Here is a 54939-nt window from a genome sequence, read left to right as displayed (position 1 = left end):
GCCACCGGGGTGAGGCTATAGCCAGTCAGGAACTGCGCATCCTTGCTCGCGAGGAACAGGACGACAGGCGCGATGTCCTCTTCTGGCGATCCATGCCGCACGAGCGCATTGGTTGCCGGAGGCGTGTCGGGTCCCGCTCCCCAGGTGTCCGCGACCGGCAGGACGTTGTTCACGGTGATCTTGTCGGCGCCCCACTCCCGCGCGGCGGTCCGCGTCAGCGCCCGCACGGCCTCCTTCGCCGTAGGGACCATAGGGCAGCAACCCGGTGATACCGGCCAGTGAGGCGAAGTTGATAACGCGGCCCTCTCCGCTGTCCTTGAGATGGGGATAGCAGGCCTGCATCGTCCGAAGATAGGTGATTTGGGCCCATGTCGAGATTGCGCTGCATCCAAAGGGGAGAGGGTTCCAGGCCGAGACCTGTGGTCCGCACCGGCGATCGCGCCTGCGACGAACCGAGTCTGAGATAGATGGCGGGCACGACGAAGAGGTTGAGAAGCGTTGACGTGATCAGCCCGCCCAGAATGATGATGGCCATCGGATGTTCGATTTCCTGGCCTGGAATGTTGCCTGTAATGACCAGGGGAACGAGCGCGAGGCCGGTTGCCAGCGTCGTCATGAGAATGGGCGAAAGGCGTTCGCGCGCGCCGCGCAGGACAAGCTCCGGTCCGAAGGGCTCGCCCTCTTCGCGCTCCAGATGCAGGAAATGGTGGATCAGGAGTACGCCGTTGCGGGCCGCGATGCCCAATACCGTCAGGAACCCCACGAGGCCGCCTAGCGAGATGATGCTGTCGCCCAGATAGGCCGCGATGACCCCGCCGACCAGGGCGGCCGGCAGTGACAGGAACACCAGGGCAGCGAGCCTCCAGCTTCTCAGGGAGGCCTGCAGCAGCATGAAGATTATGACTGCGGCGACGATCGAGGCATAGAGGAGCCGGCTTTGCGCCGCATTGCGTTCCGCAGCCTCGCCCAGCAGTTGGGCATGATAGCCGAGTGGAAAGTCGATCTTGGCCAGTCGCTCCTCCACCTCGCGGACGACCGAGCCCAGGTCGCGGTCGCGCACATTGGCATGCACGTCATGGCGGCGCGAGGCGTTCTCGCGCTTGATGGTGCTGGCCACCGGAGCAATCTTGACTTCGGCAATGTCGCCGAGCAAGACCTGACCGCCGTCGGGCGTATCAAGGAGAAGGTTCTGCACGTCGTCAAGGCCGCGCCGCGATTTGGGCGTCGACCAAACCATGACGTCATACACCTTTCCGATGCGATGGACGTCGCTCACCTCGTGACCGGCGAAGATCACCGCAGCGGCGCGGCGAACGTCCCCGGGCTTGAGACCCCTGGCAGCCGCCTTGGCGATATCCACGGTGACCTGAATTTGCGGCACCTTCTTCTGCAACTCCTCGTGCAGGTCGACCAGGCCCTCGATGCCGGTCAGGGCGTCGCGGACCCTCACTGCCTGCTCGCGCAGCACCGCCGTGTCGGGCCCGAAAATCCGAACCACTATCGACTCGCCCGAGCCGGTGAGCACTTCCTTCACGCGTTCTCGGAGATAGGTCTGGACATCGCGATAGATGCCGGGATAGCCGCCGACCGTGTCCTGTATGGTTTTCAGGGTCTTGTCGTAGTCGACCTTCGGATCAACGCTGATCCAGTTCTCCGTGAAGTCGATGCCCACGACCTCGTCGGCCACAAGCGCCCGGCCGATGTGAGCGCCGAAGTTGCGCACCCGGGAATGGATCTCAGTTCTTTGCTGGCAGCTACCGTCATCCGGTACATCTCAGCATGCGATGTCCCGGGTGGCGTCACCCAGTGCATGAGGAAGTCGCGCTCCTTGAAGGACGGCAGCAGCGAGGTCCCGAGCAGCGGCCAAACGGCTAACCCCGCGACCACGACCAACGCGGTGCTCGCAAAGATCGCGCGAGGAGCCGCGATGATCCGCGACAGCATGGCGGCATAGCCGCGCTGCAACCACCCGACCAGCGGCGAGACGCGCTCGATCGGCGCTCCTTGAAGAAGGATAAGGCAGAATGCCGGCGTCACCGTCAGCGCCACAGCCATGGAAGCGAGGAGCGCGATGGAATAGGACGTCGCCAGCGGCACGAAGAAGGTGCCCGACAGGCCGCCCATGAAGAACACAGGAACAACCGAGATGACGATAATGAGGGTCGCGGCGACGATCGGGCTGCGGATCTCGAGCGATGCTTCCAGGATGACCGATGCCACCGATTCGCCGGCGCTGCTTCGGCGATTCTCGCGCAATCGCCGCGTGATGTTTTCGACGTCGATGATAGCGTCGTCCACCACCGATCCCACCGCCACGACAAAGCCGGCCAGCACCATCGTGTTGATAGTCGTTCCGAGCCAGTAGAGAACAAGTCCCGCGGCGACCAGCGACAGCGGAATTGCCAGCAGGCTGATGAGCGCCACCCGCCACTCGAACAGGAAGGCGCCGAGAACGCAGACCACCAGGATTGCTCCCACCAGCAAGGCCATTGTCAGATTATGGACCGAGAGCTCGATGAACGTCGCCGGGCGGAATATCTGCAGGTCGACATCGATGCCCTTGAGGCCATCCCCCATTTCGGCGAAGGCGGCCTCGACGCCGCGCGTGACCTCCAGTGTGTTCGCCCACGGGAACTTCTCGACGATCAGCATCATGCCGGGACCGTCATTGATAACAGCGTCGCCGATCGGCAGCGGTTCGTCCCAGATGACATCGGCAACGTCCGCCAGTACCCGCTGCCCGCCGGCCTTTGACTCAATCGGAATTCTCTTGACGTCGTCCAACTTCACGGCGGCCGCAATATCAGCCCCGATATAAAGCCGCTGGTTGGCGGTGTCGATGAAGCCTACGGTCTGGCTCTTGGCTGAGTTCGCCATCGGCAGGAGGCCGAAGTCCAGCGCATCGGCCGAAGCCTCCATGACCTCGTTCAGCGTCACGCCGTGTTTCAGCATGCGTGCGGGATCGACCTGGATCTGCAGCTGTTTGAGCTTTTCGCCCCACATCGCCACGTTGGCGACGCCGGGCACGCGCAGCAGGCGGAAGCGGATCTTCCAGTAGGCGGTCATCGAAAGGTCGAGCGGAGTGAGCTCCTTCGACGAGAGGCCGATCTTCATGGTGCGGCTGGTCGAGGACAAGGGCTGCAGCATGACGGGCGGGCTCGAGCCGAACGGCAGTCTGGCCGACGCAAGTTGCACGCGCTCCTGGACGAGCTGCCGGGCGTGCATGATATCGGTTCCCCGCTTGAAGATCATGACGATCGAGGACAGCGACATCACGCTTTTCGAGCGGATGACGTCGAGTTCCGGCGTGCCGCGCAGTGCATCCTCGAGAGGAATGGTGATCAGCTCCTCGACCTCGGCGGTCGACATGCCGATACCCTCGGTTTGAATCTCAACCAGCGGCGGGGCGAATTCGGGGAAGACATCCACGGGCATCTTGCGGAAGACGTCCAAGCCCAGCAGCACCATCAGCGCTGCCGCGGCCAGAACGAGAAACCGGTATTTCAGGTTCGTGCCGATGATCCAGCGGAACATGGGCCTATCCTTTTGTTCGATGATTGGACGCCGGCTAACTCAGCGTTCGCAAGCGGCCGGAATGTTTCACGCCCGCTCAGTGCCCACCAACCTTCAGTTCGACCCCCATGAGCTCGACCGCCCCGACCGACACAACCATCGTACCGCGCGCTGGTCCGTCCGACAGAACCGCAATGTCGCCGAGGACACGCTCGACAGCCACCTTCTGGCGAACGAAGACGAGCGGCTCCGGATTGGAGTAGAGCCAGCTGTCTCCATGCTCGTCGTAGATGACCGACGAGTAGGGCACGACCTTCGCCATCCTGTCGCTCTCCGGCGCCTTCATGGCCACCAACGCCTGATCGCCGGGCTTGGCGCCGCCGCTTGCCTCGAGGAATTCGAAGAACCGGCCGTCGTCCCGGTCCTTCACCTCGACCGGCCGCGCCTTGTAATATTTGCCGGAGCGGCCCTCGCCGGTCAGCAGCACGACAACCAGACCGTCCTTATCCTCGTCGGCCGGGTTATCGACGCCGAAAAACTCGGCAAACTCGTCATCCTCGCGGCTCTCGCCTTCTTCATCCTCTTCGACGACAACCGCGATCAACATCTGGCTCGCCGCATTCAAAGGCACCCTGATCAGCGATTGCAGGGCTTGGTCGCTTTCACCGACTGGCGCGATTGAAGCCGTCTCCGTAAATGCCTTCACCAACGGCTCGCCGATCGCTATCTCGACCTCACCGTTCATCATCGTCCACCGCTTCGCCATCTTCTCCCGCAACGCTTCGGTCTGGATGCTCAGCCGTTTGGCGGCCTGTTCAGTCAGAACCACCCGTGGAAATGGGGAACCTGCGACCTCCTCCAGCCGGGCAGGAGCACTTGCGGGCGACTCCGCAGTCGCAAAGGGTGCCATGGCCACCACGACGAAGACCGCACCGGCGACGGCGAATGACGTGAGAAAAAGCTTATTGCGGGGCATGCGCAACTCCTCCCAGGCGTTGTGAAACCGGGCTGGTGGCGGAATGGAGCAACAGGGCCGGCAGGACGAACAGATTGATCAGGACTGAAATGACTGCGCCTGCGATCACGACCCAGGCCATTGGATGCAGGATCTCCAGACCGGTGACGCTGCCCATGACAAGCGCGGGAAGGAAGGCGAGGCAGGTGATCAGCGTGCTCGTCAGCACAGGCGCGAAGCGCTCACGCGCGGCTGCCGTGACCAGGTCCGGCCAGGATCCGCCACCCTCTTGCTCGCTGGTCTGATCGACGCGGCTGGCCAAAACCAGACCGTTGCGGAGCGCAAGCCCGAGGACGGCGAGGAGCCCGGCAAGCGCCCCAAGCGAAACAGTGCCTGTCACCGCCAGGAGGATCACCGCGACGCCACCCGACACTGCCATCAGTGAAAGGAACATGCCGGTTGCCAGCCGCCAGCTTTGCAGCGCCGCCTGCAGCAGGAAGAAGATCAGGACCGCCGCCGACGCTGCAAAGAACTCCACCTGCAGCATGGCTGCACGGCTCTCGGCATAGTCGCCTCGAACATAGGCATGGTATTCGAAGGGGAACTGCACCTTCTTGAGTCCAGCCGCCACGTCTTCCGCCACCGCCGTGACGCTGCGGCCCGCGACGCTCGCGTGAACGTCAATGCTGCGCGTGACGCCTTCACGCTCGATGGTGCGCAACTGCGGAACCACCCGCACCTCGGCAACATCGCCAAGGCGTGCATGCGGGCCATCAGGCGTTTCGATCACAAGATTCTCGATGTCGGTGATGCTGCTGCGTGCGGTGGGAGCACCCCAAACGACCACGTCGAAGACCTTTTGCTGCTCGAAGAGATTGCCAACCTCGAGCCCGGCGAAGACCGTAGCTGCCGCGCGCCGGATGTCCCCCGGTTTCAGTCCACGTGCAGCCGCCTTCGCAACGTCGACCTTGACCTCGATTTCGGGCGAAACAGCGTTCTTGTCGATACGTACGGAGTTGACGCCGTCAATGGCAGCGATCGTCGCCGCAACGAGCTTTGCCTGCTCTTCAAGCACAGTCGTTTCGACCCCCTCGATGCGGACCACCACTGGTTCGCCGGCGTCGGCGAAGATCCGCCCAGCCGTACTGGCCAGATAGCCTTCAACCTTCACGTCGAGGTGCGCGAAGCCTGCCATCGCGTCGCGGATTCGCGGCAGTGTGGCGGCCCGGTCCACCTGCTCGTCGAGGCCAACCCAGAGCTGCCCGGATTCGATGCCGGTGACCTGGTCGCCCGTGATGGCCCTGCCGAGATGTCCAGCGACAGAACTAACTCCGCCGATTGCGCGGACTTCGGATTCCAACTGCGCCATCGTCCGGGTCATGGCGGGCAAGGATGCACCCGGCGCGGCCTCGAACGAAACGCGGACGGTGCCTTCGTCAAAGGACGGCGACGGCGACCACTTCAGGAAGGGCGTTGCCGCGAGTAGCGCCAACGCACCGAGACCGGCGATGGCATAGGCGGGACGGGCCGTTGCCGAGAACTTCACCAGCAGCCGGCCGTAGGCCGCACCGAACAGCCGCGCCACCATGGGTTCGGACCTGGTTCCTGTTGCGCTGCCCGAGCGGAGGAAAACCATCGCGAGTGCGGGCGCTCCCAGGAGCACCACGACCGAGGCAGCGGCCACCGTCAGGCCATAGGCCTGGGCGAGCGGGCGGAAGAATGCCGCGGCTTCGCCGTCGAGTCCGAGAATCGGAGCGACCGCCAGCAGACCGATCACCAATGCATAGATCATCGGCTTGCGGATTTCGCCGATCGCATCGAATACGGCTGCGGCGAGCGGACGACCGCCACCGGCGCGGAGGCGCCGCCCGATGGCCTCGGCAGCCACTACGGCGGTGTCGACCACGAGGGAAAGCGCGGCCGCGAGGCCGGCCAGGTGGATCAGGTTGAAGGTGGGGCTGCCGAGATAGAGCGCCACAAATGCCGCGACATACGACAGGACGATCACGACGACGGCGATGCTCGCCGCGCCGACCGGCGTCAAGGAGAGGAAGACGGCTACGGACAGCAACACCGCGGCGGCGATCAGCATCCGGGCCAGATTGGCGAAGGCGCTGTCTACGTAGTCGGAGGCGCGGTAGAGGGAGGAGTCGATATCGATGCCCGGCATGCCTTGGCCCAACTCCGCGAGCGCGGCTTCGACCCCCGCTGCGACCGCTTTGGCGTCGACGTTGGGAAGCTTCTCGACAACGAGGATGAGGCCAGGCTCTCCGTTGATGATGGCATCGCCGATCAGCGGCGGATGGCCTTCGACGACGTCGGCGACGTCGCTGAGCTTGAGAGCGGAAGACGCGACAGCGACCTTCGTCAGATCGCTGGCCTTGCTGATCGGTTGCACATGCTGGATACCGAGCCTCTGGTTCGGCGTGTCGATCCAGCCTCCGCTTCCGAGTACTGACGCTTCGAGATAAGTCAGCGGCGAGACCCAAAGCGAATCCCCGGCGCTCTCTATGGCTTCCTCGAGCGAGATGCCGGCCGACTCCAGGCGTTGAGTTTCGATTTGCACCTGGAGCTGGCGAGCGCGCTGGCCCCAGATCGCGACGTTGGCGACGCCCGGTACGCTGAGCAGCTTCGGCGTCATCGTCCACCGGGCGAGCACCGACATGTCGATCAGCGGCACGGTCTTCGACGACAGTCCGACGATCATGGCCCGGCCTACCGCCGACTTCGGCTGCAGCATGGCGGGTGGCTTCGAGACATTGGGCAGCGCCCAAGCCATCGTAAGACGCTCCTGCACCATTTGCCGGGCCTTCATCGGATCCGTGCCGGGCTCGAAGGTGAGCAACACCGAAGCCATCCCCGGTACCGACTTGGAATGAATCGATTTGAGGAAGGGCGTCGCGGTCAGAATCTCCTCGAGATTGATGGTCACCAGGCTTTCCACTTCGCCTGTCGACAAGCCGAGCGCCTCGGTCTGCACCTCCACCATCGGCGCCCCGAACTCGGGAAGAGCATCGATTTTGGCTTTGGGAAGCAGGACGGCACCCACCGCAAGCAAGAGCACCGCGGCTGCCAGGACCAGATGCCGAAATTCGAGACTCAGCTTGACGAGCGTTTGCAGCACGGCAACACCCCGCGGTTCGGCAGCGCGCGAAAGCGCCTGCTACAGATCAGAGACAGTACAACAACGTATCATGCGGAAGCGCGTCGCATAATTACTTCATACTGCAGGCGCTTTTACCGCATTTTCGACAGTCGCAAACTTTCGGAGTAGAGAAATGGCATACCAATGGGGGTAGCGTTCATTGCAAAATCAGAATGAGAGCGACTCAGGGGTGAGTATTGCTCCGTAACATGCATCGGTTGCATGGGTGCGTCTGTTTCCAGCAATGACTGGACGCGCCGGGCGCAAGCTGCTTCGGTCCGGCAGTCGGGCGTAAACGCGCCGCCAACAGCCGGCGTTTGCGAGCGATAGTCGAGAAGCACGCCTGCCACGGAGACTCTCGCTATCGACACGGTGCCCTCAGCAGTTGTACGCGCTGATGCCCCCTCTCACGCTTCAGCCCTTCTCGGCCTGGTGCGAGTGGATCGCCGGTTTCAAGGCTCCCATTCGGATAGCTTTTGGTTACTGCATCAGCGGCGGCGGAAGCCATGCCGACCTTTGGCGTAGCCCTTCCTCCATTAGGATACAAAGATGCAGTTTAATAGGCGTACTTGTTGCGTATAACATATTGAACCACAAAGGGTTATTCTATTCTCTCGATTTTCTTGCCTGCGACTTGGCGTGCGCATGCGCACGCCAAGTCGCGCGAACGGCGAGCGTCTAAGATCTAGCTAGTTCCAAGATTCAACGCGACTTGGCAGGAAAACAGGGGCGAAGATAGGAGCATCGGAAATGAAGCGAGTTCAACTCGGCGGCGTTATTGCCGCAGCGCTTTTTGTGATGTCGCCGCTTATTGGCTACGGCCAAGCCTCTGACCCGATATTCGCAGACTTTGACCCAAAAAACTTTGATGACTTGGCGAAGATTGACAACAAGTTACTCCCTTTGACACCCGGTAAGAAACTTGTTCTGGAAGGAAAAGCGATTGATGTCGAGGGTGATGAAGAAACCCATCGCATTGAACTCCACACAACTGGTTTAACCAAGAAGATTGGTGGCGTCAGAACTGTCGTTGTCTATACGAACGACTATGCGGATGACGAGCTGGTGGAGTCGGAGATTTCATTCTTCGCGCAGGACAAGATGGGGAACGTCTGGTTCTTCGGTGAGTATCCAGAAGAATACGAGAGCGAAGTATTCGTCGCCGCGAAACCGTGGATCCATGGATTCGAGGATGCCAAGGCCGGTCTCTACATGAAAGCAAATCCGACCGTTGGAGAGGGCAGCCACTATCTGGGTTGGGGGCCTGCGGTCGAGTGGAACGACTTTGCGAAAGTCAAGGAGGTCGGCCAGGAGAACTGCGTCCCCGTTGCCTGCTATAAGGATGTTGTGATCATCGACGAGAGCAGTCTGAGCGAAAAAGGCGCCTTCCAAGTGAAGTACTACGCACCAGGGGTCGGCAACTTCCGCGTCGGATGGAAGGGTGACGACGCCGCGAAAGAGGAGTTGGAACTCGTTGATTTCGTGCAACTGGACGCTGACGCGCTGGCGAAGTTGAACGCCGGGGCATTGGCATTGGAGAAGCATGCCTACGAAATCAGCGAGGTCTATAAGCAGACATTGCCGGCGGAGTAGAAACAAATCCAATATAAAAAGGGGAAAGGGCCCCCAATGAACGTTCAGAGTGAAGCCGCGAGAGTCCCACCGCCGGTACTGATAGCACAAGATCTGTGTAAGTCCTACGGTTCTCGAAAGGCGCTCCGCGGACTGTCGTTCTCCCTGCAGGCCGGGCGAGTTCTGGGTTTTCTTGGCCCCAACGGTGCGGGAAAAACGACAACAATCCGTATCCTGACGACGATTCTAACACCTTCGTCGGGCGACTTCTCTGTGGACGGCATCAGTTCCAGGTATCCGGAGAAGATCCGCCGGACTATTGGCGTTCTGCCGGAAGGGTTGGGGTTTCCCAAGGGCGTTACTGCTGTCGAGTACTTGACGTACTTTGGTCAGCTTTATGGGCGATCCGCGGCTGAGGCGCGCAGGATCGGTCTGGCGTACCTGAGAGACATGGGACTACAGAACAGGGCGGACGCCGCAATCGGCACCTTTAGCCGCGGCATGCGGCAAAGGCTGGGGATCGCACGAGCGCTCGTCAATGACCCAAAGGTTGTCTTTCTGGATGAACCCACCTTGGGACTAGACCCTCGAGGACAGCAGGAGCTGCTTAGCATCATTCTCCAGATTGCGCGTGAGCGCAACGCGGGCGTCGTGGTGTGCAGCCACCTTTTGTCGGAGATCGAAGGCATCTGTGACGACGTGATCATCATGAACGCGGGGCAGATCGTTGCCAATGGGACCGTCGCAGAAGTCACCGGACGAACCCAGCAGAATGCAGTCGGGCGCGACACGATCCAGCTCCGGGTGCGTGTGCCGCCGGGGTCGGTTGCGCAAGCCCAGCAAGTCCTGGACACGCTGCCCAACGTCAAGCGGGTAATCCCTACAGACAAGATGGCCGGCTCGCTGGCGATAGCATTGGCGGGCCCGGGCAACGGAACCTCGTCAGCAGATCATCTCGGCAAGAACAGGGTCCTGGAGGCTCTCATTCGTGCCGAAATTCCTATCCTTGGCTTCGAGGTCGAAGGCGGCCGGTTACAAGATGTCTTCCTTCAGTTGACCGAAGGAGCAATCGAATGAGCGACCGACGACAATCAAAAGGCGGCGAGACAGAACCATCAGCTGCGGCACCGTCCGTTTGGTGGCTGGTTCTCAAACAGGAATTGATCGAGTTATGGCTTGGGCAGCGCGTGCTCAACCTGCTCATCCTGTTTAGTGTCCTGATGTCGATCACGGCGCTTCTCGTGGCAACCAACAATGAAGTGCAACTGCTACCGTTGAGCGAAACGGTCCTGGTGGCGCTTACGGCGGCCATCACGTTTGGCCTGTTCAATGGTCTCATCATCTCCGCTGAGAGCATCACCGGCGAGCGCGAACGCGCAACCCTGGAAGCGCTCCTCCTCACACCGGCAAGTCGCCAGCACATCATCCTCGGGAAGTTCCTGGCTGCGCTGTCACTCTGGCCCGTGACCCTTCTCCTCTCCATCCCCTACATTGCCGTCCTGTCTCGAAGTGAACCGGTCTTGGGGCAGGCTCTGTTCTGGGGTGCGATTGTGGGCAGCCTTCTGGCAGTCGCCTTCACGGGCTTTGGGATGCTGCTCAGCATGTGGTCAAGCTCGAGCAGGATCAGCTTGGCTGTGAGTCTGCTGGCCTATGTTTTTGCACTCGTTCCGGCTCAACTTCCCTCCGAATTCCAGGTCACTCCGCTCGGTGTCCTTGTCGCGACAACGAACCCGCTGGAGGCCTCGCGTCAATTCTTGAAAAGGACGCTTGTGGAAAGTCAACCTCTAGGCGAAGTGTGGTTTTACCTGGCTGCTCCAATAATATTCATTGCCTTGCTTCTTGGCGTCCTTCTTCTATATGCCGCCCCACGTCTTAGCCTGGAGGGAGGAAGAGCAGGCATGAACTGGCGGATTTGGCGCCCTGCAGAGGAAATCAAATGAGCAACCAAAGCGTGAGCAATTCTCAGGCGCAGCGATCGGGCAAGTCGGGCCGGCGTCGCCAGTGTGGTGGCTGGTGCTGAAGCAGGAATTCACCGACCTATGGATGGGAGGGCGAGTGTTTGTCCTTCTCATTATCTTCAGTCTTCTGATGTCAATCACAAGCGTCCTGAATGAAGTCGAAAGTGAGTTGAGTCTGATTCCTCCGGCCGAGATGGTATTCTTGACCTTGGTGGGCAGCCTTTCATTTGGATTGCTCATTGGCTTGATCCTTGGCGCAGACAGCATCAGCGGCGAGCGCGACCGTGTAACCCTCGAAGCGTTGTTGCTAACGCCGGCAAGCCGCCGACAGATCGTTCTCGGCAAGTTCCTGGCTGCGCTGTCACCCTGGCCCGTGGCGCTGCTCCTTTCGATTCCCTATATGGCCGTACTGTCCCGGGGACACGAGACTTTCGGTCAGGGGGTCGTCGTTGGCGCCCTGTTGGGGACGGTACTGGCAGCCGCGTTCACCGCGTTTGGTATGCTGACGAGCATCTGGTCAAAGTCAAACAAGGTGAGCCTCCTGGTGTGCCTGCTCGTCTATGTCATCTTCCTCATCCCGACGCAATTTCCGGGCGGCGCCCATAAGGGCGACTGGGGTTACTTTGTTCAGAAATTGAACCCGATACAAGGCACCAGCGGGTTCATTGAGAAGTTTCTGGTGAATAATCGGACTTTGGCAGAAATGTCGGATTACCTTGTGGCCGCCACGGTCTCCTCCGTCATTGTTCTTGGACTGCTTTTCCTGTATGCCGCACCGCGTCTTAATCTTGAGGGCGGGATGCCGCCCTTAACCTCGCGCAAGAGCAAGCGTGCTGCGAGCTCGCTAACAAGCACTGGCGCGGCGCTTCTCCTTGCGCTGCCGCTGGCGATGGCTGCACAGACAGCACCTGCCACAGACATTGATCAAGACCTGCGGATAACCGTCGACTTGGGCTACAAGACTGTCAATGCGGGCGACCAGATCGAATTCAAGACAGTCGCGACCAATCACGGTGCGGAGAAGTCTCCCCCGTTGAACATGGCGATGAACATTGTCCTGGTCGGCAAGGGAGACCCGGTGGATCCGGAGGACTGGTCGCCACAGCGGACGCAACAGGTAGAGTTGCTGGCGCCGGGTGAGTCGGTCGAACAGTCCTGGGCCGTCGAGGCGATTCTGGCAGGCGAATACATAGTGTACCTGACGATCATCCCCAAACCCAAAGGTCCGGAGGCCACAAGCCAGCCTGTTTCCAGCCCGGGCATCCACCTGACGGTAAGGCCGTTTGCCAATACCAATCCCGGCGGCGTACTGCCAGTTGCCATAGGTATGCCGCTCGGGCTGATCGCGGTATCTTTGCTGTCGCGCAGAAGCAAACGCTGGCGCCGGGGAACCAACGCCGATGGATAAGCCGCTGCTCATAGCGGGACTGGTGTGCAAGATCGCGGCGAAGAAATCGGCTCACGCAGGTGAGCGCAACCTGTCTACGCGTCAGCGGCGATCGGCTATTCCCTGAATATAGGAGCAACCCATGGAATTCCTTCTCAGCATAGATTCCGTTATTTGCCTGATTACTGGTGCCATAATTGGTGGGCTGGCCGGGCAAATCATGAAGGGGCTGGGTTTGACTGGCAATATTTTGGTCGGCCTGGCAGGCGGGCTAATTGGCGGACTAGCCTTTGATAGGCTCGACGTCATCGATGTGGGTGACATGGCCGATCCGGCTATTGCTGGCTTGGTGGGGTCGGTCATTTTGTTGGCGATTGTTGGCGTAGTTCAACGCTCCCGCGGCGTGAACGGCGAAGTCGCGTGAAGCGCCTCCTGCCCGTCTAAGGGGAATGCGCGCAGAACAACCAGCGGGCGCCAATCGTCGTTTGACCGGTTCAGTGCGTACGGAGCTCCGAATGCCGTTCCGGATGTTCATCCGAACGGCCGCGGATCGTGATTTGGTGTTCTTCTGTATCCCTTTTCGGCGGCATGAACTGCCATGCGGATACTGATTCGAGCACGGCGAACCGAGGATCGCCCGGATGGCGAAGGGGCGCCCTGGAGATATGTCGCGTTTGCGAGGGACAAAATGACGAACTGCCCCACTTGCCACAGCGGAATCCTCGGATAACATCGGCGCGTGGTGCATTTCCTAGGGGGCTTGGCGATTCGCATTCTTACTTTAGTTCTCGCCGGCATCGGGCTGCTGTCTTCCTCGGCTTCGCTGCTGGCCCAGAATCAGAAACGGGCTCTGGCCGAAGAGACGATACCGGCTCTAGCCGAAAAATGCGCCGCGCCCTGCGCGGGGTACGAGGCTACCGCGGAGCTGCAGAACGACTGGATCTTTGGCGCAGATCCATCTTTCCTGAAATCCAACGTGTTGCAACCGACTTTCGAGGTCGATCTTTTCTATGCGCCGACGGATTACCTTCGGTTCGTGAGTGCCATCATTACCGAGCCTGTGGTCGACCCGGAACCCGGCGAGAATGCAGCCTTTCAGGGGATCGGCACATATGTCGGCGAACTCTACGCTGTCGCTAAAGCCGACCCGTTCACTGTGAGGGTCGGAAAGTTCGACACGGTATTCAGCCTCGCCAGCGAAGCCCTACCGGGGGTAAGCTCCACGGACTTGGCATCGGCCTTCGACGCTGACGAACGTCTGGGGGGCGAAGCTGTCGTTGGCTTCGAGGGTTTTGGGCTGAACCATGCCCTGGCCGCGACGGCGTTCACAACTGACCGTACGATCCTCAGCGAGTCGCTCTTTGCCAACCGCGGACGGGCCACTCTGGCGGATGGCGGCGCCGGCAACACCACTGGTTTATCCTCATTCTCAGTTACCCTTGATGGCTGCAAAGGGGCGGAAAAGGGCGATTGCTATAAGGACGGTGAATTCGGCTATCGCCTTGGCATTCGGTACCAGAAGGCCGGGCTGTCCCCCGAAACGGGCGAGGAGGAAGAAGAGGAACCGCAGCCGGTGCCTGGCAACGAATTGACCTACCTTGCTGCCGCCACTGGGAGTTTCGACCTCAACGGGAAGAAACTGAGGATTCTCGGCGAATCGGCCTACCTCAAGCATTTCGACAGCGGTCCGGACGACGCCCTGCTTCTCACCGGCTCTGTCGCGCTGGACGTGGAGCCTTTGACCTATGTAGCCACCTACACGCAGCAGAGGAACTTCGTCGCCGACGGTCCAGATACCCGCGAGCACCTGGCGGATTTCGAAATGATTTATGGGTCCGGAGAAGACACGCCGTTCGACGGGGCGAAATGGAACCTCGCCGCCGCCTACACCTTCGCAGAGAATGCCGAAGACGAGAGAACGCACACCTTCAGTGTGCGCGCCACGCTGGATTTCGGCGGACATATGGAGTTCGGCAGGTAGGCTCCGATGGTCCGGATATCCGCCGCTTCTCGACAGCTGTCTTTGTCTTCCTGCGTGCGCCCGACTGTTCCTTCCCTCAAGCTGATTGAAGAGAACGCTACGTCAACGACCCTTCAGCGCAAGGGCTTCGCCCATCAGCCCTTCACTTCATTTCCGTCCGGATCGAAAACGGGCTGAACGTTCTTGCCCTTGTAGCGTATCTGGAACTCGTAGCTCACCTTGCCATCGCGCATCAGTTTCTCCGCAAGCTTGATCTTTCCGCCTGCGAATTTCGTATCGACGGCCGCACGCACCGGCTGAGGCACCGCTTCCATCGGAATTGATTCCTCGACGACGATGACCTTCCCGTCGCGATGGTAAAGCACATCGCGCGTCATCGTGCCCTCGACGCTTGTGATCTCGAAGACCAGCTCTCCGTTCTCGACCTCCTGGGCGCAGCCCTTGATCTTGGCGTCGGGAAAATCCTTGTGGAACACGTCCCGCACCACCGACGGCACCTTCTTGCAGGCAATCGGCTGTTCCGCGGTCGACGCGTCGGACACCCCGGCAAGCAAGAGGACCAACGCGCCGGGCGCCAGGCAGTAACGAGTAGGTTTCATGGGGGGGCCTCCTTCATACGATCTCGTCGGCTTTCGCAGAGCGCCGTCAAGGTGCGTCGACCAGACACCATGCAGAGCCGCCTTGCCGCCTCTGCCGCGGCACCGAGTTCGCTTACTCTCCCGCAACCCAGCGGCCGCGCCAGCTAGCGGGGCGTAGGCTGGGCCGGGGAGCCAGCGCGACCACTACCCGATGCGGAATCGGGTGCCCTAAGATAGGACAAAACGCGCCGGCGGACAGATAGCTCTTTCGGCTTTTGCCGGCCTAGCCGAAAGCCGTAGCGACCAATCCAAGTTTCCGGACGCCCCAAAAAGAACCGGCCGCCTTGCGGCAGCCGGATCTTACTCAAGCAGTTCCTGCCCGCCCGGTCAGTAAACGTCATATGATCCAGAGCCGGTGCCCAGCCCGGTGGTCAGCCCCCGCTCGGAGCCATCATTATCCCGCGGACGCCCCGCAGGCGCAATCGACCTTCCGCCCAGTCGCGATACCTCAAAGTTGGTAGGCGGAGCACCCGAGCCTGGGTTGGGTGCAAATGCGCGGCCGTGGCGCTTTGCGGCTGACGGCCCGCCGGCTCGGAGCGCAATGATCTGTCGCCCGGCGCACCCCAAAATCTTCAGAGGTCTGTAAAGCCGAGCCACCATTCGAGCGCTTCGAATGTCCGGTCCATGGCCCAGGCCGCGCTCAACGGCAGCGAGACAATGCCCGAAGCGGATGGAGTTCTGACCCTCGGCTTCCGCCTCGCCGCTCTTGGCGACGGCCGCCGTCGCTCTTGCGCTAGGACTTCTCAGCTATTTGATCTTTGTCATCACGGCAGCCAAGGAGGCCGAACACCTGAAGACGATTTTCGGCTCGCGATACGATTCCTATGCGCGCTGTACGCCGATGTTCTGGCCGAAACTGTCCCAATATAAGGACTCTCCGGAAGTTGTGTTCTCCCCGAAAGCGCTCGAGCGTAACTTCTTTGACGGACTGTACTTCCCCGCGGCCTTTCCCGCGATTGAAGCAACCGAACAACTGCAAGAAGCCGGATACCTACCGATCCTCATGACGATCATCTGAGGATACGCCAAGTGCCAGGTTCTCTCGGCAGCTGGGACAGATGACCACAAATCCACAATGATTGTGGATTCTGTATCGACTGCCAGACAGGGCGGCTCGCAGGGGAGCAGATTGTTCCCGCCTATGAAAGGCAGACCGGATCTCTGTTCGTGACACGTGGCAGCAGCGGACGCTCGTGGCTTGCCGCTGACCAGCGCGAGCCGTCCGGCCGTCTTTCCCATGCCGTTATTGCGTCCTTGCCAGTCGCCGGGGCCGACCGCACTGTACTTATTGATGCCGCCAACGCGGCGTTCGAGGCTGTCCTTGAGCGGATTGAACCCAGCAACGAGGCGCTAACCAGAAGCCTCTGGGATGCTGGTGACTACGTCGACAATCAACTGTTTGCGGATCTGATCAACCCCGACAAGTTGCCGATGCCACGCGATGAAGTTGCGTACTACATCACGTCGGCTTACCTCCATTTGTTCAGCCAGGCTGCTTTTGGCACGTCTTCGCAGTGTCGATATGGCAGGCCGGCCAGTGCCATTTAAGGTCAAATCTGGCAACTCCAGCGTGCCCTCGATCGCGCCAGCAATGCCCTTTCATCATCAATGAAGTTGCGGATCGGCTGCAGTTGAAGCAGCGCTCCCGGTGGGCATGAGCGGGACGCTCTAGAAGCCATCTGCTTCCTTTCGTAGATCCTCGCGCAACGGGGGGGCAGCCGGACATTGTCTCTCGTGGCAGAGCGAGGTTTGGTGCTATCGAGCAAGGGCCACGAAATACGACCGAAGACCGATGGCGAGATAAAAGGCCGCGAGGTGCGGCGTCGATCGGTCGCGTTGTTTCAATGGGTTATGAGGTGATTTCGCAATGTGTGGATGTTTACTGCACATTGCCAAGACCGTGATTCCTTAGCCGTTTCCGTGGTTTAATGCGATGTGCGGCCGCCCGGCTGGCCTTTGTGGGGGCCGGGGCCGGGAAAGAAGGGCGTGGTCAGAGACTGATCTTGAGATAGCGGCTTGTCGGTAGATAACGAGCTGTTGGATAGACCACTCGCGATCGGCGATCGGCACGCTGCCGCAGAGGGGCTTCACCACGGTCCGGAGAGCCGACGTCCCCAGCGTCGGCCGTAGGAAGGCGGCCGAGCGCTGGCTTGTCGGCTGGCGCCATCCCCGCCCTTCGGATGCATAGGCTTCACGGCTCCAATGGAAGTGCCCCGGCCGCGACAAGCCACCATCAAATCGAGGCTTCCGTCATAGTGCGGTGGCGCGCCATCCTGTCCGAGATGGGGCGCTGCGCATCGCCCAGCCGCATTGGCTGTCGACAGCCAGGGGTCTCACCATCCTGACACGAATACGCAAACCGTCATGTTACGGTCTTATGGTTTTACGCCACTGGCCTGATCGCCATCAAAGCAACGGGAGAGTTTGCCACGTCTAGGATCAACCGCCGCGTCTTGCTCTTCCACTCCGGCAGCGCAGTCGTCGCCTCGTCGATTACGGCAACGGCGCTCGGTACAGAGCGCCCAGGCCGAGTCCAAAAGCCGCCCAATAATCTGCGAGCGCTGATTGAGGCGCACAAGACAGCCTATGCTGAGTTCGGCAAAGCGCTGCACGAGATAGGCGGTGGCAGCGGCGACCCCGCCAGAGCCAGCCGGGAGGAGGAGAGGGCGCTGCTCGTCATCTGCGGCTATCCTGCTGTTGGGGAAGGGGATCGCCTGGCCAAGGCCCGATATCTTTTAGAGATCGAGGCGCGCGGTGAATTAGACCTCGCAGAGCATATGCAGGCCGTTCTCCGATCGACGATGTGGAAGGGCTGATGCGACCGGCGCGCGGACGGTCAGTTAATTTGTGTCTGGTGTGCGCCTCATTTCAGTCATTCAGGCAGTCTTGGCGATCTTTTCAAAGCTGCCGGTCCGTTCAGGTCGCTGAATTGTCCATGACAGGCGAAAGAGCATGGAGATTTGACATCGCGCGAATGACGTCGGCGGCGAATCATCCAACAATTTCATCAGATCGATGCCAGTTTGAGGCGTTGTCGACGCGGCCCGCCGATGCGATACTCACGCAAGGGGATCGTTTCAGGGGCGGACGTGACGAAGCCAGCAACGCGCATCGTCGAACTTGAGGACAACGAACTCGAAGAATTCGTCGAGATATACGCCGAACGGAAATCGAAAGATTACGTCGAAGTCGAGCGCGTTGGTGCGGCCAATGACAAGGGCCGGGACGTGATAGGATTTCTCTCGCGCGCCCGCCATGAGGGCGAGTGGGACCTTTACCAGTGCAAGCGGAAGACACGCGCTCGAAGCTCCGGATCGGCGAGGCTATGACGGAACTGGGCAAGGTCTTCCACCATCATGCCGCCGGCGCCTATGCGACGCTGCCGCGGTGGTACATCTTCGTTTCGCCGCGAGGCATCGACGGCTCGTTGACCACGCTGCTGCAGAACCCGTCCCGGATAGGGAAGGCGCTGCTGGAGGCTTGGGACAAGCATTGCCGGACGAGGATAACCGCCAGAAATCCCGTCGAACTCACGTCCGAAATCCGGGCCTCGATCGAGGGCTACGACTTCACGGCGGTCGAGTGCCTGACGGCGCCGAAACTGGTCAAAGATCCCGCCGCGCTTCCGGCTCTTGTCCAGGTGCTGGGTCTGCCGCCTGGCGAAGCGCCCGAAGGCGAGAGTCATTGGTCCGGCACCCTGGGCGGCCCGGTCGCGACCAAAACGAATGAGCCGTTCGCGATCGAGAGCCGCGATGTTGCACGTCCCCAGATGTCTTTGGAGCATATCGAGGGCTGCGGCCTTGGAGCGGCGAGGGGACTTGCCTACATCGCACATGTCGTCGATATGAAGGTCGATGAGTTCGCCGAAGGTTTTCAGGCGCGCTATACGGGACTTAGTCGGCGTCTCACCGCGATCGACTTGGCGCTCGGTTTCGGTTGCCCAGCGTCGTGCGTCGTCTCGGCGCAGGAAGGTCTCGCTGACGTAGCGACCTTTGCGACGGACTTGGACACGCCAGGAACCGGACGAGAGCTTTGTGTAGGTGGCCATTTTTTCGTGTGCGCTCCGTGTGCACTGAGAGATCGAAACGTGGCGAAAAGGGTCGTATTCTGGCGCAAATTCGTGTGCACTCGGCAGGTTCTAACGATTTGATGTTAAAGAAAAAATGCTGAAAAATCAAGATCATAGACTGGCCGTGGCGCCCATGATGGACTGGACGGACCGGCATTGCCGGTTCTTCCACCGCCAGCTGACGAGCCGTGCGCTGCTTTACACCGAGATGGTGGTGGCTGACGCGGTCATCCACGGCGCACGCGAGCGGCTGCTCGGCTTCGATGATGCGGAACATCCGGTCGCGCTGCAGCTCGGCGGCTCGGATCGCGAAAAACTTGCCGAGGCGGCGCGCATCGGCGAGGCATTTGGCTATGACGAGATCAACCTCAATGTCGGCTGTCCGTCGGACCGCGTTCAGTCGGGTACGTTCGGCGCCTGCCTGATGAAGGTACCGGACCTCGTCGCCGGCTGCGTCGCGGCGATGAAGGTGGCGGTGACAATTCCCGTCACCGTCAAATGCCGCATCGGCGTTGACGAGCAGGATCCAGAGCCGGCCCTCGATGCGCTGGCGGGTGGTGTTTTCGATGCCGGCGCCGACGCGCTTTGGGTGCATGCGCGCAAGGCGTGGCTGGAAGGGCTGAGCCCCAAGGAAAACCGTGACATCCCGCCGCTCGACTATAACAGAGTCTATCGGCTGAAGGCCAGAAAACCGAACGAATTCATTGGCATCAATGGTGGCATTCAGTCGATCGAAGAGGCGCGGACGCATCTCGATCATGTCGACGGTGCCATGCTTGGCCGCGCCGCCTACCACACGCCCGGCATTCTGGCCGGCGTCGATGCCGCCTTCTACGGCGCCAAGTCCGAGGCGTTCGATTTCGCTGCGCTGATCGATACCATGGCGGACTATGCGGCACGCCATATCGAGCAGGGCGGGCGGCTCGGCCATGTTGCGCGTCATATGGTCGGGCTGTTCCATGGCTTGCCCGGCGCGCGCCGCTACCGCCAGATCCTGTCCACCGACGCGACCCGGCCCGGCGCCGGACCGGACGTACTGAAGACGGCTTTCGCCGCCGTCGAGTTCGTTGGCACCGCGGCCGAAGCGGCTTAGCGCTCGGTCTGAGATTAATCCCTGAGGATCATGCGGTCGCCGCGCACGTCGAAGCCCGACAGCGAGCCGATGAAGTTCATGCCGAGCAGGCTCTGGCTGAGCATGCCAGGTGCGGCAATCATCACCGACATGTCCCTGCGCATGATGCCGCCGATCGCAATCTGATCGGTTTTCACGGCGGCGGCGCGCGCCATGCCGTTGGCGGTCGAAACCGGTATTGTGTAATTGAGCGCCGCTGGATTGAACCCGGCGGCTTGCGCATCCTGCGACGTCAGCACGGTGCTGGTCGCGCCGGTATCTACCACGGCTCGAACCGGGTTGCCGTTGATCAGGATGCGCGCTTCGAAATGGCCGTTGTCCGCTTTGTCGAGCGTCACCGTGGCGTGGCCGTCCTCGACACCCAGGGCCAGCGGGCTGCCGGGAACAAGGCCCGCGGTGACCCGGCTGGCGATATCCTGCAGCTCATAGCGATACTGGTAGCCGGCGATCAGCGCGAGCACGATGGCTACCCAGGCGGCGAGGTTGCGGGCCATGGCGCCCATGGGCCGGCCCGAGCGAAGCAGGCCCGCGCCGATGAGGGCGCCAAAGGCGCCTAGCCAGATCAGCCGGCTGAAATCATAATTCTCGACGCCGAGTGTGCTGCCGGCGGAATCGTTGAACATGAGCAGGACTGCACCCACCCCGATCGCGGCAATCAGTATCCAGAACAGCCGGCTCATTTGCGTGGTCGCCTCACGAAAGCGCATCCCGTTCGCGCGCCATGCGGGTGCGGCGCGTTTCCCGGCGCGGCCGGCGCTCGACCGTTTCCAACCGGGCAGGCAATTCAGCCATGACGCTGCGACGTGTTTCCGGCGTCATCTCGATCCAGCCGCCGATTTCCTCGCGCGTGCGGCCGCAGCCGAAACAGAAGCCGGTTTTCATGTCGATCGAACAGACAAGGATGCACGGGGATTCGATGGCCGTCATGACTTTCTCTTGGGCTTCCAACCGGAATCCCTTGCTCCATCACCACATGGTGCAACGGCAATGCCAATGCAAGCCCTCGCGATTGCGCCCTTCGCGGCCAGCTTTGCGGCAAATGCAGGACCATCATCCAGGAGGTTGTGCCAACCACGCAAGGCGGCTATGCCGCTCACCAACTCCAGGGAATGATTGCCAACGAGATGACCAGCGCGCTGCCTTTCGACGATTTTCGCAACCTGCTGGCTGACCTGCCGGCGGCCGACACGGTAGCCGAGGCCCGCGTGCGCACGCTGTTTGCCAAGGCCGACAAATCAGGCAATTCGCTTGGCCGCGTCGAAGACATCGCCGCGTGGCTGGCCGCCTGGAGCGGGCGGGCTCCGCCCGCGGTGACAAGGCCGCTGATGGCGGTCTTTGCCGGCAATCACGGCGCCACACGCCACGGCATTTCGCCACGGCCGGTGGCGGCGACCGCCAATACGGTCGAGCTTTGCGCGGCCGGAGGAGCTGCGATCAACCAGATCTGCATCGCCAACGATCTCGGGCTGAAGGTTTTCGATCTTGCCCTGCACATCCCGACCGCCGACATCACTGAAGATGCCGCGCTGGATGAGCGCGGCTGTGCCGCCACCATGGCCTTCGGCATGGAAGCGATCGCGGGCGGCACCGATCTGCTTTGCCTAGGTGATCTCGGCGTCGGCAACTCGACCGTCGCTGCTGCCCTGTTTGCGGCGCTGTTTGGGGGCAGGGGCGTCGACTGGGTCGGCCCGGGGTCGGGCGCCGATGCGGCGATGCAGGCCCGCAAAGCGGAAGTGGTCGATGCGGCACTGGCCTTTCACGGCGGCCATCTAGCCGACCCGCTCGAGGCGCTGCGCCGGGTCGGTGGCCGTGAGTTCGCAGCGATTGCCGGCGCCATCCTTGCCGCGCGGATGCAGAAGATTCCGGTGCTGCTCGACGGCCTCGCCGCAACGGCCGCCGCAGCGGTGCTGCACGCCGCCAACCCTGCCGTGCTCGACCATTGCCTGCTTGCCAGCCTGTCGCCAGAGCCTGCGCACGCCCGCGCGGCCGAACGGCTCGGTCTTCGTCCGTTGCTCGACCTCGGTATAAGCCATGGCGAAGGGGCAGGGGCCGCCCTTGCCGCGGGCCTGGTCAAGGCTGCGGCGCTGACCAGCTCGGGCATGGCAGCTGCGGTACGCGGTTAGGCACTAGTCAAGCTGCGTCTGGGCGAGCGCCCGCTACCGCCGCCGCGCCGCCACCGCTGCTGTGGGCAGCGCGGGCAATTCCTCCATCACCCGGCTCAGCGGGAAGATGGCGATCGCCTCGGTGCCTTCGCGCAGCTTGGAATGAAGCTCGAACTCACCGCCATGCATGGCCAGCAGCCCTTGCACGATCGGCAGGCCAAGCCCGGTGCCTTGCTCGGCGCTCTTGATGGCGATCGAGCCCTGGCCGAAGGCGGAAAGCACGATCGGGATCTCGTCTTCCGGTATGCCCGGCCCATTGTCCTTGATCGAAATGTACTGTCCGCCGCCCGCCGTCCAGCCGACACGGACACGAATTTCGCCGCCGGTAGCGGTGAATTTTATCGCATTCGACAGAAGGTTGAGCGTGATCTGCCGCACCGCTCGCTCATCGGCGAACAGGCGCGGCAACTCATGCTCGAAGTCCTGGACGACACGGATATCCTTGTTGCGCGCCTTCAATTCCATCATGTGGCAGCAATCCTCGGCGATGCTGAGCAGCATCACCGGCTCCTCATTGAGCTGGTAGCGGCCGGCCTCGATGCGCGACAGGTCGAGGATCTCGTTGATCAGATCGAGCAGATGCTGGCCGGATTCGTGCACGTCATGGGCATAGTCGCGATAGGTGGGATTGCTCATTGGTCCCAGCACCTCGTTCGACATCACCTCGGAAAAACCGAGAATGGCGTTGAGCGGCGTGCGCAATTCGTGGCTCATCGAAGCGAGGAATCGCGATTTCGCCAGATTGGCATCTTCCGCCCGCCGCCGCGCCTCATCCGACATCGATTTCGCCGTCTCCAGTTCGGCGATCAACGCATCCTTTTCGGAGCGGAACGACAACATCATCAGGGATGAGCGGTTGAGGTGACGGGCGACATAGGCAAAGAAGGGCAGCGACACGACCAGCAGCCCGGCCATGATTACCTCAATCGGCATCCACAGTTTGAACCCAACATAGGCATAGAGCGCCACCGGAACGGCAAACGTCGCCAACAGCGCCCCGCCCAGAGATGAGGTCATCACCGCCGTCGCCGCCATGGCGAACAGCAGCACCACGGCCTTGACCAACTGGAACTGGTCGATCCGGCAGGCGCCGCAGCCAAGCCAGACGAACCAGGCCCAGCCGAGGCCGCAAAGGAAATGGCCGATCAGGAATTCCCGTCGTGTTTGCAAAGGGTTGAGGTCGGAAGCTTCCGTGCGGTCAATGCGCCGCGCCATGAAGGCGACGATGGTGTAGCAAGTCAGTGTGAACAGCGCCCAGAGGCCGATCTCGTTGCCGACGCCGGCCAGCCGGCCAGCCGCCGCGATCGCCAGGATGAGAAGCGGGATGGCAATGGCGCCGCTGGTCATTGAGCGGGCGTGGAGCTTCAGCAGTTCGCGATCGAAATCGGGATTGCCGGCCTGCTGCGAAAGACGGTCGCGCGTCTTGCGCACCGCGCGCGCCACATCGCTGTTGCGATGAGGTTTCCTGCGGTCCACAATGAACTTGTCCGCTGTGTTCGAGCGTTGCAAGGGCATTAAAACTTCAATTATGCGAGCAGCGGTTTCCAAGTGTTAAGCTACGTTCGAATGATTAACCAACCGTTTGCCATATGAGCCGTTCCTGGTCGCCGAGGCGGCGTCCGCGATACGTCGCGCCACCCCGCAGCCTGTGGCGAAGGCTGGTGGATTACGGGCTTGCCGTCATCATCCTCGGGCTGTTGATCCTGCTGGCGGCCCGCCTCGACCGGGTGGAAACCCGCAAGACGCAAGGCGTGGCTATCGTCAACGACGGCGATTCGATCACGCTTGGTGCCGAGCGCATCCGCATGCGCGGCATCGACGCTCCGGAATTTACGCAGACCTGCCGCAGGAACGGCGCCGACTATCCTTGCGGCACGCTTGCGCGTCAGTCGCTGGTGCGCCTGATCGCCGGCAAGCCCATGTCCTGTTCCGGCTGGCAGCGTGATCGTTATGGCCGGCTGCTTGGCGACTGCACCGCCGGCGGCAAAGATCTCAATCGGGCGCAGGTCGAGGCGGGCTGGGCGGTTGCCTATGGCAACTTCGAGAGCGAGGAAGCTATCGCCCGCGCAGGAAAGGCCGGCATCTGGGCGGGAACGTTCGACCAGCCGCAGGACTGGCGCGACCGCCATCACGGCGAAGTCGTCGAGAGAAAGCACGGCACACTGGCGTCGATCGGCGATGCCGTGCGAGAGATTTTTCGCTTCTGGTGATGCGCATCCTGTAACTGGATCGCGAACGAACGAAGGATGATGGACATGAAGCTCTTCGACGGCGGGCGGGCGCCCAACCCACGACGGGTCCGCGTTTTCCTGGCCGAGAAAGGCATCGAGGTTCCACAGGTGCCCATCGATATGGGTGCGCTGGAGCACAGGAAGCAGGCTGTCAGCTCGCGCAACCCCTTGCAGCGTCTGCCGGTGCTGGAACTCGACGACGGCACCGTCATCACCGAATCCGTCGCCATCTGCCGCTATTTCGAGGAGTTGCATCCCGAGCCCGCTTTGTTCGGGCGTGGCGCACTCGGCAAGGCGCAGGTCGAGATGTGGCAGAGACGGATGGAATTCAATTTGCTCAATTGCGTCGCGCAGGCCTTTCGCCACATCCATCCGGCCATGAAGGAATGGGAAATCCCGCAGATCCCCGAATGGGGTGAGGCCAACAAGCCGAAGGCCGTGCAGTTCCTCAGGTTGCTGGACGGCGAACTGGGCAGCCGGGAGTTCATCGCCGGCGACAGCTATTCGATCGCCGATATCACTGGCCTGATCGCTGTCGACTTCATGAAGCCGGCACGCATCAAGGTGCCGGATGAATGCGCAAATGTGTTGCGCTGGCATCAGGCCGTCTCCAGCCGTCCGAGCGCATCAGCCTGAGAATGACCACCGATCTCGAAAGCTTCACCGCCACGGTCCGCGCTTGCCGCATCTGCGTGGAAAATCCGGTCGGCAAGCCGTTGTCGCACGAACCGCGCCCGGTATTGCGACCCTCGTCCAGCGCCCGCATCCTGATCGCCAGCCAGGCGCCGGGGACCAAGGTGCATCTATCGGGCATGCCGTTCACCGACGCCTCCGGCGACCGCCTGCGCAGTTGGCTTGATGTGACGAGCGGCGAATTCTACGACATCGAAAAATTCGCCATCGTGCCGATGGGGTTCTGTTTTCCCGGCCAGGATGCCAAGGGCGGAGACCTGCCGCCGAGGCGCGAATGCGCGCCGGCCTGGCGCGCGCCCTTGATGGCCTTGATGCCACGGATCGACCTGGTGCTGACGATCGGCATCTACGCGCAGTCCTGGCATATGGGTGCGGCGCGCCGGCCCTCGCTGACGGAAACGGTGATGGACTGGCGCTCCATCTGGGAGAATTCCGTCGGTCCGAAAGTGCTGCCGCTGCCGCATCCGTCGTGGCGCAACACCGGCTGGCTGAAGAAGAATCCATGGTTTGAAATGGATTTGCTGCCTTTTCTGCGTTCGGAAATCCGCTATCGCCTCGGTTGATCTTTCAGCAAGAAATCACTCGCTTTTCGACCGATTTGCAGAATTTCTTTCTTGTGAAAGGCCATGATAAGGGGGAGTATAGCCAATCTATTCCCCTAGGGAGCCAAAAATGGATCGCCTCGATAGAAAAATTCTCCGCCTCTTGCAGGAGGATGCGACACTCGCGGTCGCCGATGTCGCCAAGAAGGTCGGGCTGTCGACGACGCCTTGCTGGCGGCGCATCCAGAAGCTTGAGGAAGAGGGCGTCATCAAGCGGCGCGTTGCCATTCTCGACCATGAAAAGGTCAATGTGCGCGTCACCGTCTTCGTGTCGATCCGCACCAATTCGCACAGCCATGAATGGCTGCGGCGTTTCTCGGAAGTCATCCAGGAGTTTCCCGAGGTGGTCGAGTTCTACCGCATGAGCGGCGACGTCGACTATCTCCTGCGCGTCGTGGTGCCCGACATCGCCGCCTATGACGCCTTCTACAAGCGGCTGATCGCCAAGATCGAAATCCGCGACGTGTCGTCGTCCTTCGCCATGGAGCAGATCAAATACACGACAGAAATCCCGCTCGATTACATGGTGCTGGACAAGGAATCGGGTGCCAACGCTGCCTGAGCTTGACCTGGCATTAATTTGTCCCGCTTAGTTCTTCTTTTTGTTGAGGAAACTCCAGGGCGAATTGACCGGCAGCGTGATCGTATCGGGCACGCTGCCGACGGCGGTCACATCTGCCTTGCGGACGCTGTAGCCTGACTGAATGACGCTCACGCCATCAAGGATGAACAGCTGGCTCTTCTCCATGTCCGGCTTCAGCGCGCCGGTGACCGCGACCGGCTGATAAGCCTCGGACATCTTGTAAGGGCGAGCCGGCGTGACCAGCACGATCTGGTTGGGCGGCGGCGTCGGCATGTGGCTGCACGCACCCGTCCACGGCACCAGCAGGAACTGATAGACGAGATCACCGTCGCGATCGACCGGCAATGCGTAGCCGGCTAGCTGAATGCTTTTGTCCTGCAGGTTGAGGGACAGCGTCTCGCCGTGGTCGGGTAATTTTGCCGCGATCATCGGCAGTCCGACGTTTTCGGCGGCGGATTGCGTAGCCGGGCGCAGATCCTTCCAGAATATGTGCGCGGTCTCGGCGGAGGCTTGGCCGATGGAAACACCAAATGCCATAGCCAGGATCGCAACTAATTTGAGGCGGTTATTCATGAACTCCATTCTTGGCCAGTCTGCCGCCCGAATCGAGTCACACCGTCGTGATTCGAGAGCACTCTTGCAGATGTCGGATCATTCCGTGCTGTGAATGCACACTTTCGCTCTTGCACGCAATTTGATCAGTGTGATCGGGTGGCGCACCACCGGAATGGCGATCGATGATCCTCGCGGGAAGTTAGCTACGAACAAAACGTTGGGAAACCGCCGAAATTGTCTTGCCCGATCGCAATAGCGGAGCAGAGAATTGCATTGCAATACCCACAAACCGACAGCGTACGTCGTCGCCATCACCAGACATGGAGAAGCACCATGCCAACCAGCCATGATCTCAGTGGGCTGATGAAATTCCTTGACCGGGACGAATGGCAAGGATGTTTCAACGAGGTTTTCGACGATCATTTCGGCCCGGTTCTCGAAGCTTGTGAGATGGAATTCGAAGACCTCGCCGGAATCGTCAGCGGCGATTGGGCAATGACCCTTTGGGGCTGTGCCTTCGAGGATTTCCTGACCCAGGAGTTCGATGGCCAGCCCGCCAACATCGTCGATGATTATGTCAAGCGCCGGGGTTGGAAGGAAAGCGCGCAATCCAGGGCCTATATGCTGGCGCTGCGGACCTCCGTCATGAGCTTGTACGAGGTCAGCAATGTGGTGCCGGGGCAATCCCTTGTGGCGCGCGACCTTATCCGTGGAGGCGAGCCGGTCACCGTTAGCGAGGGCACCGCCACCAAGACGCTGAAACAATGGGACAAGATCGCCGCGCGGATCGTACCAGTCATGGGCAAGAACATCCTTGCGGGCGGCGTTTTGCCGTTCACCCCGCAGGCTACCGAGTCATTGTTCGACGGCCTGCGAACCACATTCGGCAAGAAAAAAACAAAAAAGCTACCTGCGTTGAACGATGACGAACTGCAGGCGATGGCATCATTGTTCACTCTGTCGTGGTTGTTTGACACCCTCGACAGGGTGATGCGCGGGCCATTGCTGCAAAACAATGACGGCGACGAGATCGTTTTCCACAATGTCCGTTTTCCCTTGGCGTCCGGCGTGGCGCCTCAGGACATCGCTTCCCGGCTGAACAGCATTCCGGGTATGTTGCAGGAAAGCGAGAAATTCTGGAGTTGGATGGAAGAGGTGCCGCAAGGTAGAGACAAGCCAAAAACAGCGGGGGCAACCACACTCGACACCCTGATGGACAGTGGTTCGAATGTGATAGGCAATGCCGAGTTGAAGGACCGCTTCCTGCATCTGTCCACCAATTCCGCAGCGCGGGCGAAAAGTGGGACGGACCTGATCCGCCAAGTCCTCGGCGATCTTGTGCGGACGCCCCTTACAGAAATCAGCACTGTCGAACAGATGATGGCCGAGCGGCCAGGCAGACATACCCAGACGCCGTCATCGAGTATTCCGTCGGAAATCGCCGAACAGACCATTCACGAGTTCTTGGATCGGCATTATCTGGATACTCTCGACCAACCGGTCGCAATGTTGGGTAATAAAACACCGCGTCAAGCCGCCAGGACCCCGGCCAGCCGGCAAAAGGCGGCCGACTGGCTAAAATATCTCGAAAACCAGACGGCCAAACAACCAGATCCCAACCATCCCATGGCCACCTACAGTTTCGAGTGGATATGGCAAGAACTCGGCCTTCGCGACTTGCGCCGATAGCCCTCTCCGCGGCAGCGCCCGGTAATGCATTGGGCCTGAAGCATTTTGTAGCCCTGAAACCATCTGGGGCCGCGGATACCGCCAAATGGGATGAAGGCGCTCTCAGTTCGAGCGCGTCTCACTCCAGCGTCAACGCTCGAGCCGCATCACATGTCGGCGAGAACCGGCCATGCCTGTGTGGAAGCCACGGGCGGCAAACATGTCGCGAAAGCCCATGAACCTGTAACTCGGCGACGCCTGATCGACCGGGTAAGCCTCGATCGTGCTGGCGCCCTTGGCGAAGGCGTGATTTATCGCCGCGTCGAGCAGTGCGGATGCCAACCCACCGCCGCGCAAGGTCCTCGGCACATAGAAGCAGACGATCGACCACACGCCGGTCTCGCTGTCGTCCTGCTGCCGGGAAAGCCGGCGATAGGTCTCGCGTGGCGCAACCGAACACCAGCCGACGGTTTTGCCTTCAACGTGGGCGATGATGCCGACAGGTGTATCGGCCTCGATGAGCGAAGTGATGGCCCGTTTCGGGACATGCTCGCGGCTGGGAAGGTTGCGCCAGGCCGTGCACCAGCAATATTTCGGCCCGCCCGGCTGCTCGAACAGGTTTTCGAAATCGGCGCGTGTCGATCGCGTCACCTCCGAGAAGCGGATTTCCGCCCCGTCAGCCTTTCCTGGCGGCGATCCGCTCGATCGTCCTGGCATTGGTCAGTTCCCTCACTGCGTCCTTGCCGATCCAGCGCGCCGTCTTGTCGGTCGACTGCGCCAGCCGTTCGGCGACAGCAAGGGCAGCGCCGTGCATATGCATCGATCGTTTGCCGATCGAGCGAAGCGCCCAGTTCGCGGCTTTCTTCACGAAATTGCGGCTGTCGGTGGCATGCGCTTCGATGATCGGCAGGAAGGCGAGAAAGGTCGTCGCCGGCTCTTTCTTCCGGTGAACGACAGACCAGGCCATCATGGCAAAGGCCGTGCGCCGAACGAATTCCCGCTCGTCGGCCGCGAATTCGGCGATCAGTTCTTTCCAGGCGTCCGTATCGACAAAGAGATCCGAGACGCCATCGACGATGTCCCAGGAGTCGAAACTGGCCGCCCATCTTCTTGCATCTTCAGCAGAAAACCGCTGCGGGTCAGCGGTGACGGAAGCGATGAACTGCGCCTCCATGATATCAGTCTCCCACAGCTCGAAGGCGCGCTCGTGGTTGCGCTTGATCTTCCGGGCAATCTGCCGCTGCACGCCGTGCGAGATGCCAAGGGCGCGCTCGATCTTGATGCCGTAGCGCAACATGCCGAGGCGGTTCTCCTCCGAGCCGATGGCGCGCAGGTGGGCGACAATTTCCCCGGCACTGGATTGAGGCGAGAGCTCTGCCACCGCAGAAACCTATTTTTCGAGACGCGCCAGCAGTGAGGACGTGTCCCAGCGCTCGCCGCCCATCGCCTGCACATCCTTGTAGAACTGGTCGACAAGTGCTGTCACCGGCAATCTGGCGCCGTTGCGATCGGCCTCGGCCAGGCAGATGCCGAGATCCTTGCGCATCCAGTCGACGGCGAAGCCGAAATCATATTTGCCGGCATTCATCGTCTTGTGGCGGTTCTCCATCTGCCAGGAACCTGCGGCGCCCTTGGAAATCACCTCGATCACCTTCTCGATGTCGAGCCCGGCCTTCTTGCCGAAATGGATGCCTTCGGCTAGACCCTGGACAAGGCCGGCGATGGTGATCTGGTTGATCATCTTGGTGAGTTGGCCGGCACCGGCCGATCCCATCAGGCCGACCATGCGGGCAAAAGCATCGATGACAGGCCTGGCCCTGTCGAAAGCGTCCTGCTCACCGCCGACCATGACGGTCAGCACGCCATTCTCGGCGCCGGCCTGGCCGCCGGATACCGGCGCGTCGAGAAATGAAAAGCCGCCAGCTTCCGCCGCCGCCGCCAGTTCGCGTGCGACCTCGGCCGACGCCGTGGTGTTGTCGATGAAGACCGAACCCTTCCTCATCGATTTGAAGGCGCCTTCCGGACCCGTCGTCACCGAACGCAAATCGTCGTCATTGCCGACACAGGAGAAGACAAAGTCCTTGCCCTCGGCGGCCTGCGCCGGCGTCGCGGCGAGACTGCCGCCATGCTGACCAACCCATTGCTCGGCCTTGGCCTTGGTGCGGTTGTAGACGGTGACGTCGTGGCCACCCTTGTTCCTCAAGTGCCCGGCCATCGGATAGCCCATCACGCCAAGACCGAGAAATGCAACAGATGCCATGAGCTTGCCCTTCAGATGGAAACGAAATTTGCCGCGAAAGCTCTAGAGCAATTCCAGGAAAAGTGTGAAGCGGTTTTCCCGGGAAAAGCGCGTAACGCTTTCCCTAGAGGAATTGCGTCAAAACAAGAAGATAGAGCGGTTCGGCGTTTCTGTGAAACGACGAACCGTTCTAGGCTCTGCGCTCAATTCGTCAAGACGCGTATGGCCAGATCGTCTGGTACAGCCGGATTGAAAATGGTCAGCGTTTCAGGTGAACGGTGATCCGGCGCTCGATCCACTCAACGCCATGACGCAAAATCTCGACCATCACCAGATAGACGAGCGCGACCCAGATATAGGCCTGAATGTCGAACGAGTTGGCGAAGGCGAGCTTTGCATTACCCATCAGATCATAGACCGTGATGATGGCAACGATGGCGGACGCCTTGACCATCAGGATCAGTTCGTTGCCATAGGGCCGCAAGGCGACGATCAAGGCCTGCGGCAGGATGATCTTGCGCAAGGTTTGCAATTTGTGCAGGCCAAGCGAGGCCGCTCCTTCCCATTGCCCTCTTGGCACGCTTTCGATGGCACCGCGCAGAATCTCGGCCTGATAGGCGGCGGTGTTGAGCGCAAAGGCAAAGACGCCGCAATTGAACGCATCCTTGAAGAAATCCCAGAGGCCAACTGTCTGGAGCTCTACCCGAAACGAGCCCAATCCGTAGTAGACCAGATAAGTCTGGACCAGCAGCGGCGTACCGCGGAAGAAATAGACGTAGCAATAGGCGAGGCCGGACAGGATCCGGCTCCTGGACATGCGCCCATAGGCGACAGGCACCGACAGGATCGCACCGAGCACCATCGATATGGAAACCAGCGAGAGCGTTACCCCAAGCCCGCGCAAATAAGCCGGCGCATATTTGGCGAAGAAATCAGCGTTCCAAGCTAGGAAGAGATAGCTGACGATGCCGAGGCCGAAAGCGATCCACAAGCAGACCAGCCCATAACCGACGATACGCCTGCGCGGCCAACCCCGCGCTTGTGGCGGGGGCCGCTCGACCATGGTGGTTGTGGCGCTCATCGCTGAGCCTCCCGCCGGCCAAGCGAGCGCAGAATGGCGCTGGTGGCGAAGGACGACATGACGGCCAGGCCAAGAAAGACCAAGGAGGCAACGCCGAAGAACAGGAAAGCATGCTTGGTGACGCGAGCGGCAATGCTGGCATTGCGCAGTGTCTCCGCGAGACCAACGACAGAAACCAGAGACGTGTCCTTGAGCAGGCTGAGCCAGCAGTTCTCCAGGCCAGGAAACGCGATGCGCAGCAGCTGCGGCACAATCACCTTGCGCATGGTCAGCCAGTTGGAAAGACCGATGGCATAGCCGCCCTCATACTGGCCTTTCGGGATGGCGCGGAAGGCGGAAAGGAAAACCTCGCTGGCGTAGGACGAGAAGATCAGCGCAAGCACGATCATGCCGGCGACGAAGCTGTTGACGTCGATGGTGGCGTCCGGCCGGAAATGCCGGACAAGATGCTGCAGCAGGATCGGCATGCCGAAGAAGAACAGGAAAAGCGTCACCAGCTCCGGCAGGCCGCGAAAGACCGTGGTGTAGATGTTGGCGGCAAGGCGCAGCGAGGGTTCTTCGGACTGCTTGGCGAGTGCAATGAAAAAGCCGATCGCCAATCCGATGGGCAGCGTGGCAAGCGCAAGCGCAACGGTGATCAGTGCGCCATAGGCAATATCGTCAAGCCAGCCTTCGGGTCCCCAACTGAGAAGTGTCCATATGCTCTGGGCTGGCATTGACCGATCTTATCTCCACGGCGTTCCCGAGACGAATAGAAAGACGGCGGGGAAATTCCCCGCCGTCTTGATCCCGGTTTATCAGGACTCGGCGCCGAAGACGTCGAACTTGAAGTACTTGTCGTTGATTTCCTTATATTTTCCATTGGCGCGGATGGCGTCGATGGCCGCATTGAGCTTGTTGACCAGGTCGGTCTCGCCCTTGCGCACGGCAATGCCGGCGCCCGGCCCGAAGATCTCGACCGGTTGCGGCGACGGCTGGCCAAGGATCTTGCAGCAGGCACCGTCAGGCGAATCCAGCCACTGCTGCAGCACGACGATATCGTCCTCGATGGCGTCGAGACGACCATTGGCAAGATCTGCCTGCTCCTCGGGGCTGCTCGGATAGCCCTTGACGGTGCTGTCGGTGTAGGTCTTCGAGGCATAGTTGAAATGCGTGGTGGTGGTGGCGACGCCGATGGTCTTGCCGGCGAGATCTTCCTTGGTCACGCCCTTCAGCGTGCTGTCTTTCGGCACAGCCAGCGCCGATGGGGTGTTGTAGTATTTGTTCGAGAAGTCGACCTTCTCCTTGCGCTCGGGCGTGATCGACATCGAAGCGACGATGGCGTCGAACTTGCCGGCCTGGAGGGCTGGAATGATGCCGTCCCAATCCTGGGCGACGAAGGTGCACTTGACCTTCATCTCATCACAAAGCGCCTTGGCGATGTCGATGTCGAAGCCAACGAGCTGGCCATCGGCCGTGAGATTGTTGAATGGCGGGTAGGCGCCTTCGGTGCCGATCCTCAGGGTCTTTTCCTGGGCCTGGGCTACGCCGAGCGTCAGCAGCGCGGCCGATGCGGCGAGCGCGATACGCAGTGCAATACGCATGATAGTCCTCTCTTTATGGTCCCGGCCGTCGTTCCGAACGGCTCTGTGGGGCGGTGCTTTTGACCGCCCGCTGGCGCGATACTCCCACTCTTTCCAAGAAAAAAGCAACTGCAAAACCACAAAAATGGGCAAGGCTATTCTGCCGCTGCGTCAGCGCTCAAGCAACGAGCCCAGTGGTGCGCTCGATGAAGTCGGCTATCGACTTTGCATCGTCGAGATCGAACACCGGCAGGTGCTCGCCTTCAGCCGCAAAATCGGCGGCAACGGCGACGATGTTGGGATCACCTGCCGAAAGCGGCGTGCGGTCCTTGGCGTCCAGCCGGCGGGTTTCGATCTTGCGGTGTGCTTCGCGCTTGTAGCCTTCGACCAGCACCAGATCGCAAGGCGCAAGCCGTGACAGGATAGCCTCCAGCGTCGGCTCATCCTCATCACGCAGTTCGTGCATCAGTGCCCAGCGAACGCCGGAGACGATCGCAACTTCGGTGGCGCCGGCCTGGCGGTGGCGAAAACTGTCGGCGCCGGGCTTGTCGATGTCGAAGTCATGGTGGGCATGTTTCACCGTCGACACTTTCCAGCCGCGCCCGACAAGCTCGGTGACCAGTTTTTCGGTCAATGTCGTCTTGCCGGAGTTTTTCCAACCGGTGATGCCGAAGACGCGTCTGTTCATGGCTTCATGCTCTGCAACAGACGTTCGGCGCGGGCAAGATCATCAGGCTCGTTGATGTTGAAGAAAGGGTCGACCGGCTGACCCTCCGATCGCAGAACCGGGAAGTCCACTTCGACAAAACCGTGCCGGTCGATGAAGGCCGAAACCCGCCTGATATCTTCATCGACCAGAAAGTGCCGCAAGACTTCGCGACAATCCGTCGGCCAGAATGCGAAGGTGGGGTGCCGCTTGCCGGCCGAGCATGCGACCGCAATCGAACCGGGATGTTGGTCGGCGGCCACCGCCAGTCGCTCGACAAGGTCCAGCGGCAGGAAAGGCGTGTCGCCGGCAGCGGTGACGATCGCCTTGCAGGCCGTGCTGGCAACGGCCCATTCGAGGCCGGTCAGGATCCCGGCAAGCGGCCCGGCAAAGCCGGTCACCATGTCGGCAAGCACCGGCAGGCCAAAGCGCGCGAATCGCGCCGGATCGCCATTGGCGCTGAGCGCCAGGAGGGCGATCTGCGGGCCGAAGCGCGAGACGACCTGGTCAAGCACGCAGCCGTCGCCAAGCGGCAACAGGCTCTTGTCGCCACCGCCCATCCGCCTGGACTGGCCGCCGGCCAGAATGATCCCCGAGACATTTCGCTTCATGCCATGAAGCCTGTACGCCAGCCGCCGGAAATCACAAGAACCTTCAAATGACCTGGCTAGATTCCGTCGGGCACCATGGTCGGCCCGGTGCTTTCGGCGACGATCTGTCGCCGGCCGACGATCCGCTCGCGGTAGAGCGCATAAAGGCCGGAGCCGATGATGATTGTGGCGCCGACGATCATCGGCAGATCGGGAATGTCGGCAAAGATGAACAGGCCAAGCAGGATCGACCAGATCAGGGCCGTATAGCGGAACGGCGCGATGAAGGAGATGTCGCCGGCCCGCATCGCCATGATGATGAACTGGTAACCGATAATCACCAGCACAGCAGCCAAGGCCAACAAGGCTGTGCTGTTGCCTGTCATCGGTGTCCAGCCGCCCATCGGCGACAGCAGCGCCGCGCCGACAATTGTCATGGCAATCGCGGTAGCGGTGGACACCAGCAATGTCGGGATGACCTCGGGGATACGCTTGGTGGCAAGGTCTCGCACCGCGCAACAGGCGACGCTGGCCAGCGCCGACAGCGAGTAGATGCTGAACCCTTCGAAGCCGGGCCGCACGATGATCAGCACGCCGGCAAATCCGAGGGCGATGGCCAGCCAGCGCCGCCAGCCGACAGTCTCGCCAAAGACAAGTGCGGCTCCCATCGTCACCGCCAGCGGCAGCGCCTGCAGCACCGCCGAAACGTTGGCGATCGGCAAATGGGCGAGGGCGACAAGGAAACTCACTGTTGCGCCGGCCTCGCTGATCACGCGCAGGGCCACCAGGGGCTGCAGCATCGAGCCCGGGCGGGCAAGGGCGCCGCGCTGCCAGGCGAGCAAGCCGACGAAAAGCGAAGCGAAAGCTCCACGGATCAACATGACCTGCGCCATGTTCATCGATTGCGACGAGTATTTGGTGATGGCATCGTTGAGGCAGAAGCCGGCCATCGCCACCACCATGAACAACGCGCCGCGAAGGTTTGGAGACAAGGGCAAGACGACTACCGGTTCTGCTTTGCAGCAAGCCTCTAACAGCCGGGCACGAAACAGCAACAGCAAAAGGCTGGGCCACAGCCTTGTTTGTGGCCCAGAATATCCTGCAGTGGCGAACTTACTTCTTCGGCGTCAGCAATTCGGTGCCGTTGCCTTCCTTGCCGGCGATCGTCCACAGGCCGTGCAGCGAGCCGTCGTCCATCATCTTGTAGACGACGAGGCCGATATCCTTGCCCATGACATAGCCGGCGGAGAAGGCGTCATCGTTGCGCATGCAGATGCCATCGGAAGATGAGCCGCCCGTCTCCCAGTGGATCGTGCATGTCGTTCCGCTGGTCAGCGTGATGGTCGCCTCGCCGCCATAAGCAGAGCCGTCGAAGTTGGTGCCGGCGACCGTATAGGTGCCACCGATCGACTGGGCCGCCGCAGGCACGGCCGCGAGGCCAAGCAGTGCCAGAGAAAGAACGAGTTTGCGCATGATGTAACCCCCCATTGGATGAAACCGTCCCAAGGGGAGGCTAGGCTGGAACGGACCAACGGTAAATCAGCTGAGCATTGGCGGATAAAGATTTGTTCGCGATGTGGCCGAAAATGCTCATGGTCCCCAAAACTCTCATGGTCCCTTGAGGGTGCCGGCGATGGCGCCGACCAGCGGATCGTATTTCGACTTCAGTGCCGGCGGGTAGTCGACCCAGACCGTGCGGATGACGCCGTCTTTCCCGAACAGGCGCCGCTCGTAAAAGATCTTTCCATCCTTCAAACCCGACACGACCGCCCAGTCCTTTCCGGCCTTGCCGTAGGTGACCTTGTAGCCCGGCTCCTTGCTCGCCTTCTCCTCGGCGAGAAAGCCTTTCGGCGTATCGTCGTCGATGTTGAGGATGCCCGAGCAGATCAGGCTGGCGCCGTCGGCACTCAGCCATTCCTGCCCGTCGCCATTGTCGGGCTCGGGCTGGCGCTCGGTGAAGACATCGTCGGGAAAGGTGCAGACAGTGCCGAAGCGCTCGTTCACATAGGTGAACGGCGCGGCAATTGCGGTGCTCGCCGCGATCGCCGCGAAAAACGTCCCGATTGAGAAGAGCCGCCGCATGTTTTGCCCCGAAGTCGACGACCGCACGGCAATTCTTGCACAGATCGGCGGGAAGGTCAGCCGCCGGTGACGCTCATATGGCGCGATACCGACGGGCGGCTGGTGCGGCGGTCGATGATGAAGTCATGGCCTTTCGGCTTGCGGCCGATCGCTTCATCAATGGCATCAGCGACCAGCTCGTTGCCTTCGGAGGCCCGCAAGGGCGCGCGCAGGTCGGCGGCATCTTCCTGGCCGAGGCACATATAGAGCGTGCCGGTGCAGGTCAGCCGGACGCGGTTGCAGCTCTCGCAGAAATTATGCGTCATCGGCGTGATGAAGCCGAGGCGCCCGCCGGTCTCGGCGACATGGACATAGCGCGCCGGGCCGCCAGTCTTGAAGGGAATGTCGGTCAGCGTGAACTGGCGCTCCAGCGACGCGCGCAGCAGCGACAGCGGCAGGTACTGGTCCGTGCGGTCGGCGTCGATCTCGCCCATCGGCATGGTTTCGATGACCGTCAGGTCCATGCCGCGGCCATGCGCCCAGCGCATCATGTCGGGCAGCTCGGCGTCGTTGAAATCCTTCAGCGCCACCGCGTTGAGCTTGACCTTGAGCCCGGCCGCCTGCGCGGCATCGATGCCTTGCATGACCTTGTCGAGATGGCCCCAGCGGGTGATCTTGTGGAATTTGTCGGCATCGAGCGTGTCGAGCGACACGTTGATGCGCTTGACACCACAATCGGCGAGTTCGGCGGCAAAGCGCGAGAGTTGCGAGCCATTGGTGGTCAGCGTCAGTTCTTCCAGCGCGCCGCTGTCGAGATGCCGCGACAGCTGGCGCACAAGATGCATGATGTTCTTGCGCACCAGCGGCTCACCGCCGGTGAGACGCAGTTTCCTGACCCCTTTTTCGATGAAAACCGTGCAGAGCCGGTCGAGTTCTTCCAGCGACAGCAGGTCCTTCTTCGGCAGGAAGGCCATGTCCTCGGCCATGCAATAGGTGCAACGAAAATCGCAACGGTCGGTGACCGACACTCTGAGATAGCTGATCGTGCGACCAAAGGGGTCGATCATGTCCATGCTTCAAGCGCTCCCCGTGAACGACGTCGTTATATACCGCTATGTGATACGATACGGCCTGGCATTCAAGATAGCCGGTGTTGATCTTTGGTAACATCTCTCAGCCGACATCGCATGTCGGTCGGCCTGAAACAGGCTTTTCCGGTTTAGAGAAGCGGCGTAGGGAAGGGTGGATGATACGGGATCGAACAGCATGACCGCACCGAAAGAGCTCAGGGTCTCGAAGGACCGCAAATTGCTGTCCGTCACCTTTCCCGACCATCGGCCGTTCGAACTGCCGGCGGAGCTGCTGCGCGTCGCCTCGCCATCGGCCGAGGTGCAGGGCCATTCGCCCGAACAGCGGGTGACGGTTCCCGGCAAGCGCAATGTGGCGATCCTGAAGATCGAGCCGGTTGGCAACTATGCCGTGCGCATCACCTTCGACGATTTCCACGACACCGGTATCTTCACCTGGAATTACCTGCACACGCTCGGCCACGAGAAGGATGCGCGCTGGGACGCCTATCTCGCAGAGTTGCAGGAAAAGGGCCTGAGCCGCGACCGCTAGGCTGATCCCATCGCTGTCGCGAAAACGTCATCCATGTGGGGTAACGCCGGCAAAGGTTTGGAGACGAGAAAAATGTCCGTCATCACCACGGTCGAGCAGCTCGAGGCGCTCTATGGCGTTCCAGGCGAGGCGTCGCTGGTCAAGGAACTCGACCACGTCATTCCAGAGTATGCCGCCTTCATCGAAGCCTCGCCCTTCGTCGCGCTGGCGACCAGCGGGCCGGAGGGGCTGGACTGCTCGCCGCGCGGCGATCTCGCCGGCTTCGTGCGCATCCACGATCCGAAAACCCTGATGATGCCGGACCGTCGCGGCAACAACCGCGCCGATTCGCTTCGAAACATCATCCGCGATCCGCGCGTCGGCCTGCTGTTCCTGGTGCCGGGCTCCGGCACGACGCTGCGTGTCAATGGCCGCGCTCATATCACCACGGATACAGCGCTGTGCGCGTCGTTCATGGTGGATGGCAAGGCGGCGCGATCGGTCACCGTCGTCGACGTCGATTCGGTCTATTTTCAATGCGCCCGCGCCATCGTCCGCTCCGAGCTTTGGAACCCGGCGAGGCATGTCGCCCCGAAGTCGCTGCCGACGCCCGGACAGATCCTGGAAATCACCAGCCGCAAGACCATCGACGGCGAGACCTACGACAAGGAATGGCCGGAGCGGGCGAAGAAGACGATGTGGTAAGTCTGGGCTGAAAGGCCGTTACGCCTCCTTCAGCACCTCATAAATCTTGCGCATCTGGTCGCCGATCATGTCGCACTGCTCAGGCGTCGACTGGCTCATCGCCTTCTCGATCAGCGCCATATGCACTTTCAGCGCCTGCATCAAAAGCGCCTCGCCGGCTTCCGTCAGGGCGAGCCGCAAGATGCGCTTGTCCTTGTCATCGCCGTCTCGGCGCAGCAGGCCACGCGCCTCCAGCTGTGGCAGCAGCATGGTGATGTTGGAGCGGCCGACGAGCAGCTTGCGGGCAAGGTCGTGCTGCGACATGCCGGGATGACGATAGAGGTTCATCAGCACGTCGAGTTGCGCCGGCTTCAGGTCGAGCGGCGCGAGCTTCACCGCCAGCGTGCGCTCCAGCACATGGCAGGCGCGCGCCACCGCGACCCAGTTGCGAAAACGCGGGTTGTCCCAAGGTAGCTCTTGTTTATTGTTCATCTTTGAACTATTATGTTCATGCTTGAACGTATGGATGGATTCTCACTATGGCATCATTCGGGCTGAAGGTCATCCGGGGCGTGTTTGGTGCGGCCGAGCGTGTCGCGCCGCGACTGACCGGACGCGCGGCGTTCGAATTGTTCTGCCGCACGCCGAACGTCAAGGCGCTTAGCGACGGCGAACGCCGCGCCGTCGATCGTGCTGCCGAGTTCATGACCGAGGCGCGCCATCACCGGCTGAAGACCGCAACCGGCTGCGTCATGGTGCACGAGTTCCGGCCGGAGCCGGGCAGGGCAGCCGCCGGCACGGTGCTTGTCGTCCATGGCTGGCGCTCGCGCACCGAGTATATGCGCGCATTGATCGAAGGCTATCGCGCCGCCGGCTACAAGGTCGTTTCGCTTGACCTGCCTGGCCACGGCCAGTCGCAGGGCCGGCGCTTGAACATGGTCAATGCCGTGGATGCGGTGCGGGTTGCCGGCGAGTGGTTCGGCCCCTTCGTGGCAGCGATCGGTCATTCCTTCGGTGGTGCCGTCGCCGCCAATGCCATCGCCGGTTCAGTCAAGAACATCCCGCCGCTGGCGGCTGGACGCCTGGTGCTGATTGCGGCGCCAAGTTCCCTGCCGGCGATCTTTGCCGACTTCAGCCGCATGCTCAATGTCGGCCCGCGTTCGCAAGCCGCCATGGCGGACCGGGTCGAGTATCTTTCCGGCCGGCCGCTGCACGAATTCACCGGCGATCGCCAGCTTGCCCAGGCGCCGGTACCGACCCTGGTCATCCACGCTCCGGACGATCGCGAAGTCTCGGCCGATCATGCAAGGCGCTATGCCGGCGCCGGCGGCCATGTGCGGCTCTACTGGGCCGACGGGCTCGGCCACCGCCGCATTCTCGCGGACAGGGGTGTGGTCGAACACGCGGTCGGCTTCGTGACGCATCGCGAGCCGTCGCTGCTGCATTGAGCGGCGATCGAGGTTATTTCTTCTTCTCGCCGGGTTCGACCGGCAGTCCGGCCGCCTTCCAGGCGGTGTAGCCGCCGAGGATGTGCTTGACCGGCGAAAGCCCCATGTCCTGCGCCGTCTTGGTGGCCAGCGCCGAGCGCCAGCCGCCGGCGCAGAAGAAGACGAAGCTCTTGCCCGAAGCGAAGAACGGCTTGTGGTAGGGGCTTTCGGGATCGATCCAGAACTCCAGCATGCCGCGGGTGACATGCTTGGCGCCGGGGATACGGCCGTCGCGTTCCACCTCGCGTGGATCGCGCAGATCGACGAAGATGGTGTCTTCATCGTCGAGCAGGCCGGCCGCTTCCTCCGGCGAAACCACCTCGATCTCGGCGTTCGCCTCGTCCAGCAGTTCGCGATAACCCTTTTTCACGCTCTCGTCCCTTCCGGCCTTGCTGGCCCCCAGCGTTGCTGGCCCTAGCATTGCTGGCAAGTCCGAATTTCGACCACAACAGCCGGCGTTTGTCACGCCGCGTCGGTTCCGGCCATTGTTGTCCAGGCAGCCATGGCACCGGCCACGGTTGCCAGTAGGGCCGCGTGCGAGGCGCCATCGCGCGCCTGGATCGACATACCGTGCTGAACCGTGGCGAAGAAGGTGGCGGCGGCGGCGCAGTCGAAATCCGTCGGCAGTTCGCCTTCGGCGACGCCGCGCTCGAGACGCTTCTGCAGGGCGGTGTGGTTTTCGGCGCGACGGCGGCGCAGATCATCGCAGATGGCACCGCGGCTCGAATCTTGATGCAGCGCGCCCAGCGTGATCAGGCAGCCCTGCGGGCGATCGGTCTGCGCATAGGCTTTCGCCGTCAGGCACAGAAATTGTTCGATCGCCAGCCGCGCGGTCGGTGCTTCCTCCAGCGCCAGCCAGATATCAGCACCCTCGGTGCGCGAATAAAGCTCCGTCGCCTCGATGAACAGCGCCTCCTTGCTGCCGAAGGCGGCGTAGAGGCTGGGCGAGTTGATGCCCATGGCGGCGGTCAGGTCGCTCATCGATGCGCCTTCGTAGCCACGCGCCCAAAAGACTTCCATCGCGCAGCGCAGGGCTGCGGTTCGATCGAAGGTGCGGGGGCGGCCTCGTTCCGACATGACGCTCTTTTCTGTGTTGATCGATACATAATTCAGTTGACGGCGACGGACAAGGCTGACAGATATTTATGTATCGATCATTACAAAAAGGAGAAATCGATGTCATCCAACCAACTGGGCGGCAAGGCCGCGCTCGTCACCGGCGGCAGTCGCGGCATCGGTGCGGCGATTGCGCGACGGCTGGCGGCCGATGGCGCCAGCGTCGCGCTGACTTATGTGCATGGCGAGGAGCAGGCCCGCGCCGTTGTCGCCGACATAGAGGCCAAGGGTGGCCGCGCCGTTGCGATCAAGGCCGACAACCGCGATGCCGTGGCCATAGACAAGGCCGTCGATGACGCCGTGACCGCCTTCGGCCGGCTCGACATCCTGGTCAACAGCGCCGGCATCTGGCGCGCCGCGCCGATCGATACGCTGTCGCTCGCCGATTTCGACGAGACCATGGAGGTCAATCTCAGAGCCCCGTTCATCGCCTCGAAGGCGGCGGCCGCGCATATGGGTGAGGGCGGCAGGATCATCTCGATCGGCAGCAATCTTGCCGAGCGGGTTACGGACACCAGTCTTGGCGCCTATTCGACCAGCAAGGCGGCGCTGGTCGGCCTGACCAAGGCGCTGGCGCGCGACCTCGGCCCACGCGGCATCACCGCCAATGTCGTTCACCCCGGCTCGACCGACACCGACATGAACCCGGCCGACGGTCCGCATGCCGAGCACCAGCGTCAGAAGATGGCGACACCGCGCTTCGGCAAGGCCGAGGACATCGCCGGCATGGTCGCCTGGCTCGCAGGTCCGGAAGGCCGTTTCGTCACCGGCGCTGCCTTGACCATCGATGGCGGCGCCAACGCCTGATCCGCCATGGATTCGCGGCTGGAGCGAAAACGCTCCAGCCGTCACGATGTTGTGAAACCGTTCTGCAACAGGCGTTCCAAAATTTATGAAAGCTTAACGAAATCGGTATGAATCAGTATAGTCGCGCCTTACATCCGCCATGCGGTGGGCGAGACGGTCTGACGTGCGGAACGGGAACCGGTTGCGGCCGGAGCGGGTGATCCATGAAATTCCTCGGAAACAAAGCAACCGTGATGCCGCTGATGGCGATCACGGCAACGCTCGCTTTCGGTGTGCCTCAGGCCGGCGCTCAGGGGCTCTTCGACATGCTTTTCGGCGGCGGCGTCAAGCACGCTCCGCAAGGCGAGTTTCCGCCGCCACCGAAGCACAAGCCCAAGGCGCCGGCCAGCGGTGGTGGCGGTGCGAGAATCAGCAGCCCATCCTATTACACCTACAAGGCCGACCGGCTGGTTCGCGTCGACTTCTCGGCACTGGCCGCGACACCAGAGCCGGCGACGCCGCAGGATGCCGCTTTCGTGCCGTCAGCAACGGGCGCTGCGTTTCGTGATGCGGTTGCCAGCTTGGGTGACTACGAACTCTTAGCCGAGCCCGACATCGCCAAGGCGCTGATCGCGTATTACTCGGCCAATCCGGATTTCATCTGGATCAGCGGAACCAGCCTCAACAGCCGCGCGCAGGATGCGGTGCGCGTGCTTGGCGAGGCTTCAAGCTATGGCCTCACGCCCGCCGACTATACGGTCGAAGTGCCCGCTGCCGGCGCATCGCCGGCCGATGCCAATGCGCAACTGAAAGAACTCGTCCGTTTCGAGATGGCACTGTCGGCGCGCGTGCTGCGCTATGCCCATGACGCCCAGAACGGCCGCGTCGAGCCCAATCGGATAACCGGCTACTATGATTTCCCGGCCAAGCCGCTCGACTTGCAAGGCGTGCTGAGGACGCTGGCGCATACCCAGCAAGTGCGCACCTATCTCGAATCGCGGCATCCGCAGAATGCGGAATACCAGGCGCTGCGCGTCGAACTCGAATCGCTGCAGGCCAGCGCTGAAAACGAAATCGTCGTCGACCCCAAACTGTTGTTGAAGCCGGGCGAAACCAGCCCGGAACTGCCGAAGCTGCTGACCTTGATCGCGCGCAATCTCGATGACGAGATGGGCGGCGCCTACGGCGAAGTCTTGTCCAGGCTGGCCACCAGCGAAGTCTATGATCCGGAACTGGTCCCCGTCATCAAGGCCGTGCAGCAAAAGGCAGGCATGAAGGGCGACGGCGTCATCGGGCCGCGCACCGTCGCGTCGCTGGCCGGAACATCCAAGGCCGACAAGCTGCTGAAGGTGGAAGTGGCGCTGGAGGAATTGCGCTGGCTGCCCTCGGATCTCGGCAGCCCGCGCGTCTTCATCAATCAGCCGGCGTTCACCGCGAGCTACATCGACAATGGCGAGGAAAAGCTGAAGACGCGTGTCGTCGTCGGCCGGACCACCAATCAGACCTCCTTCTTCTACGACCAGATCAAGCAGGTCGATTTCCATCCCTATTGGGGCGTGCCGCAGTCGATCATCGTCAACGAGATGCTGCCGAGATTGCGCAACGATCCGGGCTATCTCGACCGGGCCGGCTATGAGGTGACCGATTCGCGCGGCAAGCGCATTCCTTCGTCGGCGGTCAACTGGGGCGCCTATGGCTCGAACATCCCCTACAGCGTGCGCCAGCAGCCGAGCGAGGCCAATGCATTGGGCGAGTTGAAGATCCTGTTCCCCAACAAGCACGCGATCTACATGCACGACACGCCGCAGAAATCATTCTTCCAGCGTGATATGCGCGCGCTAAGCCATGGCTGCGTGCGGCTGCAGGACCCGCGCGGTATGGCGGCGGCAGTGCTCGGCACCTCGGTGGACTATATCGCCGAGAAGCTGAAGCACGGCCACGCGACCGAGAACGTAACACGCACGATCCCGGTCTATGTCGCCTATTTCACCGCTTGGCCCGATCTATCCGGCAAGGTCGAGTATTTCGGCGACGTCTACGACCGCGACACACGGCTCAAGCAGGCCCTGGACGCCACCGAGGCGGTGCGCTCACCGTCGAGTTAATTTAGCGCTCCAACAGCGGTCGCCGGAAGCCGGCGTCCCGCCCGGCGATCAGCCAATAAAGCAACCCGGCGACAAGGCCGGCAGCGGCGATGATGCCGATGTCGACCCAGCGCTCCGGATACATATCCTCCGGTGCACTCGGCCAGATCAGGGCGAAGCCACCGACCGCGGCGGCGGCGCCGAAGAGCATGTGCAGCAGGAAGTTGCGCAGCGAGAAGAACTCGGCAATCAGCGCGAAGATCAGCGTCTGCAGTGCCGTCACCACAATCGTCAGGACATAGACGAACATGCCGAGCGGCGGCACCAGCAGGACCGCGATCGGCGAGACCCCCATGAAGTCGAAATAGCTGGGCGCGTTGGGCAAGGAACTGAGCACGCCATAGATCACAGCCACGGCGATCAGGCCGACCAGCACCGACACGAAGTAGCCGGCTAACATCATCAATATGCGCTTCAGTATGTGCTGCGCCGTCGCCATGCCCATCCCCAATGCGGCCCCTGGCGCGACAGTCAGCCATCAAAGCGAGACTGACGCAAGGGGAGGCGCCGGTTGGCAGGTCGCGGGATACGATGCGGAGCTGGAGCGGTCTATCGTTTCACGAAAACGCAGAACCGCTCCAGCTCGCAATGCCGGACGGAAAACCATTTCAGACTTTTCGTGAAATTGCTGCCGTTGTCTGCCGGGACCCTTATTTCGGCTCCGCCGTCACAGGATCGTAGGTGATTTCGACCTTCGCCTTGTCCGACGTGTAGTAGGTGACGGTGTAGGCGCCGCTATCCCAGTCGACCTCTTTCACGTAGCGAAAGCCGTCGCGCTGTTCGACCTTGGCAATGATCTCCGACAGCTTCTTGGCATTGGGCTGCGGCAACGGAGCATCGTCCGCGGCCAAGGCAGGTCCGGCGGCGAGAAGAACGGCGACGCTGGTCGCCAGCAGAAATCTGGACATGGCTTTCCCTCAACTTTCCTCGGACAGAAACTCGCAGGCGTGCCGGTTTGTTCCGCAAGGTACGCCGCATCGATACCGGGCCAGGAGAGCCCGTCGGTCCGGCAGGCTAGTCCGCCGCGCCCGCTGATGTGCCGCTTTCAATCCGATACAGTTCTTCCACATAGCCCCTGCGGAGCCAGTAGGGGCTCCTGTAAGTACGAGCAAAGCTCCGATCGGCACCCAGCAGCTTTGAAACGTGAAGAAGCCGCGCGCCGCTAGCGATGAGTTGCTCGCCCTCATGATTGATGCTGAGGAAGAAGCCCGATGTGATGCGCTTTATCTGTTGCACATATTCGTCAAAGATGCGGCGATTGATTTCCGGAAATGAATCCTGGTTGGCGGTGACCTGAAAGGTGCGGTCCGCTTCATTGACGCAATTCCAGTTCGCTCTCAGTTTGATGGCGTCCCTGCGCGAGGGCTCGCCTTCAAGGCAAACGGCTTCCTGGCCGAGGGTTCCGATCAAGAAGTAACCCGACAGGACGTTCACGATTGGAAGGTCGAAGATCGTGACATCCTTGCGGCCCATCCGGTTCAGGTAGAATGCGGCAAGCCCGAGCCCTCCGCCAAATTCGCAAATCCGGTCTTCGGGTGCGGCAATGTCCCGGATCCGGGTTGCCAGATAGAGTGCGTTGATGTGCCTGTAATGGAGCAGGCCACCCCTGATTTTCAGACCGGCGACATGAACCGGCCCCTCAGGCGGGATGATGCGTATGCCGAGCTGTGCTTCTATGGCGTCCACGATCTCGTCTGGATCCTGAAGACTGTTCTTGCCCCATTTCCCGTCCGTCCCCTGTTCGGGGCTTTCCACCGACAGGACTCCGAGCGCCTCGCCCAGGCAGAGCAACTTGTCGAAATAGCTGTACGCAACAAACTGCTCGTCGCGATCCCAATAGGTATAGCCGTCGATGCCCGTCGTAATTCCGCCGAACCAGGTGTATTCCTTGCCGAAATCGACGAGATAGCGCGACAGCTGCTCCGCATCTTCGGCGTGAATCAGGCTGAACATCTGACCGAGATTGTCGCGCATCAATGCCGACCAGAGGTCGTCGTCCGTGATTTGCTTGAGCCGGCTCTCCTGCAGCATGGTCGCCTTGTACGCGGCAATCAGCCGGCGACAGGTCACCACCATCTCCGGGTTCCATTGGGCGTCCCTCTTGCCGAACGGCAAGGGGCGAGCTTCGCTCCCCATCGGATGCACTAGCGTGTGGCGGAAAACATCGTTCATGAGTCGAGTTGTCTAAAGGCCATTGACGGAGCGGGCAATTCCAATCTCTCTTCCACGATCCCTCTTCCACAATCGTCTCCGGGAAGGTTGCCCGGTGCAACCCTGGTATTGAACGTCACGATCCAACCTCCGCCCGATGTGCAAAAACCGTTTCTGCAAACACGCTAATGAAAGTCAGATCACATATGGCCAGGAAAAGGGCGGTCCTCCCAAAAAAGTCGTGATATTCCGGCCATAACGCTGCCAGCTATCACTCAGGGGGTCTTCCTATGCGCACGCGTCATGTCGTTGCCCCCGACGATGTCCCCAACTGATGTGGAGCGCATCACCCTGAGCCCTTGCTTACCTGTTCGACGGGCCGCAGCCCGTTTAACTTACGCGGCGCGTCGTTGAGCGGGGTGGAGACCTGAACGGGTTCGACGAGGGTCGACGGCGGTCACGATGCTGTGGTGGTGATCGCAATAGACGCGATCCGGCGAAGTTGGCCCAGCACAAAAACGGTAACCGCCGGGTACTGACGGGTCTTCGCTCACCGGGAAGCGGCACTGATAGAGGCCCAGCTGAATGAGGGGGACGTCTCTCGAAGTTAGTCTGATATTTTCAGGCATGGTTTTCAGGTTCCTAGTTCATAGCCATTGCCGGCTGACGGCCGCAGTGCGACCGCGTCAGGGCGAGCTTCTCTCGTTTTGGAGGGCTGTGGCTCACCATATGGTGTTGGTCGCAGCATCAATGAAGCCCGAGGCGCTGCTTTCGGAAGCCAGTTATTGCGACTTAAGGCCACACCGCTGGGATGCGGTTGACAGCGCGAAGGCACCCGACGGGCGATGTTGTCGTCCCACCGATCGCCCCGCCCCCGGGTTAATCGGCAGGCGGGGTGAGGGGTGGCTTGTGAGCCCCAACGCGCTGCGCTTTCGATTTTCAGGGCCCTCAACCGGCCAACCCTAGGAGGGCGAGCTGCGGGAGCGAAGACATCTTGTCAGCAGACAGTGTGGTCGCGTCCCAGAGCATCTCTCCGAACCGTTGCGCCGGTGCTATGGTGTGCCTGCATGATCAGACAGCAGGGATATGAGGCATGCCCGAAGTCACCCGCCGTACACTTCTTGCGTTCGCCGCCTTGGCCTCGGCCGTTGAACCGACGCTTGCTGAAGGGGAAGGGGCCTCACCCGAATTGCGGGCGCTGATCGGAACCCATGAAGCCACCTATGTCGGGCTTCACAGGGTTGTTCATCAAGCGGGCAGTAGCAGCCAAGAACGCAAGAGGGCAGACCGGATTGAACAGGACGCATTGCTGGCCATCTGTTCCTATCCTGCGATCAGCCGAGGCGACCGCCGGGCTAAGGCCGAGTACCTGTTGACCGCTGAGGCTCGGGGTGAACTCGACCTGGAAGAGCACATGCAGGCCATCCTGCACGCGATGAAGCGCTGATCGCGGGCGCCGCCAGCTTGTGCTCAAAATTGGCGCCGTCACGCATCGAGTTCTCCAGACGCACAGGAAGAGACTCCCGGTTCCGTATGTGGCCGTCCAGCGGGAGGCTGCCGCTGGCACCTCGCCGAAGCGTGGCGACCCCGGCTCGAACTAACGGTTTGCATAACACCTGCTATCCGTGCAGCCGATGTCCGCAACTGCGCCGCTACTGACCAATATGCGACGCGACCGACATCATCGCCTCAGAGTTCGGGTGGGCGCCCAAGCCGCCATCGAAAACCTCGGAGAACGTCCAGCGAACGACGCCGTTGCGGTCGAGCAGGAACTGGCCCATGAGCTGGCCCACGCCGGTCGCCATCATTTTCTGGTCCGCTTCAGTGATATCGTAATTGTCTTTTTTGTTCAGATATTCGAGCGTGGCAAACGGATCCATCGGCTCAGGCATTTCGCCCGGCACGTTGACCCGCATCGCCTTCACATCGCTCATTGAGACCTTGTGCGGCAATGCGCTCTCGCCTTCAGTTATTTGCATATTGGGCAATCCAAAGGCGCGGTGTGAAACGCGCTCCGGATCGGATGCAGCAAGCAAACCAACCATCGGATGGTACCGGAGATAAAGGCGCGCCCGCTCGATGGGCGTGTTCACCACGGTGAGGCTTTCGATGCCCTTTGCGCTAAGGGCTGGTGTGAGCAGCGAAACCGTCGCGATATGACGCCTGCAAAACGGACAATGCAGACCTCGATACAGCCCAACCAGCACTGGCTTCTCGCCGCGGAAATCGTCGATAGCTATCTTGCCCTCGCGAGTAATTGCGTCGAGTACGAAATTGGGCGCTCGTTCGCCCAGTTGCAGAGGGCCTACGTCGGCGCGGTCAGACATGCTTGATCCTCCTCGCGGCTCAATCCAGTAACGAAAGCGCGGCGGTACTTCCGGCTCCAGCCCGTGTTCGGCACACACTTCCTGTGCGTGTTGAAATTGCAATATAGCACAGAGATGGGCGGACGTTGGGGCGCTACCTTAGTGTCGGCACTTTCCGAGCTTGATTTCCGGCCATTTCGCGTCAAATTTGTCAAATGCTGAAGGATGCGCAGCAACGTATCCGGGAGCAAACAGGGCAGACTAAGAACATCCGCTGCTTTTCGAGGTTTCGTTCTGGGATCTCGAGCAGATGAAGGTGCGGAACGGCTCCGACGTTTGCCAGTTCCAGAGCTACACGAGCTACAGCAGCGCCTTGAATTTCGCCCAGAAGAATTTTGGTGGGGAAGGGGCGGATTGTAGCTGCTGAATTAGCAATCGGGAAAACAGATGGTGGGCGATGCAGGGATTGAGCCTGCGACCTCACCCGTGAAGCATGGCGGTTTGTGGTTACGGCGTGCACTAGCTAGCGTGTAAACTCATAAATGGAGCTTTACTGGAGGACACGAACGCATGCGGGCGTTTGGTTCGGCCCGGTTAACCCGCTTCGGAGGGTTTTCACGGTTTCTTCTTAGGCGGAGTTTTGGCTGGCCGGAATGAGCGGTAAATCGCACCGACTACAATCCCGATCGCAATGCCGATAAGGATGATTAGGCCCGTGCCCCCAGTCGTGGTCGGCCCGATGATTGTCATGCCGATAAGGCCAAGCAGCAGTCCCGCTACAGCTGAAACGCCGAATCCGGCGACAAAGTCCAGTAAGGGCATTACTTTACCCCGATTATGGAGAAGATCAGCGAACCGTAGTGGTCCGCCCATTCGCGGGCGGTCGCAATCAGGCTTCTATCGAACGTACCCGATTTCCAAAGTTCGGGCCTGTTCTCGATTTCAACTACCCAACGGTGCATGATGTCACTGGCCATCTTGTAATCGGCGACTGTCGACAGGTCGGCTTTGAGCACTACTGCTCCAGCCTTGCCCATTTGGGTCGGCGGTGCCCACGCAAGGCTGGCGCCTGGTGGGCGAGGTCAAAGGTCGATCATGGTCATGTCCGTCACGTCCGCGAGTTGACAGGCATCCGATCGAAAATAAGCTGCGATACGAGAAGAAGCTTCTCGCATCAGAAGTGACTGTGGAGACGGTCAAAGCCTAGGCCGATAATCCGCTCGATGAGATACAGCGCCGCGAGGTACGCAGTTGGTTTCCATTCCGGTGGAATGGAGCGCATCGGCTTCTTAGTGACTGGCTTGGGCATCGGCGGACTTCCCCATTAAGAATTTCATGGAGAATCATTCTCGGGCCGATTTAGAAGTGTTGCGTTTTTCTGAGTGGGCGCTGCAAGGGGTTCGTGGTGTCAATCCTACACGGCTCGGACTAACCCTTTATTTTTGCTACTATATTTCTAAAAGTTATTTCGAATTTTCTGGTTCGAAAATGTACCGCACCTCTCAATTTTGAGGCACCTGCCAGAGACCATTCAAAACAAAGCGAAATTCTCGACAGGCTCCAACGCTGGCGCCGGTGTTTGGGGCACAAAAACGACTTTCGTACCTCGGGTCGTGGTGGAGTATCTTTCTTCCGCAGCGCCAAGAAACGTACGCGCCAATGACCAAAACAGTGAAATTACCGCAGGTCGAATCAGGTAGCAATTTCAGGAAAGCAGATGGTGGGCGATGCAGGGATTGAACCTGCGACCCCACCCGTGTGAAGGGTGTGCTCTCCCGCTGAGCTAATCGCCCGCTCGTTGCCCGAAGGCCAAGCGAGCCGCGATATAAGGGAGGCTGGTGCGGGAAGTCAAGGCAGTGTCCGGCGTTCTGACAAGGATCGGATTTGCCGTCCTTTGGGACCGATCTGCGACGTGACGCCGGCGCTTTCCCGTTAGTTTCCCGCGGCGGCGATCAGCCTTTGCGCCAGGTCGAGCGTCAGCGCATCGAAATGCGAGATCACCGCCGAGGGTTCGAATTCGCGGACATGACGGTCGGTGTAGCCGAAATCGACCGCCACCACCGGAATGCCCGCAGCCTTGGCCGTATCGATGTCGGTTTGCGAATCGCCGACCATCAGCGCGCGCTGCGGGTCGCCGCCGGCCAGCTTGATGGTTTCGATCAGGTGGCGGGGGTCGGGCTTGCGGAAGGCGAACGTGTCCTGCCCGGCGACGGCCGCGAAATGCCTGGTCAGGCCGAGCGCCTCGATCAGCGCCAGCGAGTTGGCCTCGTATTTGTTGGTGCAGATGGCCAGGAGATAGCCGGCGTTCTCGAAGCGCGCGATCGCCTCGACGACACCGGGGTAGGGGCGCGATTTGCCGGGGATGTTGATTGTGTAGTGATCGAGGAAAAGTTTCAGCAGCCGGTCGTGCTCCGCGACATCGAGGGATCGCTGCTGGGCGGCGTGCGCCCGTTCGATCATCACCCGGCCGCCGTGACCGACAAAACGCCGGAAACCGGCTTCGTCGACCGCCGCGATCTCGCTGGCGGCAAGGCTGTGGTTCAGGCTGTCGAGCAGGTCGGGCGCTGTATCGACCAGCGTACCGTCGAGGTCGAACACGATGATCGGGCGGGTCATGGTCTGTCCTGGGCAGTTTGTGCAATGGGCAGGCGATAGCGGCTGCGGCGCGGCAAGGCAAGCAATCCAATCGGACCGGGCATTTCGCGGCGAGAAGCCAGACATGAAAAACCCGCCACGGCGGCGGGTCGTTGGCGCAAATCAGCACCATGGCCGCATATGTAGCATCCCTGCCGTCACGAAGTCAACGATTTCCAAGAAAATATTCCTATGGACCTTGCCCGCGCATCGCCCCCGGTCGCGCGTTGCAACACGTCCCTTATGGGATGCCGCGCGTCTCCAGGGAGTACGCCACTGCCAAGGGCTTTGACCAGACCGGCAAAGATGCTAGGAGCCCGCAACGTCAGGTTCGGGGCAGCAAGCGGCATGGATGCAAGGCGATTGAAGGTCGAAGCCGCGCGAGCGGCACTCGCCCATGTGAGCGACGGCATGCGGCTCGGCATCGGCACCGGCACCACGGCCGAGGAGTTCGTGCGGCTGCTTGCCGAGAAGGTCGCCACCGGCATGACCATCATCGGGGTGCCGACTTCGGAGCGCACCGCGTTGCTGTGCCGCGAACTTGGCGTGCCGCTGTCGACGCTGGAGGAAACACCCGAGCTCGATCTCACAATCGACGGCGCCGACGAAGTCGATCCGGAGCTGACCCTGATCAAGGGCGGCGGTGGTGCGCTGCTGCGCGAGAAGATCGTCGCCGCCGCCTCCCAACGCATGATCGTCATCGCCGACCGGTCGAAAATGGTCGAGACGCTCGGCCGATTTCCGCTGCCAATCGAAGTCAACCAGTTCGGCCTGCGCGCAACCGAAATCGCGATCGGCGCCGCGGCTGAAAAGCTCAGTCTTTCCGGTCCGGTCATATTGAGGATGACGGGCGGCCAGGCTTTTGTTACAGACGGCGGCCATTTTATCCTCGATGCATCTTTTGGCCGCATTCCGGATACAAGAGCGCTTTCGAATGCTCTCCACGCCATTCCGGGCGTGGTCGAGCATGGTCTTTTCATCGGGCTGGCGTCAGCGGCCATCATCGCCGGCGGCGACGGGATCCACACTGTCCATGCCGCCCGAAAACCAGGGAGTTCTACCGATCATGATGTTGCATAACCGGGTTCGCGGCCTCTGCGCCGTTCTGGCGGCTTCGGCCGTTTTCGCCTTTTCGTCGCCGGCGTTTTCGCAGGACGTCACGGAATCGCACCTGAAGGCAGCCCGCGCGGCGGTGGCGGCGATCCATGCGACCGACCCGTTCGACGCCATCCTGCCGCAGGCGGCGGCCGCGCTCGAGTCGCAGCTCATCCAGAAGAACCCGGACATGCAGGAATTGATCGGCAAGACCATCAGCGAGAAGGCACTGGCGCTCGCCTCGCGCCGCGCCGACCTCGAGAAGGAGGCAGCGCTCGCCTACGCAAAGGTGTTCTCCGAGAAGGAACTGACCGAGATCGCCGCTTTCTACAATTCCGATTCGGGCAAGAAGCTGCTCGACAGCGGCCCGACGGTGACCCGCGACCTGGTCAAGGCAGCCGACATCTGGCAGAACGGTCTCGCTCGCGATCTCGCCCAGCAGGTCGGCGAAACGCTGGCCGCGGCCGCCAAGGCCAAGGCGCCGCCAGCGCCTGCCGATGCCGCCGCACCTGCGGACGGCGCCGCACCAGCCGATGGATCGGCTCCGGCTGACGGCACGCAGAACTGATCCTTGCGTTTTTGAAACGGCCTTGCGGCCATCCACGAAAGCCCGGCTTGTCCGGGCTTTTCTTTTGGCGCTTCGCGGCCTACCTGTCTCTCACCTTTCTGAAGCCTGGGGAGTCCCGTCATGGCCGGTTACGACTACGATCTTTTCGTCATCGGTGGCGGTTCGGGCGGGGTGCGGGCGGCGCGCGTGGCGGCCGCTCTCGGCAAGCGCGTCGGCATCGCCGAGGAATATCGCTATGGCGGCACCTGCGTCATCCGCGGCTGCGTGCCGAAAAAGCTCTATGTCTACGCTTCGCAATTTCCAGAGCATTTTGCCGACGCCGCCGGCTATGGCTGGACGGTACCGGAAGCCAGTTTCGACTGGCAGACGCTGGTCGCCAACAAGGATCGCGAGATCAGCCGGCTGGAGGCGATCTACAAGAGGAATGTCGAGGGCGCCGGCGGTGAGACCTTTCACTCGCGCGCCATGATCGTCGATCCGCATGTCGTGCATCTTCTCAGCGAAGACCGCACCGTCACCGCCGACCAGATCCTGATTGCCACGGGCGGCCGTCCGGCGGCCCATCCGGCGCTGCCCGGCCACGAGCATTGCATCTTCTCCAATGAGGCTTTCGACCTCAAGGCGCTGCCCAAGGCGATCATGATCGAGGGCGGCGGCTACATCGCCGTCGAGTTCGCCAACATCTTTCACGGTCTCGGCGTCGACACCACGCTGGTTTATCGCGGCAAGGAGATCCTCAGCCGATTCGACATGGACCTGCGGCGCATGCTGCACGAGACGATGGAAAAGAAGGGGATCAAGATCCTCTGCCATGCCGTGTCCGAATCGGTCCGCAAACGGCCGGACGGCCGGCTCGACGCACACGTCACCGGCGGCAAGACACTGACGGTCGACCAGGTCATGCTGGCCATCGGCCGCATCGCCAACACCGAGAATATGGGCCTGGAAGGCATCGGCCTGGAGATGACCAAGACCGGCGCGATCGCGGTCGACAAGTATTCCCGCACCAACATCGACAACATCTGGGCGATCGGCGACGTCACCAACCGCGTGCAGTTGACGCCGGTGGCGATCCACGAGGCGATGTGCTTCATCGAGACTGCCTTCAAGGGCAATCCGACAGCGCCCGATCATGAGACGATCGCCACCGCCGTGTTTTCACAGCCGGAGATCGGCACCGTCGGACTGTCGGAGGACGATGCCGTCAAACGCTTCCCCGACATCGAAATCTACCGCGCCACATTCCGGCCGATGCGGCACACCCTGTCCGGTCGTGACGAGAAGAT

The 54939-nt window shown here is 61.3% G+C and carries 57 protein-coding genes, 1 tRNA gene and 2 pseudogenes (2 of these 60 cut by a window edge); 27 read left to right on the top strand and 33 right to left on the bottom strand.

Annotation, left to right across the window (positions count from 1 at the left end; translation table 11 throughout):
- From ACFOJ9_RS15805 to ACFOJ9_RS15785, 5 genes and pseudogenes are all read right to left on the bottom strand, one after another.
- Positions 1 to 388, bottom strand: a pseudogene (locus ACFOJ9_RS15805) (SDR family NAD(P)-dependent oxidoreductase); its annotated part reaches 27 nt to the left of the window's first position; the annotation flags it as partial.
- Positions 389 to 520: 132 nt separating this feature from the next.
- Positions 521 to 1672 (bottom strand): annotated as a pseudogene (locus ACFOJ9_RS15800) (efflux RND transporter permease subunit); the annotation flags it as partial.
- Complete coding sequence (locus tag ACFOJ9_RS15795) at positions 1606 to 3534, bottom strand: efflux RND transporter permease subunit (RefSeq protein ID WP_378979703.1); 1929 nt, start codon at positions 3532 to 3534, stop codon at positions 1606 to 1608. The pseudogene ACFOJ9_RS15800 and the gene ACFOJ9_RS15795, both read right to left, overlap by 67 nt.
- A gap of 76 nt (positions 3535 to 3610) precedes the next feature.
- On the bottom strand, positions 3611 to 4489 hold the full coding sequence (locus ACFOJ9_RS15790) for a hypothetical protein (protein ID WP_378979701.1): 879 nt from the start codon (positions 4487 to 4489) through the stop codon (positions 3611 to 3613).
- Positions 4476 to 7592, bottom strand: coding sequence for an efflux RND transporter permease subunit (locus ACFOJ9_RS15785; protein WP_378979699.1), 3117 nt, complete (start codon positions 7590 to 7592; stop codon positions 4476 to 4478). The genes ACFOJ9_RS15790 and ACFOJ9_RS15785 overlap by 14 nt, the downstream gene beginning before the upstream one ends.
- Positions 7593 to 8363: 771 nt before the next feature.
- On the opposite strand from ACFOJ9_RS15785, the gene ACFOJ9_RS15780 reads away from it, so the two are divergent.
- The 6 genes from ACFOJ9_RS15780 (at position 8364) to ACFOJ9_RS15755 (ending at position 14511) form a co-directional block, all read left to right on the top strand.
- Positions 8364 to 9206, top strand: a complete 843-nt coding sequence (locus tag ACFOJ9_RS15780) for a hypothetical protein (RefSeq protein WP_378979697.1) — start codon at positions 8364 to 8366, stop codon at positions 9204 to 9206.
- A gap of 36 nt (positions 9207 to 9242) precedes the next feature.
- Entirely contained in the window at positions 9243 to 10262 is a 1020-nt protein-coding gene (locus ACFOJ9_RS15775; protein WP_378979695.1) for an ABC transporter ATP-binding protein, read from the top strand.
- Positions 10259 to 11125, top strand: coding sequence for an ABC transporter permease (locus tag ACFOJ9_RS15770; protein ID WP_378979693.1), 867 nt, complete (start codon positions 10259 to 10261; stop codon positions 11123 to 11125). The genes ACFOJ9_RS15775 and ACFOJ9_RS15770 overlap by 4 nt, the downstream gene beginning before the upstream one ends.
- Before the next feature lie 61 nt (positions 11126 to 11186).
- The gene (locus tag ACFOJ9_RS15765) at positions 11187 to 12551 is read left to right on the top strand and encodes an ABC transporter permease subunit (RefSeq protein ID WP_378979691.1); all 1365 of its coding nucleotides are present in this window, start codon (positions 11187 to 11189) and stop codon (positions 12549 to 12551) included.
- A 121-nt stretch (positions 12552 to 12672) separates the two neighbouring features.
- Positions 12673 to 12954 (top strand): GlsB/YeaQ/YmgE family stress response membrane protein, encoded by a 282-nt coding sequence (locus ACFOJ9_RS15760; RefSeq protein WP_378979689.1) that lies wholly within the window; start codon positions 12673 to 12675, stop codon positions 12952 to 12954.
- Between the two features lie 336 nt (positions 12955 to 13290).
- A complete protein-coding gene (locus tag ACFOJ9_RS15755; protein ID WP_378979687.1) occupies positions 13291 to 14511 on the top strand; it encodes a hypothetical protein in 1221 nt (406 codons plus the stop codon).
- A gap of 134 nt (positions 14512 to 14645) precedes the next feature.
- Here ACFOJ9_RS15755 and ACFOJ9_RS15750 read toward each other — a convergent pair whose 3' ends face one another.
- A complete protein-coding gene (locus ACFOJ9_RS15750) occupies positions 14646 to 15110 on the bottom strand; it encodes a hypothetical protein (protein WP_378979685.1) in 465 nt (154 codons plus the stop codon).
- A 790-nt stretch (positions 15111 to 15900) separates the two neighbouring features.
- On the opposite strand from ACFOJ9_RS15750, the gene ACFOJ9_RS15745 reads away from it, so the two are divergent.
- The 6 genes from ACFOJ9_RS15745 to dusA all read left to right on the top strand — a co-directional run bounded on the left by ACFOJ9_RS15745 (position 15901) and on the right by dusA (position 20311).
- Positions 15901 to 16167: a hypothetical protein gene (locus tag ACFOJ9_RS15745; RefSeq protein ID WP_378979683.1), complete on the top strand. Its 267-nt coding sequence runs from the start codon at positions 15901 to 15903 to the stop codon at positions 16165 to 16167.
- Between the two features lie 149 nt (positions 16168 to 16316).
- Positions 16317 to 16697 carry a hypothetical protein gene (locus tag ACFOJ9_RS15740; protein ID WP_378979681.1) on the top strand — a complete coding sequence of 127 codons (381 nt, stop codon included), beginning with the start codon at positions 16317 to 16319 and terminating at the stop codon, positions 16695 to 16697.
- 905 nt (positions 16698 to 17602) lie between these two features.
- A complete protein-coding gene (locus ACFOJ9_RS15735) occupies positions 17603 to 17965 on the top strand; it encodes a hypothetical protein (RefSeq protein ID WP_378979679.1) in 363 nt (120 codons plus the stop codon).
- Between the two features lie 273 nt (positions 17966 to 18238).
- Positions 18239 to 18478 (top strand): hypothetical protein, encoded by a 240-nt coding sequence (locus ACFOJ9_RS15730; RefSeq protein WP_378979677.1) that lies wholly within the window; start codon positions 18239 to 18241, stop codon positions 18476 to 18478.
- Entirely contained in the window at positions 18475 to 19299 is an 825-nt protein-coding gene (locus ACFOJ9_RS15725; protein ID WP_378979675.1) for a hypothetical protein, read from the top strand. Before ACFOJ9_RS15730 ends, ACFOJ9_RS15725 begins: the two co-directional genes overlap by 4 nt.
- A 13-nt stretch (positions 19300 to 19312) precedes the next feature.
- Positions 19313 to 20311 (top strand): tRNA dihydrouridine(20/20a) synthase DusA, encoded by a 999-nt coding sequence (gene dusA / locus ACFOJ9_RS15720; protein ID WP_378979674.1) that lies wholly within the window; start codon positions 19313 to 19315, stop codon positions 20309 to 20311.
- Positions 20312 to 20325: 14 nt separating this feature from the next.
- Here the strand turns inward: dusA and ACFOJ9_RS15715 are convergent, their stop codons facing one another.
- Both ACFOJ9_RS15715 and ACFOJ9_RS15710 read right to left on the bottom strand, forming a co-directional pair.
- A complete protein-coding gene (locus tag ACFOJ9_RS15715; RefSeq protein ID WP_378979672.1) occupies positions 20326 to 21030 on the bottom strand; it encodes a TIGR02281 family clan AA aspartic protease in 705 nt (234 codons plus the stop codon).
- Between the two features lie 13 nt (positions 21031 to 21043).
- Positions 21044 to 21277, bottom strand: a complete 234-nt coding sequence (locus ACFOJ9_RS15710; protein ID WP_378979670.1) for a DUF1289 domain-containing protein — start codon at positions 21275 to 21277, stop codon at positions 21044 to 21046.
- Positions 21278 to 21474: 197 nt separating this feature from the next.
- Between ACFOJ9_RS15710 and ACFOJ9_RS15705 the strand changes: the two genes are divergently transcribed.
- A complete protein-coding gene (locus ACFOJ9_RS15705; RefSeq protein WP_378987801.1) occupies positions 21475 to 22473 on the top strand; it encodes a nicotinate-nucleotide--dimethylbenzimidazole phosphoribosyltransferase in 999 nt (332 codons plus the stop codon).
- Positions 22474 to 22506: 33 nt separating this feature from the next.
- Here ACFOJ9_RS15705 and ACFOJ9_RS15700 read toward each other — a convergent pair whose 3' ends face one another.
- The gene (locus tag ACFOJ9_RS15700) at positions 22507 to 24027 is read right to left on the bottom strand and encodes a sensor histidine kinase (protein WP_378979668.1); all 1521 of its coding nucleotides are present in this window, start codon (positions 24025 to 24027) and stop codon (positions 22507 to 22509) included.
- A gap of 74 nt (positions 24028 to 24101) precedes the next feature.
- Here ACFOJ9_RS15700 and ACFOJ9_RS15695 point away from each other — a divergent pair, with 74 nt between their 5' ends.
- The 4 genes from ACFOJ9_RS15695 to ACFOJ9_RS15680 all read left to right on the top strand — a co-directional run bounded on the left by ACFOJ9_RS15695 (position 24102) and on the right by ACFOJ9_RS15680 (position 26600).
- On the top strand, positions 24102 to 24722 hold the full coding sequence (locus ACFOJ9_RS15695; protein ID WP_378979666.1) for a thermonuclease family protein: 621 nt from the start codon (positions 24102 to 24104) through the stop codon (positions 24720 to 24722).
- Between the two features lie 45 nt (positions 24723 to 24767).
- Positions 24768 to 25379: a glutathione S-transferase gene (locus ACFOJ9_RS15690; protein ID WP_378979664.1), complete on the top strand. Its 612-nt coding sequence runs from the start codon at positions 24768 to 24770 to the stop codon at positions 25377 to 25379.
- On the top strand, positions 25319 to 25999 hold the full coding sequence (locus tag ACFOJ9_RS15685; protein ID WP_378979662.1) for a uracil-DNA glycosylase family protein: 681 nt from the start codon (positions 25319 to 25321) through the stop codon (positions 25997 to 25999). Before ACFOJ9_RS15690 ends, ACFOJ9_RS15685 begins: the two co-directional genes overlap by 61 nt.
- A 109-nt stretch (positions 26000 to 26108) precedes the next feature.
- Entirely contained in the window at positions 26109 to 26600 is a 492-nt protein-coding gene (locus ACFOJ9_RS15680) for an Lrp/AsnC family transcriptional regulator (protein WP_006205209.1), read from the top strand.
- A gap of 27 nt (positions 26601 to 26627) precedes the next feature.
- On the opposite strand, the gene ACFOJ9_RS15675 is transcribed toward ACFOJ9_RS15680, so the two are convergent.
- Positions 26628 to 27194 (bottom strand): DUF3299 domain-containing protein, encoded by a 567-nt coding sequence (locus tag ACFOJ9_RS15675; protein WP_378979660.1) that lies wholly within the window; start codon positions 27192 to 27194, stop codon positions 26628 to 26630.
- Between the two features lie 315 nt (positions 27195 to 27509).
- Between ACFOJ9_RS15675 and ACFOJ9_RS15670 the strand changes: the two genes are divergently transcribed.
- On the top strand, positions 27510 to 28865 hold the full coding sequence (locus ACFOJ9_RS15670) for a hypothetical protein (protein WP_378979658.1): 1356 nt from the start codon (positions 27510 to 27512) through the stop codon (positions 28863 to 28865).
- A 129-nt stretch (positions 28866 to 28994) separates the two neighbouring features.
- On the opposite strand, the gene ACFOJ9_RS15665 is transcribed toward ACFOJ9_RS15670, so the two are convergent.
- The 12 genes from ACFOJ9_RS15665 to moaA all read right to left on the bottom strand — a co-directional run bounded on the left by ACFOJ9_RS15665 (position 28995) and on the right by moaA (position 38156).
- Complete coding sequence (locus tag ACFOJ9_RS15665) at positions 28995 to 29561, bottom strand: GNAT family N-acetyltransferase (protein ID WP_378979654.1); 567 nt, start codon at positions 29559 to 29561, stop codon at positions 28995 to 28997.
- Positions 29521 to 30225, bottom strand: a complete 705-nt coding sequence (locus ACFOJ9_RS15660) for a DNA alkylation repair protein (protein WP_378979652.1) — start codon at positions 30223 to 30225, stop codon at positions 29521 to 29523. The genes ACFOJ9_RS15665 and ACFOJ9_RS15660 overlap by 41 nt, the downstream gene beginning before the upstream one ends.
- Before the next feature lie 9 nt (positions 30226 to 30234).
- Positions 30235 to 31104, bottom strand: a complete 870-nt coding sequence (locus ACFOJ9_RS15655; RefSeq protein ID WP_378979650.1) for an NAD(P)-dependent oxidoreductase — start codon at positions 31102 to 31104, stop codon at positions 30235 to 30237.
- 238 nt (positions 31105 to 31342) lie between these two features.
- Positions 31343 to 32164: an ABC transporter permease gene (locus ACFOJ9_RS15650; protein ID WP_378979649.1), complete on the bottom strand. Its 822-nt coding sequence runs from the start codon at positions 32162 to 32164 to the stop codon at positions 31343 to 31345.
- Positions 32161 to 32880, bottom strand: a complete 720-nt coding sequence (locus ACFOJ9_RS15645) for an ABC transporter permease (RefSeq protein ID WP_378979648.1) — start codon at positions 32878 to 32880, stop codon at positions 32161 to 32163. Before ACFOJ9_RS15645 ends, ACFOJ9_RS15650 begins: the two co-directional genes overlap by 4 nt.
- A gap of 81 nt (positions 32881 to 32961) precedes the next feature.
- Positions 32962 to 33747 carry an ABC transporter substrate-binding protein gene (locus ACFOJ9_RS15640; protein WP_378979647.1) on the bottom strand — a complete coding sequence of 262 codons (786 nt, stop codon included), beginning with the start codon at positions 33745 to 33747 and terminating at the stop codon, positions 32962 to 32964.
- Between the two features lie 157 nt (positions 33748 to 33904).
- Positions 33905 to 34414, bottom strand: coding sequence for a molybdopterin-guanine dinucleotide biosynthesis protein B (gene mobB, locus ACFOJ9_RS15635; RefSeq protein WP_378979646.1), 510 nt, complete (start codon positions 34412 to 34414; stop codon positions 33905 to 33907).
- Positions 34411 to 35043, bottom strand: a complete 633-nt coding sequence (gene mobA / locus ACFOJ9_RS15630) for a molybdenum cofactor guanylyltransferase MobA (protein ID WP_378979645.1) — start codon at positions 35041 to 35043, stop codon at positions 34411 to 34413. Before mobA ends, mobB begins: the two co-directional genes overlap by 4 nt.
- A gap of 56 nt (positions 35044 to 35099) precedes the next feature.
- Positions 35100 to 36020 carry a DMT family transporter gene (locus ACFOJ9_RS15625; protein WP_378979644.1) on the bottom strand — a complete coding sequence of 307 codons (921 nt, stop codon included), beginning with the start codon at positions 36018 to 36020 and terminating at the stop codon, positions 35100 to 35102.
- Between the two features lie 115 nt (positions 36021 to 36135).
- On the bottom strand, positions 36136 to 36495 hold the full coding sequence (locus ACFOJ9_RS15620; RefSeq protein WP_378979643.1) for a hypothetical protein: 360 nt from the start codon (positions 36493 to 36495) through the stop codon (positions 36136 to 36138).
- Between the two features lie 135 nt (positions 36496 to 36630).
- Positions 36631 to 37104 (bottom strand): hypothetical protein, encoded by a 474-nt coding sequence (locus tag ACFOJ9_RS15615; RefSeq protein WP_378979642.1) that lies wholly within the window; start codon positions 37102 to 37104, stop codon positions 36631 to 36633.
- Positions 37105 to 37160: 56 nt separating this feature from the next.
- The gene (gene moaA / locus ACFOJ9_RS15610) at positions 37161 to 38156 is read right to left on the bottom strand and encodes a GTP 3',8-cyclase MoaA (RefSeq protein WP_378979641.1); all 996 of its coding nucleotides are present in this window, start codon (positions 38154 to 38156) and stop codon (positions 37161 to 37163) included.
- Between the two features lie 193 nt (positions 38157 to 38349).
- Between moaA and ACFOJ9_RS15605 the strand changes: the two genes are divergently transcribed.
- Together ACFOJ9_RS15605 and ACFOJ9_RS15600 are read left to right on the top strand one after the other, a co-directional pair.
- Positions 38350 to 38703: a gamma-butyrobetaine hydroxylase-like domain-containing protein gene (locus tag ACFOJ9_RS15605; RefSeq protein ID WP_378979640.1), complete on the top strand. Its 354-nt coding sequence runs from the start codon at positions 38350 to 38352 to the stop codon at positions 38701 to 38703.
- Positions 38704 to 38775: 72 nt separating this feature from the next.
- Entirely contained in the window at positions 38776 to 39387 is a 612-nt protein-coding gene (locus tag ACFOJ9_RS15600; RefSeq protein WP_378979639.1) for a pyridoxamine 5'-phosphate oxidase family protein, read from the top strand.
- A gap of 18 nt (positions 39388 to 39405) precedes the next feature.
- Here the strand turns inward: ACFOJ9_RS15600 and ACFOJ9_RS15595 are convergent, their stop codons facing one another.
- Positions 39406 to 39858: a MarR family winged helix-turn-helix transcriptional regulator gene (locus ACFOJ9_RS15595; protein ID WP_378979638.1), complete on the bottom strand. Its 453-nt coding sequence runs from the start codon at positions 39856 to 39858 to the stop codon at positions 39406 to 39408.
- Between the two features lie 47 nt (positions 39859 to 39905).
- On the opposite strand from ACFOJ9_RS15595, the gene ACFOJ9_RS15590 reads away from it, so the two are divergent.
- Positions 39906 to 40814 carry an alpha/beta hydrolase gene (locus tag ACFOJ9_RS15590; RefSeq protein WP_378979637.1) on the top strand — a complete coding sequence of 303 codons (909 nt, stop codon included), beginning with the start codon at positions 39906 to 39908 and terminating at the stop codon, positions 40812 to 40814.
- 13 nt (positions 40815 to 40827) lie between these two features.
- Here ACFOJ9_RS15590 and ACFOJ9_RS15585 read toward each other — a convergent pair whose 3' ends face one another.
- Positions 40828 to 41223, bottom strand: a complete 396-nt coding sequence (locus ACFOJ9_RS15585) for a rhodanese-like domain-containing protein (RefSeq protein WP_056587731.1) — start codon at positions 41221 to 41223, stop codon at positions 40828 to 40830.
- A 92-nt stretch (positions 41224 to 41315) separates the two neighbouring features.
- Positions 41316 to 41930 carry a TetR/AcrR family transcriptional regulator gene (locus tag ACFOJ9_RS15580; protein ID WP_378979636.1) on the bottom strand — a complete coding sequence of 205 codons (615 nt, stop codon included), beginning with the start codon at positions 41928 to 41930 and terminating at the stop codon, positions 41316 to 41318.
- Between the two features lie 99 nt (positions 41931 to 42029).
- Between ACFOJ9_RS15580 and ACFOJ9_RS15575 the strand changes: the two genes are divergently transcribed.
- Together ACFOJ9_RS15575 and ACFOJ9_RS15570 are read left to right on the top strand one after the other, a co-directional pair.
- Complete coding sequence (locus ACFOJ9_RS15575) at positions 42030 to 42776, top strand: 3-oxoacyl-ACP reductase family protein (protein WP_378979635.1); 747 nt, start codon at positions 42030 to 42032, stop codon at positions 42774 to 42776.
- Between the two features lie 203 nt (positions 42777 to 42979).
- Positions 42980 to 44860, top strand: a complete 1881-nt coding sequence (locus ACFOJ9_RS15570) for a L,D-transpeptidase family protein (RefSeq protein WP_378979634.1) — start codon at positions 42980 to 42982, stop codon at positions 44858 to 44860.
- Between the two features lies 1 nt (position 44861).
- Here the strand turns inward: ACFOJ9_RS15570 and ACFOJ9_RS15565 are convergent, their stop codons facing one another.
- The 4 genes from ACFOJ9_RS15565 to ACFOJ9_RS15550 form a co-directional block, all read right to left on the bottom strand.
- Positions 44862 to 45344 (bottom strand): hypothetical protein, encoded by a 483-nt coding sequence (locus tag ACFOJ9_RS15565; protein WP_378979633.1) that lies wholly within the window; start codon positions 45342 to 45344, stop codon positions 44862 to 44864.
- A 205-nt stretch (positions 45345 to 45549) separates the two neighbouring features.
- Entirely contained in the window at positions 45550 to 45807 is a 258-nt protein-coding gene (locus tag ACFOJ9_RS15560; RefSeq protein ID WP_378979632.1) for a PepSY domain-containing protein, read from the bottom strand.
- 106 nt (positions 45808 to 45913) lie between these two features.
- On the bottom strand, positions 45914 to 47071 hold the full coding sequence (locus ACFOJ9_RS15555) for a hypothetical protein (RefSeq protein WP_378979631.1): 1158 nt from the start codon (positions 47069 to 47071) through the stop codon (positions 45914 to 45916).
- Between the two features lie 374 nt (positions 47072 to 47445).
- On the bottom strand, positions 47446 to 47679 hold the full coding sequence (locus ACFOJ9_RS15550) for a GcrA family cell cycle regulator (RefSeq protein ID WP_378979630.1): 234 nt from the start codon (positions 47677 to 47679) through the stop codon (positions 47446 to 47448).
- Between the two features lie 464 nt (positions 47680 to 48143).
- Here ACFOJ9_RS15550 and ACFOJ9_RS15545 point away from each other — a divergent pair, with 464 nt between their 5' ends.
- Entirely contained in the window at positions 48144 to 48497 is a 354-nt protein-coding gene (locus ACFOJ9_RS15545; protein WP_378979629.1) for a hypothetical protein, read from the top strand.
- Positions 48498 to 48702: 205 nt separating this feature from the next.
- On the opposite strand, the gene ACFOJ9_RS15540 is transcribed toward ACFOJ9_RS15545, so the two are convergent.
- The 4 genes from ACFOJ9_RS15540 to ACFOJ9_RS15525 all read right to left on the bottom strand — a co-directional run bounded on the left by ACFOJ9_RS15540 (position 48703) and on the right by ACFOJ9_RS15525 (position 51972).
- Positions 48703 to 49377 (bottom strand): peroxiredoxin-like family protein, encoded by a 675-nt coding sequence (locus ACFOJ9_RS15540; protein ID WP_378979628.1) that lies wholly within the window; start codon positions 49375 to 49377, stop codon positions 48703 to 48705.
- Between the two features lie 800 nt (positions 49378 to 50177).
- Entirely contained in the window at positions 50178 to 50372 is a 195-nt protein-coding gene (locus ACFOJ9_RS15535; RefSeq protein ID WP_378979627.1) for a hypothetical protein, read from the bottom strand.
- 702 nt (positions 50373 to 51074) lie between these two features.
- Positions 51075 to 51149, bottom strand: a tRNA-Val gene (locus ACFOJ9_RS15530).
- A gap of 139 nt (positions 51150 to 51288) precedes the next feature.
- Positions 51289 to 51972 carry a phosphoglycolate phosphatase gene (locus tag ACFOJ9_RS15525; protein WP_378979626.1) on the bottom strand — a complete coding sequence of 228 codons (684 nt, stop codon included), beginning with the start codon at positions 51970 to 51972 and terminating at the stop codon, positions 51289 to 51291.
- A gap of 366 nt (positions 51973 to 52338) precedes the next feature.
- Between ACFOJ9_RS15525 and rpiA the strand changes: the two genes are divergently transcribed.
- From rpiA to gor, 3 genes are all read left to right on the top strand, one after another.
- A complete protein-coding gene (gene rpiA, locus ACFOJ9_RS15520; protein ID WP_378979625.1) occupies positions 52339 to 53070 on the top strand; it encodes a ribose-5-phosphate isomerase RpiA in 732 nt (243 codons plus the stop codon).
- Entirely contained in the window at positions 53057 to 53653 is a 597-nt protein-coding gene (locus ACFOJ9_RS15515; RefSeq protein ID WP_378979624.1) for a DUF2059 domain-containing protein, read from the top strand. The genes rpiA and ACFOJ9_RS15515 overlap by 14 nt, the downstream gene beginning before the upstream one ends.
- A gap of 120 nt (positions 53654 to 53773) precedes the next feature.
- Positions 53774 to 54939 carry the 5' portion of a glutathione-disulfide reductase gene (gene gor / locus ACFOJ9_RS15510; protein ID WP_378979623.1) on the top strand. The gene runs 226 nt beyond the window's last position, so the window shows 1166 of its 1392 coding nt (coding positions 1-1166); its start codon is at positions 53774 to 53776; its stop codon lies off the right edge, out of view.

The sequence above is a fragment of the Mesorhizobium cantuariense genome, from assembly GCF_042647205.1.
Lineage (GTDB): Bacteria > Pseudomonadota > Alphaproteobacteria > Rhizobiales > Rhizobiaceae > Mesorhizobium > Mesorhizobium cantuariense.
The sequence above is the reverse complement of the archived record's forward strand: the minus strand, read 5'-3'. Positions and strand labels throughout refer to the sequence as shown.

Bases quoted from the DNA above. Each gene is read 5' to 3' on its own strand.
- ACFOJ9_RS15770 (WP_378979693.1), top strand. From the start codon at position 10,259: ATGAGCGACCGACGACAATCAAAAGGCGGCGAGACAGAACCATCAGCT.
- ACFOJ9_RS15710 (WP_378979670.1), bottom strand. From the start codon at position 21,277: ATGACGGCCATCGAATCCCCGTGCATCCTTGTCTGTTCGATCGACATG.
- ACFOJ9_RS15680 (WP_006205209.1), top strand. From the start codon at position 26,109: ATGGATCGCCTCGATAGAAAAATTCTCCGCCTCTTGCAGGAGGATGCG.
- ACFOJ9_RS15695 (WP_378979666.1), top strand. From the start codon at position 24,102: ATGAGCCGTTCCTGGTCGCCGAGGCGGCGTCCGCGATACGTCGCGCCA.
- ACFOJ9_RS15775 (WP_378979695.1), top strand. From the start codon at position 9,243: ATGAACGTTCAGAGTGAAGCCGCGAGAGTCCCACCGCCGGTACTGATA.
- ACFOJ9_RS15705 (WP_378987801.1), top strand. From the start codon at position 21,475: ATGACCAGCGCGCTGCCTTTCGACGATTTTCGCAACCTGCTGGCTGAC.
- ACFOJ9_RS15570 (WP_378979634.1), top strand. From the start codon at position 42,980: ATGAAATTCCTCGGAAACAAAGCAACCGTGATGCCGCTGATGGCGATC.
- ACFOJ9_RS15685 (WP_378979662.1), top strand. From the start codon at position 25,319: ATGCGCAAATGTGTTGCGCTGGCATCAGGCCGTCTCCAGCCGTCCGAG.
- ACFOJ9_RS15580 (WP_378979636.1), bottom strand. From the start codon at position 41,930: ATGTCGGAACGAGGCCGCCCCCGCACCTTCGATCGAACCGCAGCCCTG.
- ACFOJ9_RS15590 (WP_378979637.1), top strand. From the start codon at position 39,906: ATGGCATCATTCGGGCTGAAGGTCATCCGGGGCGTGTTTGGTGCGGCC.
- ACFOJ9_RS15560 (WP_378979632.1), bottom strand. From the start codon at position 45,807: ATGTCCAGATTTCTGCTGGCGACCAGCGTCGCCGTTCTTCTCGCCGCC.
- ACFOJ9_RS15615 (WP_378979642.1), bottom strand. From the start codon at position 37,104: ATGCGGCGGCTCTTCTCAATCGGGACGTTTTTCGCGGCGATCGCGGCG.
- ACFOJ9_RS15750 (WP_378979685.1), bottom strand. From the start codon at position 15,110: ATGAAACCTACTCGTTACTGCCTGGCGCCCGGCGCGTTGGTCCTCTTG.
- mobB (WP_378979646.1), bottom strand. From the start codon at position 34,414: ATGAACAGACGCGTCTTCGGCATCACCGGTTGGAAAAACTCCGGCAAG.
- ACFOJ9_RS15790 (WP_378979701.1), bottom strand. From the start codon at position 4,489: ATGCCCCGCAATAAGCTTTTTCTCACGTCATTCGCCGTCGCCGGTGCG.
- ACFOJ9_RS15640 (WP_378979647.1), bottom strand. From the start codon at position 33,747: ATGCGTATTGCACTGCGTATCGCGCTCGCCGCATCGGCCGCGCTGCTG.
- ACFOJ9_RS15690 (WP_378979664.1), top strand. From the start codon at position 24,768: ATGAAGCTCTTCGACGGCGGGCGGGCGCCCAACCCACGACGGGTCCGC.
- rpiA (WP_378979625.1), top strand. From the start codon at position 52,339: ATGGATGCAAGGCGATTGAAGGTCGAAGCCGCGCGAGCGGCACTCGCC.
- ACFOJ9_RS15670 (WP_378979658.1), top strand. From the start codon at position 27,510: ATGCCAACCAGCCATGATCTCAGTGGGCTGATGAAATTCCTTGACCGG.
- ACFOJ9_RS15675 (WP_378979660.1), bottom strand. From the start codon at position 27,194: ATGAATAACCGCCTCAAATTAGTTGCGATCCTGGCTATGGCATTTGGT.
- moaA (WP_378979641.1), bottom strand. From the start codon at position 38,156: ATGGACATGATCGACCCCTTTGGTCGCACGATCAGCTATCTCAGAGTG.
- ACFOJ9_RS15605 (WP_378979640.1), top strand. From the start codon at position 38,350: ATGACCGCACCGAAAGAGCTCAGGGTCTCGAAGGACCGCAAATTGCTG.
- ACFOJ9_RS15725 (WP_378979675.1), top strand. From the start codon at position 18,475: ATGACGGAACTGGGCAAGGTCTTCCACCATCATGCCGCCGGCGCCTAT.
- ACFOJ9_RS15715 (WP_378979672.1), bottom strand. From the start codon at position 21,030: ATGAGCCGGCTGTTCTGGATACTGATTGCCGCGATCGGGGTGGGTGCA.
- ACFOJ9_RS15650 (WP_378979649.1), bottom strand. From the start codon at position 32,164: ATGAGCGCCACAACCACCATGGTCGAGCGGCCCCCGCCACAAGCGCGG.
- ACFOJ9_RS15600 (WP_378979639.1), top strand. From the start codon at position 38,776: ATGTCCGTCATCACCACGGTCGAGCAGCTCGAGGCGCTCTATGGCGTT.
- ACFOJ9_RS15540 (WP_378979628.1), bottom strand. From the start codon at position 49,377: ATGTCTGACCGCGCCGACGTAGGCCCTCTGCAACTGGGCGAACGAGCG.
- ACFOJ9_RS15760 (WP_378979689.1), top strand. From the start codon at position 12,673: ATGGAATTCCTTCTCAGCATAGATTCCGTTATTTGCCTGATTACTGGT.
- ACFOJ9_RS15620 (WP_378979643.1), bottom strand. From the start codon at position 36,495: ATGCGCAAACTCGTTCTTTCTCTGGCACTGCTTGGCCTCGCGGCCGTG.
- ACFOJ9_RS15595 (WP_378979638.1), bottom strand. From the start codon at position 39,858: ATGAACAATAAACAAGAGCTACCTTGGGACAACCCGCGTTTTCGCAAC.
- ACFOJ9_RS15550 (WP_378979630.1), bottom strand. From the start codon at position 47,679: ATGCCTGAAAATATCAGACTAACTTCGAGAGACGTCCCCCTCATTCAG.
- ACFOJ9_RS15555 (WP_378979631.1), bottom strand. From the start codon at position 47,071: ATGAACGATGTTTTCCGCCACACGCTAGTGCATCCGATGGGGAGCGAA.
- dusA (WP_378979674.1), top strand. From the start codon at position 19,313: ATGCTGAAAAATCAAGATCATAGACTGGCCGTGGCGCCCATGATGGAC.
- ACFOJ9_RS15565 (WP_378979633.1), bottom strand. From the start codon at position 45,344: ATGGGCATGGCGACGGCGCAGCACATACTGAAGCGCATATTGATGATG.
- ACFOJ9_RS15545 (WP_378979629.1), top strand. From the start codon at position 48,144: ATGCCCGAAGTCACCCGCCGTACACTTCTTGCGTTCGCCGCCTTGGCC.
- ACFOJ9_RS15575 (WP_378979635.1), top strand. From the start codon at position 42,030: ATGTCATCCAACCAACTGGGCGGCAAGGCCGCGCTCGTCACCGGCGGC.
- ACFOJ9_RS15665 (WP_378979654.1), bottom strand. From the start codon at position 29,561: ATGCCAGGACGATCGAGCGGATCGCCGCCAGGAAAGGCTGACGGGGCG.
- mobA (WP_378979645.1), bottom strand. From the start codon at position 35,043: ATGAAGCGAAATGTCTCGGGGATCATTCTGGCCGGCGGCCAGTCCAGG.
- ACFOJ9_RS15780 (WP_378979697.1), top strand. From the start codon at position 8,364: ATGAAGCGAGTTCAACTCGGCGGCGTTATTGCCGCAGCGCTTTTTGTG.
- ACFOJ9_RS15700 (WP_378979668.1), bottom strand. From the start codon at position 24,027: ATGCCCTTGCAACGCTCGAACACAGCGGACAAGTTCATTGTGGACCGC.
- ACFOJ9_RS15515 (WP_378979624.1), top strand. From the start codon at position 53,057: ATGATGTTGCATAACCGGGTTCGCGGCCTCTGCGCCGTTCTGGCGGCT.
- ACFOJ9_RS15795 (WP_378979703.1), bottom strand. From the start codon at position 3,534: ATGTTCCGCTGGATCATCGGCACGAACCTGAAATACCGGTTTCTCGTT.
- ACFOJ9_RS15525 (WP_378979626.1), bottom strand. From the start codon at position 51,972: ATGACCCGCCCGATCATCGTGTTCGACCTCGACGGTACGCTGGTCGAT.
- ACFOJ9_RS15645 (WP_378979648.1), bottom strand. From the start codon at position 32,880: ATGCCAGCCCAGAGCATATGGACACTTCTCAGTTGGGGACCCGAAGGC.
- ACFOJ9_RS15655 (WP_378979650.1), bottom strand. From the start codon at position 31,104: ATGGCATCTGTTGCATTTCTCGGTCTTGGCGTGATGGGCTATCCGATG.